A 54,202-nucleotide genomic window follows, 5' to 3' on the forward strand; every position below is an offset into this window, starting at 1 on the left:
TGATCAGGCTAACCCGCAGCGGGGGGGCGGTGATCGCGGTGTCCTCGATATTGCGGATCATGCCCGACACCGAGAGCGCGGCGTGGCCGTCCTGCAGGGAGGGTTCGGCCTTCACGCCTTCGATCACCAGGCCCAGGCTGTTGACCGGCAGGCCGACGCCGGCATAGGCGCCCGCCGACTGCGGCCAGATCTTCACGACATTGACCCGGAACACGACGGCCAGCGCGATGACGATGGCCAGGACGGCGGTCATGCCGGCCCAGACCACGCCATTGGCCGCGGCCTCGCGCAGCTTGCGCTCGTCGGCCGCCTTGGCGCGGAAGACCTTGGGCAGCTCCTCGCCCGGCAGATCGCTGACCAGGGGTTCGGGCTCGACCTCGGGTTCCGGCTCGTGGGCGAGCGCGCCCTCGTCCTCGGAGACGTCAAGCTCCAGGGCGGCCGCGGACTCCGCATGCCAGCGGTGCCCGCAGGACACGCATTTCACCGTCCGGCCTTCCGCGGGGATCTTGGAATCATCCACGTAGTAGCTGGTCGCGCACTCTGGACAGGTCAGTATCATGACGGCCGAATCAGACGCTTTCGCCAAGGACTTGAATTCAGAGCACTAATCCCGCGCTTGGTCGGCATTGTAGGCGGTAACGGCAGCGGTTCCACAATTCCTTGCCGCCTTGCCCACAGCTCCCATCGCACGAGTCGTCAGGCTAGCACGATAGCGGCCGAGGCGACGCCCCTGCGCCCAATCGCCCACCCCGGCGGGCCGGCGATTCGGGGAGCGATCGGTCTGGACCAGGAAATCGGGGACGGATTAGCTTAAGGCTGGAAGACGCAAGTCCGCGGCGGCTATCATCGGCGCAGAATCGGACATGCAAACCCCTCCTCCGAGGTCTCCGATTCCGGGTCCCATGTCCAGAAACCCGCACGCCGCAGAGGCCGAAGTCGAGGCCGATCATGTCCTGCGCTTCGAAGATGTCTCGATGCGCTACGGCCGGGGCCCGGAGACCCTGCGCGATCTGAATTTCGAGCTGGAGCCGGGCTCCTTCCACTTCCTCACCGGGGCCTCGGGCGCGGGCAAGAGCTCGCTGCTGAAGCTGATCTATCTGGCGGCCAAGCCGTCCAAGGGCCTGATCCATATGTTCGGCGAGGACCTGTCGGTGATTCCGCCGGCCGAGAAGCCGCTGATCCGGCGGCGCATCGGGGTGGTGTTCCAGGAGTTCCGCCTGCTCGAGCACATGACCGCCTTCGACAATGTCGCCCTGCCGCTGCGCATCGCCGGCCGCAAGCCCGACAGCTATCGCCAAGACGTGGCCGAGCTGCTGGCCTGGGTCGGGCTGAAGCACCGGATGCACGCCATGCCGGCGACGCTGGCCGGGGGCGAGAAGCAGCGCCTGGCCATCGCCCGCGCGGTGGTGAACCGCCCCGATATCCTGCTGGCCGATGAGCCGACCGGCAATGTCGACCACGACATGAGCCTGCGGATTCTGCGCCTGTTCGTGGAGCTGAACCGGCTGGGCACCACCGTGCTGATCGCCACCCACGACCAGGACCTCGTCGCCCGCTCGGGCCGCGACGTCCTGCACCTCGAGGACGGCCGCCTCGCCCGCCTGGACGCGCCGGGGCCCCGGCCATGAGCGAGACCGACGCCTTCGTCGCCCGCTGGCGACCCTCGTCCTTCCTGCCCGCCGCCGACAGCCGGGACGGGGCGCTGACCTTCGTGATCGCGGTGCTGTGCTTCCTGGCCTGCCTGACGGCGCTGGGGGTCATCGCCTCGGACCGTGCAGCCAGGGGCTGGAGCGACCAGCTGACCCGCCAGGCGACCATCATCGTGCGGCCCAAGGCCAATGAGACGCCGGATTCCGCCGCCGCCCGCGCCGCCGAGACCCTGGCCGGGGTCAAGGGCGTGTCCGAGGCCCGGGCCCTGGAGAAGGAAAAGGTCGAGGCCATGGTCGCCCCCTGGCTAGGCGACATCAGCGATCTCGACGACCTGCCGGTGCCGCGCCTGGTCGCCGTCGACCTGGATCCCAACGGACCCGCCACCGCCGCCGACATGGACGCCGCGCTGAAGGCGCAAGGGGTGGACGGCATTGTCGACGACCATTCGATCTGGACCGCCGATATCGCCCGCGCTGCGGGCATGGTGCGCTGGTTCGGGGCGGCGGTGTTCGGCCTGATCGCGGCGGCCGCCGGCGCCGTCGTGGCCTTCGCCACCAAGGCCGGCCTGCAGGCCCGCCGCGACGTGGTCGAGGTGCTGCATCTGTCCGGCGCGGACGATCACTTCATCGCCCGGCTGTTCCAGCTGCGCTTCGCCCGCATGGCCGCGGTGGCGGGCTTGTTCGGCGCGGCGGGCGCGGCGATCATAGGGGCTGGCCTGCGCTTGGCGGGCGGCGAGGGAGGCCTGACGCCGGTGCTGCCGATCACCTGGACCGATCTCCTGGCGGTGGCGCCCTGCCCCGTGCTGGCCGCCCTGGTCGCGGCGATCGCCGCGCGGCTGACCGCCGAGGGTCTGATCCGGGACATGGCCTGATGAACAGCGCGCTGAAGGGCCTTACGGCGATCTTCCTGGTCGGGCTGATCTGGGCCTCGGGCCTGATCGCCTTCGCCGACCGGGTGGACCGCTCGACGCCTGCGCCGGAGCCGGAGCGGGCCGATGGCGTGGTGACCCTGACCGGGGCCGGGTCCAATGAGCGGATCATCGCCGGAGTCGAACTGCTGGAGGCCGGCAAGGCCAAGCGGATGCTGGTCTCCGGCGTCAACCGCGAGGCCAGCCGCGAGGACATCCGCACCGTCTCCAAGGCGGTGCGCAAGATCTATGACTGCTGCGTGGACCTGGGCTTCACCGCCGCCGACACGGTGGGCAATGCGCGGGAGACCGCCGAATGGGCCGACTCCATGAGGTACTCCAGCCTGATCGTGGTGACGGCCGACTATCACATGCCGCGCGCCATGCTGGAGCTGCGCTCGACCCTGCCGCACGCGCGGCTGCAGGCCTATCCGGTGTCGACCTCGGTCATCAACGCCCACTACTGGTGGCGCACCGGACGCGGCGCCCGGTTGATGATCACCGAGTATTCGAAGTATCTGGCGATCCTCGGCCGCGAGATCGTGCGCGGCATGGGCCCCAAGGACGCCGCGGCGTCCCCGCCTGCGACCGTTCCATCCCCGAAAGGCTGACCTTGCTCGCCCTGCGCTCCATCCTCTTCGTGGTCCTGTTCTACATCTGGTCGGTGTTCTTCGCCCTGATCATGATCCCGTTCCTGATCCTGCCGGCGTCCTGGATGAGCCGGGCCCTCTTTGTCTGGAGCGCGGGGATCAATCTGCTGCTGCTCGTAGTGTGCGGCATCAAGGTCGAGGTGCGCGGCAAGCAGTTCATCCCCAAGGGCGACGCCCTCGTCGCGCCCAAGCATCTGTGCATGCTCGACGTCTTCGCCCAGTTCGGCGTGCTCTCCAGCCCGTTCTTCGTGATGAAGAAGGAGCTGATCTATGTGCCGCTGTTCGGGCTGTACGGGGTCAAGATGGGCGCCCTGATGGTCGACCGCGCCGGACACGCCAACGCCCTGAAGAAGATGGTCCGCGGCGCCCAGGTGCAGTTCAAGAAAGGGAACCGGCAGCTGCTGATCTTCCCCGAAGGCACCCGCGGCGAGCCCGGCAAGGCCGGCGACTACAAGCCCGGCATCGCGGCCCTCTATCGCGACCTGAACCTGCCGGTGCACCCGGTGGCCACCAATTCCGGCGTCCACTGGCCGGCCCACGGCTTCCTGCGCAAGCCCGGCACGATCGTCTTCGAATATCTCGAACCCATTCCGCCCGGCCTGAAGCGCGGCGAGTTCATGCGCACCCTGGAAGAGCGCATCGAGACCGCCTCCAACCAGCTCCTACCCCTCTAGGACATCGCCATGCGCCAGCCCCTGCCCGAGACCGGAACCGACTGGGACACTCTGAAGGGGCGGATGGCGGACTACGCCGCGGGCGACGTCCGGTGGCGCGACGGCAAGACCGGCGTCTATGTGTTCAACGCAGGTCCCGAGGTCGAGCGGGTGCAGAAGGAGGCCTACGCCCTCTTCATGTCCGAGAACGGCCTGGGCCCGGCCGCCTTCCCCAGCCTCAAGCGCATGGAGGCCGAGGTGGTGGGCTTTGGCTTGTCCCTGCTGCACGGGCCTGAGGACGCCACGGGCTCCATTACCTCGGGCGGGACCGATTCCATCACCATGGCGGTCAAGACCGCACGGGACTACGCCCGCAAGGTGAAGGGCCTGACCGGCCAGCTCAACATCGTCCTGCCGCGCACCGCCCACCCGGCCTTCGACAAGGCCTGCGCGGTGATGGAGATCGAGGTCCGCCGCACGCCGGTGAAGGACTTCCTGGCCGACCCGACGGCGATCGGCGCGGCGGCGGACGACAAGACCATCATGATCGTGGGCTCGGCCCCCTGCTTCCCCTATGGACTGATGGATCCGATTGCGGCCCTGTCGGAGCTGGCCGTGGCGCGGGACCTGTGGCTGCACGTCGACGCCTGCGTGGGCGGCTATATCGCGCCCTTCGTGCGGATGAACGGGTCCGACATCGCCCCCTTCGACTTCGAGCTGCCGGGCGTGAAGTCCATGTCCGCCGACCTGCACAAGTACGGCTACTGCGCCAAGGGCGCGTCCACGGTGTTCTTCCGTTCGGCGGAGCTCGCCAGGTTCATGACCTTTGACTTCGACGTCTGGCCGGCGGGGCGGATGACCACGCCGACCCTGTCGGGCACCCGTCCCGGCGGCGCGACCTCGGCGGCCTGGGCGGTGATGAATTTCCTCGGCGTCGCCGGCTATCGCGACAAGCAGGGCCAGGTCGTCGCCGCGCGCGAAAAGATGCAGGCCGGGGCCGAGGCGCTCGGTTTCGTCACCCTGGGGCGGCCGCAACTGGGCATCCTCAGCTTCACCCATCCGGACGTCGATTGCCTGGCGGTCTGGGTGAAGATGCGCGAGCGCGGCTGGTTCTCCAGCATGGGGACTGAGCCCCGGGCCCTGCACATGATGATCTCGCCCTTCCACCTGCAGGTCGCCGACGCCTATCTGGCGGATCTCGCCTGGGCGCTCGGCGAGGTGAAGGGATCGGCCAAGCCGGTGGCCGCCGAAGCGCGCTATTCCGGCTAGCTAGGCCGAGATCGCCTCGACCCGCGCCAGCAGCGCCTCCATCCCGGCGTCGCGAATGCCCTCGGCCTCCAGATGCGCGACAAGGTCGCGCAGGTAATCGATGTTCGGCCCCGACAGGCCGGTGGCCCCGGAGATCAGCTCGGCCTGGCGCTCCAGGCTGAGCGCGCCCGCCCATTGCGGATGGGCCGTGTCGGACAGGAAGACCAGGGTCTCCACCTCGGCGCCGCCGTCCAGGCGGATGCGGCGCGTGGCCTCCACATAGGTCTCGGTCGGCTGCTCGCGTTCGCGCAGGTAGGCGTAGACCTCTGGCCAGGCCTGCTCATCCACGCGATAGGCCGCGCCGCGGGTCGACCGCCGGGCGCCAGGCCCAGGACCAGGCCCGGACGCTCATAGGTGCCGCGATGATGGACCGAATAGATGCAGAAGGCGCGGCGGCGACCATGTAGGGTGGCGGGTCTGCGCTCGACGAACGCGAAGCCGGGCCGCCACATCAGCGACCCATAACCAAACACCCAACGCTCAACCGACATGGCCCGCCGCTCAACCCCGTCCGACCCCACACCTGTGCCCGATCCGGCGCCCGACCGCAAACCCGGTCGGCTGGGACTCTATGTTCCCTTCGCGATCGCCGCGATAATCGCCATCGCCTGGACCGGCGTGTGGATCGGCATCCGCGGCCAGGCGCAGCGGACGATCGACGCCGACGCCGCCATCCTGCGCAAGGCCGGCTATGAGGTCGCCTGGCAGGACCGCAAGATCAGCGGCTGGCCGTTCCGCATGGACATCGCCTTCACCGGGCTGCGCCTGCGCGAGCCCTCGGGCTGGGGCTTCGCGGCGCCGAAGCTGGAGGCGGAGGCCTTCGCCTATGCGCTGGGCCACTGGATGGTTGCGGCCGAGGACGGCTTCACCTTCACCCGGCCGCATGGCGGGCCGGTCGAGGTCAAGGGCCGGGTGATCCGCGCCAGCCTCACCGACGTGACCCAGCGCCCGCCGGCCCTGTCGATCGAGGGCCAGGACCTGACCTTCGCCCCGGGCCCCGGCGCCCAGCCCTTTTCGCTGGCCTCGGCCAGGCGAGTTGAGCTGCACCTGCGCCCCGGCCCCGACGACCAGGGGGCGATCCTGTTCAAGGTGGAGGACGGCCGCACCGCGCCGGCCGGAACGCTCGCGGCCTTCGGGGCGGGCAAGCCGGTGGCGATGGTCTGGGATTCGATCTTCTCCAAGGTCAGCGGCTTCAAGGGCGCCGATCTGGCCGAACGCAGCCAGGCCTGGTCCCTCGCCGGCGGCCAGCTGCAGGTGCGCCAGGCCGGGATCACCGCGGGCGACGCCTCGCTGGGGGCCCAGGCCGGCAAGCTCACCCTCGACGGCGACGGCTACCTCACCGGCGATCTCGACGTGACGGTGCGCAACGGACCCCAGGCCATGGCCGCCCTGGCCGGCGCCGGCCTGGTCCCGCCGGAATCGGCTCTGGCCGCCGCCGCGGTCATGGCCGCCCGTCCCGACGGCCGCCTGCCGCTGACCTTCCAGGCCGGCCAGACGACGCTGGGCCCGGTCGCCCTGGCGCCGGCGCCCAAGCTCTGGTGACGGCCCCTCGCCCTCACCCGAACGGCTTGTCGAGGCTCGGCGGCGGGACCGAAAACCACTTCGGGCCGGCCTCGGTCATGTGGAAGCAGTCCTCCAGCCGGACGCCGAACGATCCGGGAATGTAGATCCCCGGCTCGTTGGAGAAGCACATGCCGGGCGCGAGCGGCGTGGTCTCGCCATGGACCAGATTGACCGGCTCGTGGCCGTCCAGGCCGATGCCGTGGCCGGTGCGGTGCGACAGGCCGGGCAGCCTGTAGCGGGGTCCGTAGCCCAGGCTCTCGTAATAGGCGCGGACGGCGTCATCGACCGAACCGGCCGGCGCCCCCACCCTGGCGGCGGCGAAGGCGATCTCCTGGCCGCGGTGGACCTCGTTCCAGACCTTGCGCTGGGCGGCGGTGGGCTCGCCGAACACGAAAGTCCGCGAGATGTCGGACTGATAGCCCTCGACCGTGCAGCCGCAGTCCATCAGCACCACCTCGCCCTCGCGGACGATCTGCGGCTTGCCCGAGCCGTGCGGATAGGCCGCCGCCTCGCCCAGCAGGATCAGGTTGAACTCCACTTCGCCGCCGAGCGCGCGGGTGGCGCCGACCATGATGGCGTCGATGTCGCCGCGGGTCATGCCGGCCCGGATCCGCGGGTAGGTGTAGCGATAGGCGGCGATGGTGATGTCGCTGGCCAGCTGCATCAGGGCCAGTTCGTGCTCGGTCTTGATCATCCGTACGCCGCGGGTCACGGCCGCCCCGTTGCGCACGCTGGCGCCCGGCAGGGCCTTCTGCAGGGCGTCGACGATGAAGAAGCGCACCGTCTCCTCCACCCCGATGACGCCGCCCGCCAGCTTCTTCTCGGTCAGCCAGCCGGCCACCACCGCCAGCGGGTTCTCGTCCTCCTGCCACACCCGCACCTCGCCGGGGACCGCCAGGCTCTCGCGCACCGACGGCTCCTCGAAGTGCGGGGTGACGATCAGGACGTCGCCCTCAACGGGGATGACGCAGGCGGTCATCCGCTCGCTGCGGCTCCAGCGGACCCCGGTGAAATAGATGAGCGACGAGCCCGGCTCCATCAGCAGGGCCGAGATCCCCTTGGCCCGCATCAGGGCCTGGGCCCGCGCGATCCGCGCCTGGCGCTCGGCCGGGCTGATCGGGACGACGCCTGCGGTCATCGGCTTCAGGTCCGGCGCCGGCTGCGCCTGGGCCGCCCCGGCCGCCAGGGCGAGGCCCGCCCCGGACGCCCATCCCAGAAATCTGCGTCGATCCGTCTGAATCATGACCTGCCCTCCGTCCGCCCGGGAGGCTAGGCCGGATCGGCGGCGATGTCGTCGATCTCGGCGGCGCAATTTGCGGGTCATATTCCCGACCCAGGCCCGCGGCAGTTTGCCGGACGCCGCCGCCGGAAAGCCCGTCCCCATGTCCAAGCTTCGCCACGCCCTTTTCGCCCTGGCCTTGACCGCCATCCCCGCCGTGGCCGACAGCGCCCCGGCTGCGCCCGCCGGCGCGCCGCAGCTGTCTCTGCCCATCGCCTGCAAGCCCGGCCAGACCTGCGAGGTGCAGAACTATGTCGACCGCGACCCGGGGCCGGGCGCGAAGGACTGGCGCTGCGGCGAGCGGACCTATCAGGACCACACGGGGGTCGACATCCGCGTGCCGAGCCTGGCCGTGCAGCGGGCCGGGGTGGATGTCCTGGCCGCCGCGCCGGGGGTGGTCTCCCGCCTGCGGGACGGGGTGGCGGACGTCTCGGTCAAGGTCGCCGGCGCCGCCGCGATCTCCGGCCAGGAATGCGGCAACGGGGTGGTCATCAGCCATGGCGGCGGCTGGGAGACTCAGTACTGCCACCTCGCCAAGGGCAGCATCCGGGTCAAGGCCGGCGACCGGGTCGCCGCGGGCCAGCCGATCGCGCGGGTCGGGCTATCGGGCAATACGGAATATCCGCACCTGCACCTCAGCGTCCGGCATGACGGCCAGCTGGTCGACCCCTTCGCGCCCGCCAACGCGACCAGCTGCGATCCTCGCGCGCCCACGGCCGGCCTGTGGTCCGCGGCCACGGCGGCCCAGCTGCCCTATCAGTCGGGCGCCGTGCTGAACGCCGGCTTCGCGGACCGGGCGCTCAGCAACGACGATGTCGAGGCCGGCGGTCTGGCCGCGCCGCAGCCGACCTCGCCCGCCCTGGTCGCCTATGTGCGCGCCATCGGTCTGAAGGCCGGCGACCAGCCGCGGCTGACCCTTTTCGGCCCCGACGGCGGCCAGATGGCCGAAAGCGTCAGCCCGCCCCTGGACCACGACAAGGCCCAGTGGCTGCTCTATGTCGGCAAGAAGCGCCCGGCGGCGGGCTGGCCGCGCGGCGTTTATCGGGCCCGCTACGAAGTCATTCGGTCAGGCGGCGTCACCATCGTCCGCGACGTCCGTTTCACCCTGTAAGCCGCCCGTCCAAATCGCCTATGATCCGAGGCGCCGCGCGCCGCGCCTGACCGAGGACCTCATGGATGAGCCCCTGCAAGTTATGCGGATCGGCTTGGGGGATATCTCCGTCGAGATGGCCTACAGGCCCGGCACGAAGGATCGCTTCACCCTTGAGGAGAACTGGCGCAAGCATCCGTACCGGCTCAGCCGCCACGGCGAGGTCGCCCGCCGCGACTTCATCGACGCCGAGTACCAGCGCCTGGTGGCGGCCGGACAGACGCCGCTGATCCTGGACGCCGGCGCGAACATCGGCGCCAGCGTGCTGTTCTTCGCCTGGCGCTATCCCGCCGCGCGGATCATCGCCATCGAGCCGGAAGCGAGCAATTTCGAGCTGCTGGTCCGCAACTGCGCGGGACGCGATCAGATCACCTGCCTCCAGGCGGCGCTGGCCTCGTCCGACGGGGAATTGCAGCTCTTCGACCCCGGCCGATCGACAGATGCCTTTCGGACGCTGGGCGAGGACGAACCTGGCGAGCATGGCCGGTCGCTGGGCGCCATTCCGGCCTATGGCGTCGAAACCCTGATGGCGCGGTTCGCCGCCGGGGCCGCCCCGCTGCTCGCCAAGATCGATATCGAGGGCGCCGAACGCGACGTGTTTTCCGCGCACACCGCGTGGGTCGAGGCCTTTCCGGCCATCGCCATCGAGCTGCATGATTGGATGCTGCCCGGCAAGGCGAGTTCGGCGCCCTTCCTGGCCTGCGTCGGCGCCCTGGGCCGCGACTTCATCAATCCGGTCGAGAGCGACATCGTCTTCTCGCTGCGCAACGGCTAAGTCAGGCGCGATGACCGCGAGTCCCGAGACCAGCAACCAGAAGACCCTGCTCGCCGGCGCCGTCCTGGCGGGTGCGAGCTATCTCCTCTCCGGCCACCTGCCGATCCCAGTGGAGGTCGGCGTCTTGTGGAAGGGATCGGGCGTCACCCTGCTGGCGGTCTATGCCGCGCTTCGCGCCCGCAATCTCGACGGCTGGCTGATCTGCGCGGTCATGGCCTTCGGCGCGCTGGGCGACATGTTGCTGGAGGTGGCGGGCCTGACCACCGGCGCCGTCGCCTTCCTGATCGGCCACCTGATCGCCATCGTCCTGTACGGACGCTGGCGCCGGCCCAAGCCCAGCCTCAGCCAGGTGCTGCTGGCCGCGGTCCTGGTCCCGGCGGTGACGATCACCGCCTACCTGCTGCCCGCCGATCGCGGCGGCGCGCGGGGCGTGGCCTTCTACGCCCTGTTCCTGTCGCTGATGGCTGCCTCGGCCTGGCTCAGTCGGTTTCCGCGCCGCCTGGTGGGGGCCGGCGCCCTGGCCTTTGCGGTCTCCGACCTGCTGATCTTCGCCCGCACCGGACCGCTGTCGGGCCAGCCCTGGGTCAGCCCCGCCGTCTGGGTGCTCTATTTCGGCGGCCAGGCCCTGATCTGCGTCGGAGTGACGCAGCGCCTGAGCCGCGGCGAAAGCCCTCGTTAACCATAAATCCACGCCGCGCTCGCCACCCTCTCGCCATCGCCCGAAGCATCCGGGGGCGGCGGGCCCAGCGCGCGTCGCACCCTGGCGTTTCGCAACACAACCGCCGCAATGGCGCCTCTATTCGCCCAAAGCCTCGCTTGGCTCAGGCGAGGCCGGGGCGCTGATTCGAACCGTCAGTCCTCCCAGGTGCGCATGACCCTTCCCGCCTTGATCGCCGACGCCCAGATCCCTCAGGTCCTCGGCCTGTCCCACCTGGCGCAGCAGGTGTTCGACGAGGTCGACCTGTCGCCGGTGTTCAACACCATGACCGCGCGGGTGAACGCCGATCCCTCCGATGCGGCGGCCTGGTACGACATCGCCCTGATGCTGACCCTGACCGGCCAGATCGACCGCGGCCTGGAGATCCAGGCGCTCGCCATGCAGGCCTCGCGCCTCTACCGCCGGGTCCATGGCGACGGTTCGGCCCTGCGGGTGCTGGCCTTCGTCACCCCCGGCGACCTGATGGCCAATACGCCGCTGGATTTCCTGCTGGAGGGGTCGAACATCCGCCTGGACCTCCTCTATGTGGAGCCGGGCGTGGCCCTGCCCGCCGAGGTCCCGGACCATGACGTCGCCTTCCTGGCGATCGGGGAATCCAAGACCAACGCCGTGGTGCTCGCCGCCCTTGAGCCGGTCATCGCCGCCTGGCCGCGGCCGGTGGTCAATGGCCATCCCGCCGCCATCGCCGGCCTGACCCGCGATGGGGTCGCCGCCCGGTTCGCCGGCAGCGCGCGCATCATGGCCCCGATCACCCGCCGCATTCCCCGCCACGACCTGATGGCCCTGTCGGCCGGGGACGTGACGCTCGACGACCTCTTGCCGACCGCCAGCTTCCCCATCCTGGTGCGGCCGATCGATTCCCACGCCGGACAGGCCCTGGAGAAGTGCGACGACGCCGCCGGCCTGTTCGCCTATCTGGCGCACCATCCGGGCCCGGAATTCTTCGTCACCGACTATGTCGATTACGCCAGCCCCGACGGAAAATTCCGCAAGGAGCGGGTGGCCATCATCGGCGGCGTCCCCTTCATCAGCCACCTGGCCGTCTCCGACCACTGGATGGTGCACTATCTGAGCGCCGGCATGGCCGAGAAGGCCGAGCGCCGCGCCGAGGAGGCCCGGTTCATGGACGCCTTCGACGCCGACTTCGCCGCCCGCCACGCCGAGGCCTTCGCCGAGATGACGGAGGCCTTCGGCCTCGACTATTACGCGATGGACGTGGGCGAGACCGCCGACGGCAAGCTGCTGCTGTTCGAGGCCGACGTGGCGATGATCGTCCACGCCATGGATAGCGAGACCCTGTTTCCCTACAAGAAGCCGGCGATGAAGAAGCTGTTCGCCGCCTTCCAGGCCATGCTGCACGCCGTCGCCGACCACCAGGCCCAGGGCGTCCGGGCTGCTTAACATCTAGACGCCCCTTCTCCCACAAGGGGAGAAGGAGCAGGCGTGCCTTTACCCCCGCGCCGCCAGATAGCGCCGATAGCGCTTGATCTGGCCGCCGCGGCGCATCTGGCCGGCGATCATGGCCAGGAGCGGCGAGCTGTTCACCGCCGGCTCCTTGCCGGTCGCCATCCGACGCAGCTGGGCGCCGACAAAGGCCATGCTGGCCATGGCGACCAGGGTCTTGTTCTTGGATTTCAGCTTCGGCGCCACGGGCGCGGCCGTCGCGGCCTTGCGCCAGTGATGGGCGAGGTCGGGATCGAGCGCGATGGCCGTGGCGATGCCGACCACCGCCACGCCCTCCGACAGGGCCTGCTCGGCCACCTCGCGCCGGCGGATGCCGCCGGTGACCATCAGCGGCATCTTGGCCAGGCCCTTCAGGTCGACGGCGAACTCCAGGAAATAGGCCTCCCGCGCCAGGGTGCGGCCGTCGGCGGCCTCGCCCTGCATGGCCGGGCTCTCATAGCTGCCGCCCGACAGCTCCACGAGATCGACGCCGAGCTCGTTCAGCATGCCGATCACGGCGCGCGCGTCGGCCTGGTCGAAACCGCCGCGCTGGAAGTCGGCGGAATTCAGCTTCACCGCCACGGCGAAGTCCGGGCGCACCTTGGCCCGCACGGCCTTGACGATCTCGACCAGCAGCCGGGCGCGGTTCTCGATCGATCCGCCCCAGCTGTCGGTGCGGTGGTTGGCGAGGGGGGAGAGGAATTGCGAGACCAGATAGCCATGGGCGGCGTGGATCTGCACCCCGTCGAAGCCGGCCAGATCCGCCTGGCGGGCGGTGGCGGCGAAGCGGGCGATGGTCTCGGCGATCTCGGCCTCGTTCATCGCCTTGGGCTTCACGAACAGCTTGGAGTGCGGGCCCAGATCCAGCTGCACGTCCGAGGCCGACCAGCCATTGCCGCCCTGGTCGACCTGCACCTGGCGGCCGGGATGGTTGATCTGCATCCAGACCTTGGCGCCGCCGGACTGGGCCGCCTTGGCCCAGTCGCGGAAGGGGGCCAGATCGGTGGTCTCCTCGAGCACGACCCCGCCGGGGCCGGTGAGCGCCCGGCCATCGACCATGACATTGCCGGTGATCAGCAGGCCCGTCCCGCCCTTGGACCAGCGGCGATAGAGCGAGATCAGCCGCGCGTCCGGAAGCTGGCCGGGGCCGGCCAGGTTCTCCTCCATGGCCGCCTTGGCGATGCGGTTGGGCAGGGTCGCGCCGCTGGCGAGGGTGAGCGGGGCGAAGAGGTCGGCGGAGGCCATGGGAGATCCTGCAGGGGGTCGCGAATGTTTACGATGCAAACATGGCGATAATGTCTACAATGTCAACATGGACCTTTCGGCCCGCCTGTGGGACTTAAGGCCATTGACGATGCGACAGGGAACCGACCGCGCGGTGAGCGAGCTCGAAAAGCCGGCCTATCATCATGGCGATCTGCGTGCGGCCCTGCTGGACGCCGCGCTCGCCCTGCTGGCCGAGGGTCAGGAGCCGTCCCTGCGCGCCGTGGCCCGCCGCGCGGGCGTCTCGCCCATGGCCCCCTATCGCCATTACGCCGACCGCGAGGCCCTGCTGGCCGCCGTGGCCCTGCGCGGCATCGAGGGGCTCAAGGTCGCGCTGGAAGCCGCCGACGCCGCCGCGGCGCCGGGCGAGGCGGTGATCGCCCAGGCCGTGGCCTATGTCCGCTACGCCTGCGACCATCCGGTGCTGTTCCGGCTGATGTTCGGCCCGGCCCGGCCCACTGTGGAGCACGGGATCTGCGCCGCCGCCCAGGACGTGAAGGACGTACTGCTGACCCGCCTGGCCCGCGAGGCGCCCGACCGCTTCACCCCCGATTTCGCGCTCGGCTGCTGGTCGACGATCCACGGCCTGGCCCAGCTGGTCATCGAAGGCCTGCTGGCTGAGACCGACCCCGATCCGCTGGGCTCCGGGATGGTGGAGCGGGCGGTGCGGGCGATGCTGGGGTGTCCGGAATCCCGAGTCTGACACGTCAAAGCCCTCGCCCCGCTTGCGGGGAGAGGGTTGGGTGAGGGGTCCTTGCTGAGACGCAACATCACGGCCCTCGCCCGAAAGACGCCCCGCTTCGCGGCGCGCCCCTCACCCTGCCCTCTCCCCGCAAGCGGGGAGAGGGTTCAAGGACACAAAGCCAATCGCGCGGTCCGCTAAGCCTGCAGATCGGCCGCACCGCCGAGCGCCTGGGCGCGCCTCTGGGCGAGCTTCTCGCCGTCCTTCAATTCGGCGGCCTTGCCGTCCAGGATCACCGCGGGCCCATGCCGGCGCTCCGGGGGCGCGTCGACCCCGAAGGGGCCGTCCTTCGGGTGGGCCGGGTCGATGTGCTTCTTGGCCTCGTCCACCTCGGTGCAGTTGTGACAGGCAAAGCCGTTCACCGTCACCGGGCTGGGATAGTCGCCGCCGATCGCCATGTCGCAGTCCCCTGAAGCTGACCTTCAGGGGCTTAAGTTCGCGCGAACCGGGCCTGAGGTTACAGGCGGTCGAAAATATTCAGGCCGGGGCCGCCGGCGGGAAGCGGCCCGCATAGCTGAAGCTCTCGATCGGGTGGCGGCCGCTGGGGGTCTCGCGCGCCTGCAGGGCCTCGGGCAGGGCGGCCGGGTCGCCGGGCCAGCCGATGGCGATGGCGGCCTCCAGGCGGCAGGTCTCGGGCACGCCCAGCAGGGCGGCGGCGCGGTCGCGGTCGAAGCCCGCCATGGCGTGGGTCTGCAGGCCCATCTCCATCGCCTGCAGGGCCAGCTGCATCCAGGCCGCGCCGGCGTCGAAGCTGTGCGAGGGCGAGGGCATGCCGCTGGTCGCGCCCGGCGGGCCGATCAGGGTCTGGGAGCAGACGAAGACCAGGGCCGAGGCGTCCTTCACCCAGATCTGGTTGGTCGGCGACAGCACGTCGAGGAAGCCCGCCCAGTCGGCGCCGCCCTTCAGGGCGTAGACGAACCGCCAGGGCTGGCTGTTCATGCAGGACGGCGCCCAGCGGGCGGCCTCGAACAGGGGCGACAGGGTCTCGGCGCTCATGGCCCGGCCGTCGAAGGCGCGCGGCGACCAGCGGGCGGGAAAGCGCGGATCGATGGGATGGTCGGCGACGCGGTCGGTCTTGGGCAGGGCGCTCATCGGATGTCCTGGGCTGGCGAGTGGACGCCCCTTCTACAGCGCAGCTCCGAGTCGGAATATGACTATTTGGTCAGTCGCCAGTCACCGCGGCCCGCAGGTCGGCGAGCACCTTCGGCGCCAGGCCCGTCCCGCGGGCCAGCACCCGGGTCGCCGCGGCCCACAGGCCTGCGATGTGCATGGCCTGCATGGTGAGCTCCCCGCGCGCCAGCCGGCGCATCACCTGCGGCCAGTCCTCCAGCACGACCTCGATCTCTTCGCCCAAGTCGGGGGAGAGCCCTCCCACCTCGCGGACGCCGAGCGCCAGGAAGGTCGTCGCCCGGTTCGACTGATTGGCGGGATTGGGCCATGCGCCCAGAACCCGCTCGAAAGCCACGCCGCCATAGCCCGTCTCCTCGGCGAGCTCCCGCTCCGCCGCGGCCCGCGCAGCCTCTGCGGGGTCGGCCCCGTCCTTGGCGTCGATCGCCCCGCTCGGCAGGCCCAGCACCACCTCCCCCGCGCCGTGCCGATATTCCAGCGCCAGCACCAACTTCCCGTCCGGGCGCACCGCCACGACGTTCACCCAGTTCGGATAGCCGATCACATGATAGGGCCCGATCCTGGCGCCGCCGGGGGTCAGGCACTGGTCCGAGCGTACGGTGAGCCAGCGGTCCTGAAAGGTGATTTCACTGGAGAGGGTGCGCCAAGCGAGGGGGTGGGGTGGCATTTCAATTCCCGTGAGACACGAGCCCTCACAAGACCTGTCCCTCCCCAACTTGTCATCCCGGTTTCCCCGCAGGGGAAGACCAGGACCTATAGGCACCGATCCATCCTGAAAGCCCTGCGCGGATGGGTCCCGGATAAGCGCTGCGCGCTTTCCGGGATGACAGCCCTTTGGCAGGTTCGTTTCTCCCGCAACTTTCTTGCGCCCTCCCGGCCTATTGCGCCCGCGCGCGCAATGACCTAAGCGCCAACCCTTCGTTTTCGGGGGACAAAATGGCCGAGGCCGATCCCAAAGCCGCGCCGAACCCGCTGGACGCCGTGCGGGCGCGCATCGACGCCATCGACGCCGATCTCCTGAAGCTGGTCGAGGAGCGCGCCGGCCTGGCGCGCGAGGTCGCCGCCGCCAAGGCCGCGGCCGGCGACGCCGACAAGTTCGCCCTGCGCCCGGGGCGCGAAGCCGCCCTGCTGCGCAAGCTGCTGGCCAATCCCTTGAAGAACGCCCGCCCCTCGCTGGTGGTGCGCATCTGGCGCGAGCTGATCGGCGACAGCCTGTCCCGCCAGGGTCCGTTCCATGCCGCGGTGTTCGGCGGCAAGGATCCCGCTCGCGCCGTCGAACTCGCCCGCAACCGCCTGGGCGCCGCACCCTCGCTGCGCGTGGTCGCCAAGCCGGAAGACGCCCTGGCCGCCGCCCGCACGCCCGGCGGGGTCGCTGTGCTGGCGCTGGAGGGCGGCTGGTGGGGCCGTCTGCTGGCCGAGCCGTCGCTGAAGGTGTTCGCCGCCCTGCCCTGCCTGGCCGCCTGGGGCCCGCTCAATGCGCTCTGCGTCGCCGCGGTCGATGTCGAGCCCACCGGCCACGACATCACCTACTGGGTCACCGACGAGCCGGGGTCGGCCGCCGCCATCGAGGCGGCTCTGGGCCGCGACGGTGTGGCCGGCGAGCTGATCGCCGAAAGCGGCGGGCTGAAGCTGTTTTCCCTGATGGGCTATTACATGGCCCATGACGAGCGGCTGGCCCGGGCGCCGGGCCGACTTTCCGGGGTGATCGGGGCTGCGCCGGCGCCGCTCGACGTGTAAGAGGCGGGCTCCTCGTTCCGCTTCAGGTCCAAGACCGCTCCATGACCGACGCCGCCCCCGTCCTCGACCGCGCCACGGCCGCGCGCCCCACGCCCAAGCCCGGCATCCTGGCCATCGCGCCTTACGTGCCCGGCAAGGCGACCGCCGAGGGCGTCGAGCATCCGCTGAAGCTGTCGGCCAACGAGAACATCCTGGGCTCCAGCCCCAAGGCGCGCGAGGCCTTCGCCGGCGCCATCGACCAGCTGCACATGTACCCGGAGGGCCGCTCGAACCTCCTGCGCGCCGCGATCGGCGAGACCTACGGCCTGGAGCCGGAGCGCCTGCTGTTCGGCTGCGGCTCGGACGAGATCTTCCAGCTCCTGAACCAGACCTTCCTCGAGCCCGGCGACAATATCGTCCAGGGCCAGTACGGCTTCGGCGCCTATGCGATCGGGGCCCGCGCCTGCCAGGCCGAGGTCCGCTTCGCGCCGGAGCGCGACTACCGCATCGATGTCGACGAGATGCTGAAGCTGGTGGACGAGCGCACCCGCCTGGTGTTCGTCGCCAATCCGGCCAACCCGACCGGCACCTGGATCACCGGCTCGGAGATCCGCCGCCTGCACGCCGGCCTCGCCCCCTCGGTGGTGCTGGTGCTGGACGGCGCCTATGCCGAGTTCCTGTCCGACCCCGAGTTCGAGGACGGCGCGTCCATGGTGCGCGAGTTCGAGAACGTGGTCATGACCCGCACCTTCTCCAAGCTGCACGGCCTGGCGGGCCTGCGGGTCGGCTGGGCCTATATGCCGGCCGAGATGGCGGCCGCGGTCGACCGCATCCGCCTGCCCTTCAACGTCAATATCCCGGCCCAGCTGGCGGCCGTCGCCGCGCTTGGCGACACCGCGTTCCAGACCCGGTCCCTGGCCCTGGTCGAACAGTGGCGGGCCTGGCTGACCCAGCAGATCGGCGGGCTCGGCCTCGATGTCGTGCCGTCGGCCGCCAATTTCGTTCTGGTCGGCTTTCCCAAGACCCCGGGCAAGACCGCCAAGGAGGCCGAGGCCTATCTGGCCCGGCGCGGCCTGATCGTGCGCGGCGTCGGCGGCTATGGCCTGCCCGACCACCTGCGGATCACCATCGGCCTGGAAGAGCACAACCGCGCCGTGGTCGACGCCCTGTCCGACTTCCTGAAGGGCTGAGCCGTGGCCGAGGTGATCTATCCCCGCATGGCGGTGATCGGCTGCGGCCTGATCGGCTCGTCGGTGATCCGCGCGGCCCGCGCGTCGGGGACGGTGGGCGAGGTCGCCGTGGCCGACGCCAATCCCGAACATCGGACCCAGATCGCCGAGCTCGGCTATGCGGACCTGATCACCGGCCACATCGGAGAGGCCGTCGAGGGCGCCGATCTCGTGGTCCTGGCCGTGCCGGTGCTGGCCATGGGTCCCGCCGCCGAGGCCGCCGCCGCGAGGCTCAAGCCCGGCGCGACCGTCACCGACGTGGGCTCGGTCAAGGGCTCGGTCGCCGAGGCCCTGGCCAAGGCCCTGCCGGACAGCGCCTTCGTGGTGCCGGGCCACCCGATCGCCGGCACCGAGCAGTCGGGCCCGGCCGCCGGCTTCGCCGAGCTGTTCGAGAAGCGCTGGGTGATCCTGACGCCCCAGGCCCGGACCGATGATCCCTATCTGGAGGCCGTCCAGCGGCTGGCCGACTTCTGGAGCCGCGCCGGCGCCAATGTCGATCGCATGGACGCCGCCCACCACGACTTGGTCCTGGCCGTGACCAGCCACCTGCCCCACCTGATCGCCTACAACATCGTCGGCACCGCCGCCGACATGGAGGAGGTGACCCAGGCGGAGGTGATGAAATATTCCGCCGGCGGCTTCCGCGACTTCACCCGCATCGCGGCGTCGGACCCGACCATGTGGCGCGACATCTTCCTGGCCAACAAGGACGCGGTGCTGGAGATCCTGGGCCGATTCACCGAGGACCTGCAGGCGCTCAGCCGCGCCATCCGCTGGGGCGAGGGCGACAAGCTGTTCGAGCTTTTCAGCCGCACCCGCGACATCCGCCGCGGCATCGTCGCCGCCGGCCAGGAAAGCGCCGAGCCCAACTTCGGCCGCGACCGGGGCAAGTCCTCTTGAACGGCTATGTGTGGCTGGGCGGCGCGATCCTCGCCGAGGTGATCGCCACCACCATGCTGAAGGCCTCGGACGGCTTCACCAAGCTGACGCCCTCCCTGATCACGGTCGCCGGCTACGCCTTCGCTTTCTGGTGCCTGTCGCACTCGATGAAGACCGTGCCGGTGGGTGTCGGCTACGCCATCTGGTCGGGGGTGGGCATTGTGCTGATCACCGGCATCGCCTGGATCTGGTTCAAGCAGACCCTGGATCTGCCGGCCATGCTGGGCATGGGGTTGATCCTGGCCGGGGTGCTGGTCATCAACCTGTTTTCCAAGGCCTCCGGCTGAGCGCCGGATATTGGCGTTCTTTGTGCAATAATAGCGCAACATCCAGGCGTTTGGGTCGCCGGATAAAGAACCAGGAGACGCCCATGCGCACCTTCATCCTCGCCGCCGCCACCGCCGCGGCCCTCGCCCTCGCCGGCGCCGCCCAGGCCCAGATGGGCCCGCCCGACCCGGCCGCCGCCTTCAAGCATTTCGACGCCAATAATGACGGCGTCATCACCAAGGACGAATGGGTCGCCGCCGGCCGCCCGGCCGAACGTTTCGACCTGGTCGACGCCGATCACGACGGCAAGGTGACCCAGGCCGAGCTGACCTCCGCCATCCAGAAGATGATGCAGGCCCGCGGCCAGTAGGCCGTTCCCACGCCCGGGAGAGCCGCTAAGGTGCGCCCCTCAGTCAGGGAGGCGCGCGTGATCGGATTTCCTCAGGCCACCATGGCGCGGTCGCCCTGGCCGCGCCGCCGGGTCGGCCCCGTCTTCGGGCGGGGCGGCATGGTCGCCGCCGCCCATCCGCTCGTCACCGAGACTGGGTTGGAGGTGCTGCGCCGGGGCGGCAACGCCGTCGACGCCGCGGTGGCCGCGGGCCTGACCGCCGCCGTGGTCATGCCGGAGATGTGCGGCCTGGGCGGCGACCTGTTCGCCCTGGTCCATGCGCCGGCCGGGCGCCTCTGGCCTTCATGGGCAGCGGCGTCGCCCCGCGCAGCGCCACCCTGGAGCAGATGCGCGCCGCCGGAACCGACGGGCGGATGCCCTATCGTGGCCCGCTCGCGGTCAGCGTCCCCGGCATGGTGGACGCCTATGACGCCCTGCTCGCCCGGTTGGGATCGCGGAGCTTCGCCGACCTCGCCCAACCCGCCATATCCCAGGCCGAGGATGGCTACGCCCTCAGCGTGATCGGCGCCTGGTCGATCGCCAGTGCGCGCGAGCTGATCGCCCAGTTCCCGGCCACCGCCGCGGTCTTCCTGCCGGGCGGCGAGGCCCCGGCCCCCGGATCGATCCTGAAGCAGCCGGGGCTCGCCCGCACCCTGAGGACCCTGGCCGCCGAAGGGCCGCAGGCCTTCTATCGCGGGGGGATCGCCCGCGAGATCGGCGCCTTCATGGTCGCGAACGGCGGGGCGCTGTCGGCCGAGGACCTTGCGGGCCACGCGACCGAGGTCACCGCGCCGCTGCAGACCCGCTATCGCGGCCACACGGTGTTCCAGACCTGCCTGCCCTCCCAAGGGCTGATCCTGCTGGAAGCCCTGAACATCATCGAGCAGGCCGATCCCGCGCTGCTGGCCCGCGGCGACGCCGCCGCGATCCACCTGATGGCGGAGGCGATCAAGCTCGCCTATGCCGACCGCATCGCCTACGCCCGCGATCCGGCCTTCGGCGAGACGCCGCTCGACCAGCTCCTGTCCAAGTCCTGGGCGCAACAGCGCTTCGCACAGATCGATCCGGATCATGCCTCCGAGGAGACCCCGCCCGGGCCGATGAGCGACGGCGACACCACCTATCTCTGCGTGGCGGACGGCTCCGGCATGATGGTCTCGCTGATCCAGTCGGTGTCGTCGAATTTCGGCTCCGGCATGGTGGCGGGCGACACGGGCGTGCTGCTCAACAACCGGGCCGGCCGCGGCTTCACCCTGGAGGACGGCCACCCCAACATCTTCGCGCCGGGCAAGAAGACCCTGCACACCCTGAACTGCTGGATGCTGGCCGATCCGCAGGGCCGCATGACCCTGGTCGGCGGCACCCCGGGCGGCGACGGCCAGCCGCAGTGGAACCTGCAGATGCTGGTCAATCTGATCGATGCTAGCCTGGACGTGCAGGCCGTGGCCGACGCGCCGCGCTGGACGGTCTGGCCCGGCACCGATCCGCTCGACCGGCCCAATCCCTATGAGTTGCGGCTTGAGACCCGGTTCGGGGATCCGACCCTGGAGGGACTGGAGGCGCTCGGCCACCGGCTGGTGCGTCAGGGCGGCTGGGGCACGGCCTGCGCGGCCCAGCTGATCGCCCGCGATCCGGACACCGGTGTCCTGGTCGGCGGATCGGACCCGCGGGCCGAGGGCCTGGCGCTCGGATACTGAACCAACTGGTTGACTGTTTGGCGGGGACTGCATATTGATCAACCAAGAGGTTGATCAATGACGCCCGACGCCCATCTGGACCGAACCCTCACCGCCCTGGCCGACCCCACCCGTCGCGCCATCCTCCAGCGTCTGTCCCTGGGGGAGACCCGGGTGACCGAACTGGCCCGGCCCTTCGACATGTCGCTGAACGCGGTGTCCAAGCACATCCGGGTGCTGGAGACCGCGCGTCTGGTCCGCCGTCGCAAGGCCGGGCGCGAGCACCTGCTCACCCTCACCCCCCAACCCATGACCGAGGCCCTGGCCTGGATGGACGCCCAGCGCGCCCTGTGGACCAGCCGCCTCGACGTCCTCGACGGCCTGCTCAGGGCCCAGGACGACGCCGCCGAAGGAGACGCCCCATGACCGCCCAGACCGTCACCGTCCAGGTCCGCCGCCACTATGCGTTTCCGGCCGAGCGCGTGTTCGACGCCTGGCTGGATCCGGCGCTGGCCGGCCGCTTCCTGTTCGCCACCCCCACCGGGGTCATGGTCAAGGTGGAAATCGACGCCAAGGTGGGCGGCCGCTTCGAGATCGTCGAGCGGCGGGGCGACAGGGACGAGCCCCATGTCGGCGAATATCTGGAGATCGACCGGCCCCGCCGGCTGGTCTTCACCTTCGGCGACAATATCGCCTTCGACGCCACCACGGTGACGGTCGAGATCGCGCCGGCCGATGGCGGCTGCGACCTGGTCCTGACCCATACGGGCGTCGGGCCGCAATGGAAGGCCCAGACCACCGAGGGCTGGACGGGCATACTGGAAAGCCTGGCGCGGGCCCTAGTCTGACGCCGGGCCCAGGAACGCCGCCGTGGCCTCGATAGCCTCGACCAGGCCGACGCGCTGGATCTCGACGCCCGGCGGCAGGCCGGAGAACAGGCGGGTGGGGGCGGCGGCGTCGAGCATGACGAACACCCCCTTGTCGTCGGCGCGGCGGATCAGGCGACCGAAGGCCTGGCTGATGCGGTTGCGGGCGACGCTGTCGTCATAGCCCTTGCCGCCGAACCGCAGGCGCCGCGCCTTATGCAGGATGTCCGGCCGGGGCCAGGGCACGCGGTCGAACACCAGGAGGCGCAGGGAGCGGCCGGGCACGTCCACCCCGTCGCGGACCGCGTCCGTGCCCAGCAGACAGGCGTCCTGCTCGGCGCGGAAGATGTCGACCAGGGCGCCGACCTCCAGCGGATCCACATGCTGGGCGTAGAGGGCGAGCCCCTTGTCCGACAGGGGCGCGGCGATCCGTTCATGCACGGCGCGCAGGCGTCGGATCGCGGTGAACAGGCCGACCCCGCCGCCGCCCGCCGCCAGGAACAGTTCACGCATGGCCGCCGCCACCTGGCGGGCGTCGTCCTTGCTGACATCGGTGACCACGAAGGCTCGTGCGTTGGACGCATAGTCGAAGGGCGAGGCGAGCCTGAGCGTCTTGGGCCGGTCGGGCAGGCGCGCGGCGCCGGTGCGCATCTCGGCCAACGCAAAGGGATCGTCCAGGGTGGAGTCGGCCAGGGTCGCGCTGGTGACCAGAACCCCGTGGGCCGGGGCGATGACGGCGTTGGTCAGGGGCTCGGTCGGATCGACCCAGTGGCGGCGGCATGCGGCGTCGACCACGCGGCCATAGAGGAAGGTGGCGTCGAACCAGTCGACGAAGTCCGGATCGTCCTCGGAATCCTCGTCGATCGCCCGCAGCATGGAGCGCCAGGCCGGCAGGGTCATGCGGGCGCGGCGGTCGAGCCCGCGCAAGGCGCCTTCGATCCGGGCCCGGTCGCCGGTGGCCAGGTCCGCCGCCTCGTCGTCGAGGATGTCTTCCAGGTGCCGGGCCAGGGCCAGCAGGGGGGCCTCGACCTTGGCCAGGCCGGCGGCGGCGGTGCGGGCGGTGTCGCGCACCAGGTCGAGCGCCGGGCGGGCGGCGCATTCCATGCCGACCTCGGATGGCGCCGCCCGGGCCCGCAGCTGTTCGATCACCGCGACCAGGAACCCCTCGATCGGGCCGATGGGGTTCACCTCGCCATTGGGCGGAGCGATGCGTCCGGACCAGCCTTCGCCCGGCAGGGCGGCGGCGGCCTGGGTGGCGTCCTGCAGGGCGCGCCGGGCGTCCTCGCGGTCGCCGATCACGTCGGAGAGTCGGGCCTCCAGCCCGCGGCCGCGCCGGCCGCGCCCCTCGGGCCCGCGGATCCAGCGGCGCAGCTCGGCGGCCTCGGCGCCCGACAGGGCTGCGGCGAAGGCGTTGTCGGCGGCGTCGAACAGGTGGTGGCCTTCGTCGAAGACGATGCGCTTGAGCTGGGTGGTCTCGCCATCGGCCTTGGAGCCCCGCGCGGCGCGGGCGCCGTCAAAGGCCGCCTGGGTCAGGACGAGCGCGTGGTTGGCGATGACGATATCGGCGCGCCGCGAACCGCGGATCGCCTTTTCGACAAAGCAGGTCCGGTAGTGGACACAGCCGGCGTGGATGCACTCGCCGCGGCGATCGACCAGATTGGCCGGGCTGGCCTGGGCCGCCGGGGCGATCCCGAACAGGGTGGGCAGCCAGGCGGGGAAGTCGCCGCCGGTCATGTCGCCGTCCCGCGTCGCCCGGGCCCAGCGGGCGGTCAGCCCCATGCCGATCAGGTCGGCCCCGCCGAGCTGGGCGGTGTTGGCCTGGTCCTGGAAGTTCAGCAGGCAGAGGTAATTCTCGCGCCCCTTGCGGACCACGGCCTTCTTCGCCCGGATCTTGGGGTCGGGATAGATCGACTGGCTCTCGCGCTCGATCTGCCTTTGCAGGGCGCGGGTGTAGGTCGAAACCCAGACGGAGGGCCCATTGGCCTCGGCCCAGAGCGAGGCCGGCGCCAGATAGCCCAGGGTCTTACCGACGCCGGTGCCGGCCTCGGCCAGCATCATGCGCGGCTCGCCCTCCCGCTCGCGGGGCTGGAAGGCGAAGGCGGCCTCGGCGGCGAACTCGACCTGGGCCGGGCGGGCCTCATCCAGGCCGGCGCGCTGCAGCAGCTCGGCCAGGCGCTTGGTCGCGTCCGCGGGCAGGATCGGCTTGGAGCCGGCCTCGCCGGGCGGGGCCTGGTCCTCCCACTCGGTGACGCGCGCCCAGACATCGAGCCCCGAGGACCTGAACTGATTGCCGACCGGGGCCGAACGCAGGGCCCCGACCACCGCCGCGCCCCAGGCCCATCCCGCCCGGGCCAGGGTTTCGGCGATGGCCAGCGCTTCTTCGCGGCTGGGCTCGGGCGTATCGGCCAGTTCGCGCAGCAGGTGGAGGGCGGAGGCCCGCAGGCTGGAGGCTTGTTCCGCCGCCCCCTTGGGTTCCGGCAGGCCGAGCGCCAGGGCCAGGCCCACTGCGGACGGGGCGCAGAACCGCGCGGGGCGGACGAAGGCGTAGAGCTCCAGCGCGTCGAACAGGCCGGGGCCGCGCGGCGGCATGTTGAGCCCCAGCCGCTTGGCGGTCATGGCCGCGTGGGCGACCAGGACGGGCCCATGCTCGAACAGATCACGGGCGTCGGGCGCGCGGATCGCGGCGGCCTTGACGGCATCCGCCGCCGCGGCGCGCGGGCCCGGCAGGACCACCAGGGCCGGGGCGAGGTCGAGACTCGGAGCAAGCGCGTTCACCTGATCCGACTAGCCGGTTTCGGCGTGAAACGGAACGGGAACATGCTATAGGCGGAGCGATGGCCGAAGACGCGGGGCCCGGCCCCCATCTCCTTCCCGATCGCTTCGCCGCCTGGTTCGCCGGCCGGGGCTGGAGCGCGCGCGCGCATCAGTTGGAGATGGTGGCCAAGGCCCGGGCCGGGCGCGACGCCCTGCTGATCGCCCCCACCGGCGGCGGCAAGACCCTGGCCGGCTTCCTGCCCAGCCTGATCGAGCTCGCCGAACGCCCGCCGGCCAATACGCCCCGAGGCATCCACACCCTCTACATCTCGCCGCTCAAGGCGCTGGCGGTGGATGTCGAGCGCAACCTGATGGCCCCAATCCTCCAGATGGGCCTGCCCATCGTCGCCGAGAGCCGCACCGGCGATACGGGCATGTCCCGCAAGCAGCGCCAGAGGGTGAAGCCGCCGGACATCCTCCTGACCACGCCCGAGCAGCTTGCCCTGTTCTGCGCCTGGGAGGGGGCGAGGCTCTATTTCGAGAACCTGGCCTGCGTGATCGTCGACGAGATCCATGCGATCCACGCCTCCAAGCGCGGCGACCTGCTGGCCCTCGCGCTCGCGCGGCTGCAGACCTTCGCGCCGAACATGCGCCGGGTCGGGCTGTCGGCGACGGTGGATGACCCGGCCGTGATCCAGAGGTGGCTGGGATTTTGTCCTCCCCCGTTCGCGGGGGAGGGGGACCGCGCCGCAGGCGTGGTGGAGGGGGCGGCCTCAGGCGCCGCGCCCAGTCCCGCCCCCTCCACCGCTTCGCGGTCCCCCTCCCCCGCAAGCGAGGGAGGAATCAGGACTGTGGACCTGGTGCGCGGGCCGGGCGGGGCCCAGCCGATCGTCGACATGCTCCTGTCGGAAGGTCGCGTCCCCTGGGCCGGCCACACCGCCCAGCACGCCATGGCCGAGGTCTATGATGTCATCCGCAAGGCCCGCACGGCGCTGGTCTTCGTCAACACCCGCTTCCAGGCCGAGTTCGCGTTCCAGGAGCTGTGGCGGCTGAACGACGACAACCTGCCCATCGCCCTGCATCACGGCTCGCTCGCCGCAGAGCAGCGGCGCAAGGTCGAGGCGGCCATGGCGCGGGGGGAATTGCGGGCTGTGGTCTGCACCTCGACCCTCGATCTCGGCATTGACTGGGGCGATGTGGACCTGGTCATCCAGCTCGCCTCGCCCAAGGGGGCGAGCCGCATGGTCCAGCGGATCGGCCGGGCCAATCACCGGCTGGACGAGCCCAGCCGCGCCCTGTTCGTGCCCGCCAACCGCTTCGAGATGCTGGAATGCCAGGCCGCCCGCGAGGCCATCGCCGAGAACCGATTTGACGGCGACGCGGCCCGCGACGGCGCGCTCGACGTCCTGGCCCAGCACATCATGGGCCTGGCCTGCTCCGAGCCCTTCGACATGCTGCGGCTCTATGACGAGGTCACGGCCAGCGGTCCCTATCGGGACCTGGCCTATGAGGACTTCGAGCAGGTCGTCGATTTCGTCTCCACCGGCGGCTACGCCCTGCGGACCTATGACAAGTTCCGCCGCATCGTGAAGGGCCAGGACGGGCTGTGGCGGGTGCGCGACGCCGCCACCGCCCAGCGCCACCGGCTGAATGTGGGCGCCATCCTCTCGCCCGCCGTGCTGTCGGTGCGCATCGCCATGGGCAAGTCCCTGCGCGGCGGTCGCAAGATCGGCGAGGTCGAGGAGGGCTATCTGGAGATGCTCGACCCCGGCGACACCTTCGTCTTCGCTGGCCAAGTCTGGAAACTGATGGCCGTGACCGGTCTCGACGTGCTGGTCAGCCCGGCCGCCGACAAGGACCCCAAGATGCCCTCCTGGGGCGGGTCGAAGTTCGCGCTGTCGACCTTCCTGGCCAAGCGGGTCCGCGAGCTGATGTTCGACGAGGCGCACTGGAAGGTGCTGCCGGCCGATGTCCGCGAATGGCTGGAGATCCAGAAGGACCGCTCGCTGATCGTCGGCGAGGACGAGCTCCTGCTGGAGACCTTTCCGCGCGGCAAGCGCCACTTCCTGGTCTGCTATCCCTTCGAGGGCCGGCTGGCGCACACCACGCTCGCCATGCTGCTGACGCGGCGACTGGAGCGGATGGGCGCCGCGCCGCTGGGCTTTGTCTGCAACGACTACGCCGTGGCGGTCTGGGCCCTGAAGCCGCTGGACGGGATCGATTTCGACGAGCTGTTCGACCAGGACATGCTGGGCGACGACCTGGAGGCCTGGCTGGCCGAAAGCTTCATGATGAAGCGGGCCTTCAAGGGGTGCGCCATTATCGCCGGCTTGATCGAGCGCCGATTCCCCGGCGAACATCAGAAGTCCGGTCGCCAGGTGACCTTCTCCACGGATCTGATCTACGACGTGCTCCGCCGCCATCAGCCCGACCATCTGCTGCTGCGCTGCGCGCGGGAAGACGCCGCCACGGGCCTGATCGACGTGGCGCGGCTGGGCCAGCTGCTGGCGCGGATCAAGGGCCGAATCCGCCATGCGGCCCTCGACCACCTGTCCCCCTTCTCGGTGCCGATCCTGCTGGAGATCGGCAAGGAGCGCTCGCCCGGCCAGGCGGGCGAGATGATCCTGGCCGAGGCCGAGGACGACCTGATCGCCGAGGCCACCCGATGAGCGCCCTGCCCCGTCCCGCCTATGAGTTCGCCCCCAGCGCCTGCGGCGGCCTGCGCACCAGCGTGGCCGGGGTGGAGGTGCTGATGCGCGCGTCCGGCGCCCTGTGGGCCCCGGGCTCCCGCGTCCTGATCGTCGCCGACCTGCACCTGGAGAAGGGCAGCGCCTACGCCGCGCGCGGTCAGATGCTGCCGCCCTACGACACCCGCGAGACCCTGGGCCGGCTGGCGGCCGAGGTCGCGGCCCTGTCGCCCGACGCCGTGGTGCTGCTGGGTGACACCTTCCATGACGGCCGGTCGGAGGACCGCCTCGCCGCCGACGACGCCGAGCGCCTGAGGGCCCTGGCCCAGGGGCGGACCCTGATCTGGGTGGTGGGCAATCACGACGCCGACGGCCCGCGCGCCCTGCCCGGCGAGGCCGTCGACGAGATGGTCCTGGCCGGCCTCATCCTGCGGCACGAGCCCCAGGCGGGACCGCAATATGGCGAGGTCGCGGGGCATCTGCATCCTGCCGCACGGGTCACCTCGACCCGCGGCACGGTGCGGCGGCGGTGCTTCATCAGCGACGGGGAGCGGGTGATCCTGCCGGCCTTCGGCGCCTATGCGGGCGGCCTGAACGTCCGCGACGCGGCCTTTGGGGGGATGTTCGTGCGCCCGCCGCTCGCCGGCGCGCTCGGCGCCCATCGCATCCATGCGGTGGGCTGGCGGTCGCTGACCGGCGACTGATCCCTACATCCGCAGGGCTTTTTCCAGGGCCAGCGCCAGCGAGACGCAGGCCCCCAGGGTCAGCACCGTCATCAGCCGGGGAAAGCGCGAGGGGGTGTCCGGCGCCTGCTGGTCGAACAGCCACTGCAGGATGAAGGCTGCGATGAAGCCGGTCAGGATCCAGGCGTCATCGATATCGCCGCGCAGGGCCACCAGACCCCAGGCCGCGATGGGCGACAGGGTCGAGATGGCCAGGCGCGTCCAGCGGGGATCGGTCCGGCCGCTCTCCAGCCCCCAGCGGATCCCGCCCAGGAAGCCCAGCATCACGCCTGACCAGGTGATCAGCACATTGAGGCCATGGCCGGCGAGCGGGTCCGACCCATAGGCGTAAACCCCGGCCGAGATCGGAAAGCCGCTCAGCCCCAGGAGGGCGATGACCCAGATGGCGCGGGGCGCGTCGGACTCTTGGTCCACATGGGTCTCCGAAGAACAGCGGTCGGCTTAACCATGGCCTGACCGAGCCGCCCAGGTAAAGCCCCGCGCGCGGCCGGATCAGCGGGTGAAGACCGCCAGGCGGGACACCGTGCCCTGATCAAGCACCCCGGTGGCGGCCACGCCCTGATCGCGCTGATAGGCGGCGACGGCCAGCTTGAGGGCCGGCGAGGGCGAGCCGTCGGTGGGGCCCTGGTAGTAGCCGAGACGGGACAGGGCCTTCTGGGCCGTGGCCACCACCGGCGCGGGCGCGCCGACGCTGGCCGTGGCGGTCGGCGTCACGGACGGGTTCTGCTGGGCCGGACGGAAGGCCGCGGCCGCGCGCTCGGCGACCGTGCGGGCGTCGGGCGACAGGGCGGCCTTCAGCTGGTCGGCGCGCTTGCGGGCGTCGCCGTCGCCCGTGCGGGCGGCGATCAGGTACCACTTGTAGGCCTCGGCCGAATTCTGGCTGACGCCCAGACCCTGCTCATAGAGCGCCGCCAGATTGTACTGGCTGTCGACCAGGCCCAGGTCCGCGGCGCGGCGGAACCACTGGGCGGCGGTGGTGGAGTTCTTGGCCCCGCCCGCGCCGGAGAAATAGGCGATGCCGAGGTTGTGCATGGCCTTGCGGTCGCCGCCCTCGGCGGCCCGCTCGGTCCAGCGCCGGGCCTCGACCAGATCCTTCTTCACCCCGCCCTCGCCGTTCTCATAGAGCTTGGCGAGATAGAACTGGGCCGGCGCGTAGCCGGCGGCGGCCACCTTCTTGAGATCCTCGACGCCGCCCGGCTTGGCCTGCTCGACCGCCGCCGTGGCGGCCTCGAAGCGGCCGGTCAGGTCGGGCGTGTCGGCCGAGACCGGGGCGACCGGCGTGATCGCCTGGGGCGCCAGGGCCACCGACATGCGGGGGTTGGCGCCGAAGGGCGTGGTGTCGGCTTCCGTGCCCGCGATCTCCTGGCCCTTGCCGCCGGACAGGGCGTTGATGGCGTCGGCGACTCGCTGCGGCGGCGCGCCGCTGGGCTTGCCCTCCATCAGCACGAAGCCGGCCGCGCCGACGCTGAGCGCCGCGGCCCCGCCGACCACCAGCAGGGCGGTCTGCAGCGAGGAGCCGGCCGCGCGCTTCGGGCGCTGGGCGCCGAAGCTCGAGAACAGCGAGGCGCCGGAGGGCTTGGGCGCCTTCTCAGCCTTGACCGGCTTGTCCTTGGCCTTGCGGGCCTTGGCGTCCGACTGGCTGGCGGCGCGGGCGGCGGCGCGGGCCTGCTCGATCACTTCGCGGGTGGTCAGGGGCCGGGACGGCTCGCGCGCCTGGGGCGGATCGCCGACCGCCATGAAATCGCCGAGCGCCTCTTCGGCGGCGGTCTCCTGACCGAAGTCGTCGTCGCCGAAATCGTCGGAGGCGTTGGGCGACAGGTCGGCGAAGCCGTCGGCGGCCTCGAAGTCCTGGGCGTCGAAGGCCGGGCGCTGGGGCTCGTTCGGGAACGGCGCGGCGTAGGCCTGGCCGGTTTCCGGCGGGGTGATCGGCGGGGCGAAGGCCTGGCGGGCCAGGGCGTCGCCCTGGGGCTCGCCGGCGATGAAGCTGGGGAACGGATCCTCGCCGAAGGGCGACAGCGGAGCCTCGCGCTTCGGCGGCGCCGCCACGGCCGCGGCCACCGGGCCGGCGGCGATCGATTCCTGCATCCGCCGGCCGGTCTCCGCCAGTCGGGCGTCGATCTTCTCGCGGGCTTCCTCCAGCAGGCGGGCCGTGCGCTCCTCGCTCTGGCGGATGCGCTCCACCAGATCGTCGGAAGCGCGCTCGCTGCGCTGGTTCATCTTCTCGGTGACGCGGGCGACCTGTTCGCCGACATCGTCGATGGCCTGGGCCGAGCGCCGCTCGGAGCTGGCGATCCGTTCCGTCAGGCGGTCGGTGATGCGGCCGATCTCGGCGCCCAGCTTCTCAAGCGCCTCGGCGTGCACGTTCTCGGTCTTGCCGAGGCGCGATTCCATGGCCTGGGCGATGCGGGCGACCTCGCCGCCGACCTGTTCGATGGCGTCGGCGCTGCGGTTCTCGGTGGTCTGGACCCGGCGATTGAGGGTGTCGGCCATGGTCAGGACCTCCCGGCCCATCCGCTCGATCGCCTGGGCCGAGCGCTGTTCCGCGCGGCGCACGTGCTCGGCCATTTCGGAGAGCTTGCGCTCCATCCGGTCAAAGCGTCCATCGGCCGCGACCTGCAGCTTCTGGGCGACCTCGGTGCGGGTGGCCTCGACCCGGTTGGTCAGGTTGATCGCCAGCTGTTCGAGCCGGGTGTCGATGGCCGGCGAGCTTCCGCCCTCCACGGCCTTCATCCGCGTGTCGAGGCCGGAGAAGGCCGCTCTCAGGCCTTCCATAGCCTCGGTGGTGCGGGCCTCGACCTCGTCCAGGCGGGCGCCGACGCGATTGACCACCTGCTCGATGACGTCCACGGGCGCGCCGCCGACGCCGGACTCGGCGCGGTCCACCCGCTCGCGTAGGGCGGCCAGGGTCTCGCGGGTGCGGGTCTCGCCTTCGTAGAGATGGTTGGCGACCTTGCCGAGCGCCTGTTCCAGCGCCCGCAGGGCCTCGGCCGAGCGCGGGCCCTGGGCCTCCTGCTCGACGCGTCGGAGCCGCTCGGCGGTCCGCGCCTGCTCGGTGCGGGCCTCCTCGACCGCGCCCTCAAAGCGGGCGGCGACGGCGATGCTCTCGCGCTCCGCGGCCTCGATGCGGGCCACGGCTTCGCGCACGGAATGCTCGACGCCGGTGATGGCCAGGCCGGTGCGGCCTTCCGAGGTCTCGATCCGCTCGGTCAGCCGATCCAGCGCCAGGGCGACGCGGCCCAGCTCGTCGGCCGGATGCTCCGGCGCCTCATAGCGGGGCGGGACGGGGCGTTGGGCGACGGCCTCGGGTTCGGGCCGACGGGGGGTCTCATAATAGGTGCGGACGGGGCGCTCGGCCTGGACGGGCGGGGCCGGCGGCGGCGCCTCGATCTCGGGCTCTTCGATGAAACGGGTGTCGTCTTCGAACTTGGACTGGGTGAAGTAGCTCTCCGAGGCGATGTCCTCGGGGCCCTCTTCCTCCAGGATCATCCGGTTGAGCCACTCGCCAAGAGTCAGTCCCTCGCGACGGGCAAGGTCCTTTGCGACCTCCCGAGCCTTAGGGTCTATCCCCTTGACGCTCCATGGCGCCCCAGACGTCATACCGAATCGTTCTCCCAGCACCAGTTTTTGACGCTAGCCACCGATCCCTAGGGTGTAAACGCGACGTTAACGCTAGATATAGCGTCTCACGCGATTGCCTGTGGATGACGGGGCTTCTGCAGGGAACCCAAGCCCGATCATGGTTAACGAGCTGTGAAGGGTTAACGCGGGGTTCACCTTTGCCGCGGGCGAGCGCCTGCGGTAGGGCGTCGCACATGAGCCTTCCCACCACTCTTGCGGTCCTCAGCGTGCTTCTGGCGATCGCCCTGTTCAGCGGCTGGCGCGGCGCGCGGCCCTGGGATCCGCGCCGCGGTCCCCGGCTCATGCCGTGGCGGCCGATCATGGTCGCGGCGGCGACCGGCGCCCTGATCTTCGCCGCTCACCTGGTCAATCTGCTCGGCGTCACGACCGGCCGCTAGCCGCCAGATGGGCCGGCAGGGTGCGTGATCGCGCGAGCGCCTCGAGCGCCGCGGGGTCCCTGACCGCCAGGGCCCGATAGCCCAGAGCCACAACGCCGTCCGCCTCCAGGGCCTTGAGCAACCGGTTCAGGGTCTGGCGCGATACGCCCGCCATCTCGGCCAGGCTCTCCTGGGACAGCTTCAGGTCGATGACGATCCCGCCCGCGCCGGGGCGACCATGGGTGCGGACCAGTTCGGCCAGGCGCTGGGCCAGGCGGACGCGCGCGGAGAGCCCCGCCGTCTCGACGATATAGTCCATGGCCCGCCGATACTGGTCGCAGACCAGGCTGGCGAAGGCGGCCATGTTCGGCCCGCTGTGCGCCGTCAGCTGCTGAAAGGCGGACGGGGTCACCTGCAGCAGGGTCGCTGCCCCCACCGCGGCCGCCTCCGAGGTGCGCGGCTTGCCGTCGATCATCGCCGCCTCGCCGAACCAGACGCCGGGGCTGGCGATCATCAGCAGGGCCGCGCGACCGCTGGCGGTGGTCTGGGCGATCCGCACCTCGCCCGAGATCAGGGCGAACAGGCCGTTGGGCGGGTCCCCGGCCGCATAGACCGTCTCGTCCGTCCAGCGGCGCACCTGCGCGAGGCGCAGCAGGCCCTCGGCCAGGTCCGGCGGCAGACCCCGGAACCAGGGCGTCCGGGACAGGACTTCCTGAAGCGCGTCCGGCGTCATCATGCCGGAACAGAAGGATTTTCGCCTCAGACTGTCAACTAGGCGACAGTTCTAGCGCGCACGGCGTGCGAGGCCGGGGGCTCAGCCCCGGAGACTCGCATGGCCAGTTCCCAGACTCCCCGTTCCGCGCCGCCCGCCCGCCGATCGCCGCGCATCCTGATCAGCGAGGGCTCCAGCCTCTCGGCCCGCGAGACGGTCACCGCCCTGGGCCTGGCCGGCCATCGGGTCGAGATCCTGTCCAGCGACCCTTTGTGCCTGGCGCGGTTCTCGCGCTTCACCGATCAGGTCCATCCCGCCCCGGCCGCGGGCCATGACCCGGAGGGCTACCTCACCGCCGTGCTGGAGGTGGTGGCGCGCCGCCGGATCGAGGTGCTGCTGCCCACCCACGAACAGGCCTATCTGCTGGCCGCCGCCCGCCCCCGTCTGCCGGCCGGCCTGGGGATCGCCCTGGCCGACGTCGCCGCCTTCGAGCAGGTCCAGGGCAAGGTGGCCCTGGCCGGGCTGCTGAGCCGGCTCGCGGTTCCCCATCCGGACACCGAGGTCCTCCGCAGCGCCGAGGCGTTCGCGGCGCCCCGCCCCCTGCCCTTCTTCGCCAAGACCGATTGCGGCACCGCCAGCACCGCGGTGTGGCGGGTGGCGGACGCTGCGGCCCAGGCGCGCCTGGCCGGCGAATTGGAGGCTGCGGGCGCCTTCGACCAGGGCGTGGTCGCCCAGGGCTGCGTGAGCGGACCGCTGGAACGGCTGCAGGCGGTCTTCGACCGGGGTCGGCTGGTCGCGCACCACGCCTATCGCCAGTTGGCGGAAGGCCCCGGCGGCGGGGATGTCCTGAAGATCAGCGTGAGGCGGCCGGCGGCCCGCGACCACGTGGCCCGGATCGGCGCGGCGCTCGCCTGGCATGGGGCGCTGTCGTTCGACTATGTGCTCGACGCCGTCTCCGGCGAGCCCAGGTTCATCGACGCCAATCCACGCCTGGTCGAACCGATGAACGCCTGGCTGAGCGGCGTCGACCTGGCGGGCGCCCTGCTCGATGTCTCCCTGGGCCTTGCGGCGCCGGCCCAGGCCGAGGGGCGCGAGGGCGTGGTCACCCGCCTGGGCCTGATGGCCCTGATGCAGGCGGCCCGGCGCGGCGGACGCGCCGAGGTGTTCGCCACCCTGATCGCCATGACGGCGGGCGTCGGGCGCTTCCGGGGCTCGGTCGAAGAGCTGGTTCCCCTGACCCGGGACCCGGGCTGCGCCCTGCCCCTGGCCCGGGTGCTGGCCGAGCTCCTGGCCTCCCCCGCCAAGGCGGAGACCCTGCCCGCCCGGACCATCGACGCCTACAGCCTGACGCCGGCGGCGATCGCCATGATCCGCGGCTGGACCCGGACCGACGGCTAGGCGGCCTGTTGCAGTGCGGGAGCGTCCTCGGTCTTCTTGGGGCGCTTGGCCAGGCCGGCCACTCCGCCGGAGGACAAGAGCCCGACATCGGCGAGCAGGAACGGGATCGTCCACTTGCGCGGGGCGGCGATGTAGCGCGGCTGCCAGAGCGGGTCGTACTTGTCCTTGTACCGCCGCACGCCCTGGAAATTGTAGAGGTCCTCGCCGCGCTCGAAGAACATGTGGCCGACCCGCGAGAGGATCGGCGCCAGGGGGCGGTCCTCCAGGCCGGCGAGCGGGGCCATGCCGAACTCGAAGGCCTGATAGCCCTGTGTCCGGCCCCAGGCGATCAGCTCGACGAACAGATAGTCCATGATGTTCTTGGGCGCGTCGTCGGCGTAGCGCATCAGGTCCATGGAGAAGGAGGTCCTGGCCGCCGTGGTCCACAGGGTGGCGAAGGCGACGATCCGGCCCTCGAACCGCACCACCGCCACCGGGAACTCGACCACATAGCCGGGGTGGAACCCGCCCATGGAGAAGCCCTTTTCGCCGCCGGCGTGGTTGGCCAGCCAGGCCTCGGAGATCGCCGCCAGCTCCGACAGGATCTCGCCGACCCGGGGGGGATGCACGATCTCGAAAGTGGCCCCCTCCTCGCCGGCCTTGCGCCAGGCGCGGCGCAGATTGCCGCGCTTGCGGCCCTCGATCTGGAAACTGTCCAGCGGCACCGCCGCCGATTCGCCGACCTTCTGGATGGAGAAACCCAGCTCGACCACGTCGGGCAGGTCATCGGCGCCGATGCCATAGATGCCGCAGCGCGCAGCGTGGGAATCGGCCAGTTCGCGGAACCGCCACAGCAGCTCCAGCCGTTCGCTCCGCTTGCCGACCGGGGCGCCGAGGGCGATCCAGGAGCGTCCGCGCACGCCAAACATCAGGAAGCTGTCGCCCGTGGCCGAGAACAGGAAGCGCTTGTCGCCCAGCAGGGCCAGGTTGGAGCCGGGCTCGGCCGCCTCGGCGCTGGCCAGGATGGCGCGGACCTTGTGGAAATCCGGGTCCGCCTCGCCGGTGATCTTCGGCGTCGCCGCCGTGGCCAACAGCCGCCAGATGCCGAAGGCGAACAGCGCGATGGCCGAGCCGCCCCAGGCGCGCATGGAGCGGGCGGCGTCGGCGTCGACCATGGTCTTCCAGAACGGCTGGTCGCCATAGTCGGCGTGCTGGAACGACCAGACCCCGACCAGGCCCGCGCCCAGCAGGACGGCGAAGGCCGAGAACAGCCAGCCGGGCGTGATCTCCATCCGCGTCAGTTGCGATTCCCGCGGGAAGGCGGCGCGGAACGGCGAGAGCAGCAGGGCCAGGACCAGGAGGGCGGTCGATTCCTCCCAGACGAAGCCTTTCAGCAGGGCGAGCGGCGCGGCCACCAGCAGGGCGGCCATGGTCGCGACCCAGGCGCCGCCCAGGCGGGCCCGCAGGCCGAAAGCCAGCATCACCAGCGCCAGGCCCATGACGCTCGACAGGAAGTGGCTGGTCTCGATCAGGAAGGCCGGGGTGTGGTCCCAGACGACCATGAAATGGTCGGGCACCGAGGGCGTGGCGCCGGAAATCAGCAGCATGACGCCCGCCGCCAGGGTCAGGGCCGCTCCCACGAAGGGGGCCGCCGCGAACAGGGCGGGCTTCAGTTCCGACCAGAGTCTCATCTACCGTCCGTGCGCCGTGAAGGATGTCTTCTCTTACAGGCGGATCGCATCCGCGACCACCGCCTGCGCGTAGGTCAAACAAGCGTTCGTTTTCCTTGCTCTTGGGGCGCCCGACGCTAATGTGGCGCCCGAAAAGCCTATTCCAGACGGGAGAATTCCATGGCCGACTTCGGCGGCGGCGACCTCGACGCATTCCGGGGCGAAGTGCGCGGCTGGCTTGAAGCCAATTATCCCGCGGAGCTGCGCGATCCCAAGGCCAAGACCGACCCGGAAGCCATCTGGGGCGGCCGCGCCTTCGCCGGCTCCAACGACCCCCAGACGGTCTGGATGCGCGCCGCGGCGGCCAAGGGCTACACCGCCCCCACCTGGCCGACCGAATATGGCGGCGCGGGCCTCACCCCGGCCCAGGCCCGCGTGCTGGATCAGGAGCTCGCCGCCGGCAAGTACCGCCAGCCGCTCGCCTCCTTCGGCATCTGGATGCTGGGCCCCGTCCTGCTGGAATACGGCAACGAGGCCCAGAAGAAGGAGCATCTGCCCAAGATCATCAACGGCGATTTCCGCTGGTGCCAGGGCTATTCGGAACCGGGCGCGGGGTCCGACCTCGCGAGCCTGCAGACCAAGTGCGAGGACAAGGGCGACCACTGGCTCATAAACGGCCAAAAAATCTGGACGTCCTACGCCAACAAGGCCGACTGGTGCTTCTGCCTGGTCCGCACCGACACCTCGAAGAAGCACGAGGGCATTTCCTTCGTGCTGATCGACATGACCACGCCCGGCGTCGAGACCCGCCCGATCCAGCTGATCTCCGGCGAGAGCCCCTTCTGCGAGACCTTCTTCACCGACGTGAAGGTGCCGAAGGGCAATCTGATCGGCAAGATCAACGGCGGTTGGGAGATCGCCAAGCGGCTGCTGCAGTATGAGCGCCAGAACATCTCCGGCGGCTTCGGCGGCGGCGGCGGGGCCGGCGGCGCGGCGGGCGACCTCGGCTCGATCGCCAAGGACTATCTGGGAACCGACGAGACCGGCGCCCTGGCCGACGCCGACCTGCGCACCCGGATCACCAAGAACAACATGGACTTCCGCACCCTGTTCATGACGATCCAGCGGACGGCCGCCGAGGCCAAGGCCTCCAACGGCCCGAGCGCGGCGACCTCGATCATCAAGTATGCGGCCGCCTCTTTCGCCCAGGAACGCTCGGAGCTCATGGTCGAGTCCATGGGGTCCCAAGGGCTCGGCTGGGAAGGCTCCAACTACACCGGCCTGGAGACCACCGCCGTCCGCGGCTGGCTGCGGTCCAAGGGCAATTCCATCGAGGGCGGCACGTCCGAGGTGAACATCAATGTGGTGGCCAAGCGCGTGCTGGGCCTGCCCGATCCGAAATAGACTGCGATCCGGCGCCGCCCGAAATTTTGGCGGGCGGCGTCCACAGACCCTAGTGTTCGTTCGACCCATTTCTGACTGAAGGCGAATTTCCATGGCTGATTTCGGCGGCGCCGACACCGAGGCCTTCCGCGAGGAGGCCCGCACCTGGCTTGAGGCCAACTTCCCCGAGGAACTGGCCAATGATCCCGCCGCCCAGCTGGCGGCCATGGGCGGCGGCAAGGAAAGCCCCCACGCCAAGCAGTGGCGCGAGGCCATGGGCGCCAAGGGCTGGGGCGTGCCCACCTGGCCGGCGGAATATGGCGGCGGCGGCCTGTCGCGGCAGAACGCCCGGGTCCTGGCCGAGGAAATGGCCAAGATCGGCGCCCGCAACCCGATCGGCGGCATGGGCGTGATGATGTTCGGCCCGACGCTCATCGAGTACGGGACCGAGGCGCTGAAGCGCCAGCACCTGCCCGGCATCATCAACGGCACGGTCCGCTGGTGCCAGGGCTATTCCGAGCCGGGCTCGGGCTCCGACCTGGCGTCCCTGCAGACCAAGTGCGAGGACAAGGGCGACCACTGGCTCGTAAACGGCTCGAAAATTTGGACCAGCGGCGCCAATCTCGCCGACTGGTGCTTCTGCCTGGTCCGCACGGACTCCTCGAAGAAGCACGAGGGCATTTCCTTCGTGCTGATCGACATGACCACGCCGGGCGTCGAGGTCCGGCCTATCCTGCTGATCAACGGCACCTCGCCCTTCTGCGAAACCTTCTTCACCGACGTGAAGGTGCCGAAGGACCAGCTGTTCGGTCCGCTGAACGGCGGCTGGACCGTGGCCAAGCGGCTGCTGCAGTTCGAGCGCGACAACATTTCGGCCGGCCTGGGCGGCGGCTCGATCGGGGCGCCGGTCTTCGCGCTGACCGTCGAGCAGGCGGCCAAGGACTATGTGGGCCTGGACGAGCACGGCCGGCTGGCCGACGCCGACCTGCGCCGCCGGGTCATCGAGCACCAGATGGAGGCCCGCGCCTTCCAGCTGACCGTGCGCCGCGCCGCCGACGAGGCCAAGGCCGGCAACGGCCCCTCGGCCGCCACCTCGATCATGAAATACGCCGGGGCCAAGATCGCCCAGGACCGCAACGAACTGATCGTCGAAGCCCTGGGTACGGCCGGCACGGGCTGGACCGGCGAGGGCTATTCCCCGGCCGAGCTGGCCGCCGTCCGCACCTGGCTGCGCTCCAAGGGCAACTCCATCGAGGGCGGCACCTCGGAGATCAATCTGAACGTGGTCTCCAAGCGGGTCCTCGGCCTCCCGGATCCGAAATAGCGGGGACTCCTACCGGGCGGAATTCGTGTTATAATGCCTCATAACATAATGAATTTTAGGGAGAATTTTTATGGCTGATTTCGGAGGCGTCGATACCGACGCGTTTCGCGCCGAGGCGCGCGAGTGGCTCGCCGCCAATTTCCCCAAGTCGCTCGGCGCCGACAAGGCCGCCCTGGAAGCCCTGGTGATGAGCCCGGCCAAGCCGGAGGGCGACCACGCCGTCTGGAAAGAGCGCATGGGCGCCAAGGGCTGGGGCGTTCCCACCTGGCCGAAGTCGCTGGGCGGCGGCGGGCTGTCGCCGGCCGAGGCCCGCGTCCTGGCCCAGGAGATGGCCGCCATCGGCGCCGTCAATCCGATCGTCGGCATGGGCGTCAACATGTTCGGCCCGACCCTGCTGGAATACGGCACGGAAGAGCAGAAGCAGAAATACATCCCCGACATCGCCACCGGTAAGGTGCGCTGGTGCCAGGGCTTCTCCGAACCGGGCGCCGGCTCCGACCTCGCCTCGCTGCAGACCAAGGCTGAGGACAAGGGCGACCACTTCCTCGTAAACGGCTCGAAAATTTGGACGAGCGGCGGCCAGTACGCCGACATGATCTTCTGCCTGGTCCGCACCGACACCACCAAGAAGCACGAGGGCATCTCCTTCGTGGTGTTCTCGATGCATCAGCCGGGGGTCGAGGTTCGCCCCATCCGCCTGATCGCCGGCAATTCGCCCTTCTGCGAGACCTTCTTCACCGACGTGAAGGTGCCGAAGGAGAACCTGATCGGCCCGCTGAACGGCGGCTGGAGCGTGGCCAAGCGCCTGCTGCAGCACGAGCGCTCGGGCATGGGCGGCCGCATGGGCTCGTCCAAGACCAAGGAGCCGGCGCTGGGCGTCGTGGCCAAGAAGTATGTGGGCGAGGACGCCGCCGGCCGGCTGGCCGACTCGGACCTGCGCACCCGCATCATCCTGAACGAGATCGACCAGCGCGCCCTGCAGCAGACCGTGGCGCGCGCGGCCCTGGAGGCCAAGGGCAATTCCGGCCCGTCCGCCGCCACCTCGATCATGAAGAACGCCAATATGAAGGTCGCCCAGGACCGGGCCGAGCTGACGCTGGAGTTCATGGGCGCCCAGGGCCTGGGCTGGGAGGGCGGCGATTTCACGGCCGAGGAGTTGGCCGCGGTGCGCGCCTGGCTTTCCGGCAAGGCGGGTTCGATCTATGGGGGGTCCAACGAGGTGCAGAACAACATCATCTCGAAGCGCATCCTGGGTCTGCCCGATCTGACCCAGAGCCATTAGGAGAGGTACGACGCGGCTAAGGTTTCCCTTCTCCCCTTGCGGGAGAAGGTGGCCCCCGAAGGGGGTCGGATGAGGGGTTTCGCAAGCCCCTCCGACGGACCGACCAGAAGCGCGGATGACGGAGCAAGACCCCTCATCCGTCGGCTTCGCCGACACCTTCTCCCTCAAGGGGAGAAGGGGACGAGTTTTTGAACCGACGATTTTTCAATGGAGACTTTTCATGGCTGACTTTGGAGGCACGGACCTCGAGGCCTTCCGCGGCGAAGTGCGCGGATGGGTCGAGGCCAACTTCCCGGCCGCGCTCAAGGGCCGTCCGAACCCGATGATGCGCGAGGAGCGCGCGACCCCCAGCGCCGACCAGGAAGCCTGGCGCAAGGCGGTGGGCGCCAAGGGTTGGGGCACCCCCACCTGGCCGGCGCCTATGGCGGCGGCGGCCTGTCCTCGGCGGAAGCCCGGGTGATCCAGCAGGAATTCGCCCGCGCCGGGGCCTATAACCCCATCGGCGGCATGGGCGTCATGATGTTCGGCCCGACTCTTCTGGAGTACGGCACCGAAGATCAGAAGATGGAGCACATCCCGCCGATCTGCCGCGGTGATCTGCAATGGTGCCAAGGGTTCTCGGAACCGGGCGCCGGTTCTGACCTGGCCTCCCTTCAGACGCGGGCCGAGGACAAGGGCGATCATTACCTGATCAACGGCCAGAAAATCTGGACGTCGGGCGCCCAATACGCCGACTGGTGCTTCTGCCTCGTGCGGACCGACACCTCGAAGAAGCATGAAGGCATTTCCTTCGTCCTCTTCACCATGCGCCAGCCGGGTGTCGAAGTGCGGCCGATCAAGCTGATCGCCGGCAACTCGCCCTTCTGCGAAACCTTCCTGACCGACGCCAAGGCGCTGAAGAAGGATCTGGTTGGCCCGTTGAACGGCGGCTGGACCATCGCCAAGCGCCTGCTGCAGCACGAGCGTTCTGGCCTGTCCGGCGCGGGCGGCGGCGGCGGGTTCGGGGCGGCCAAGCCGCTGCCGAAGCTGGCCAAGGACTATGTGGGCGAGGACGCCGACGGCCGTCTGTCGGATTCGGACCTGCGCACCCGCATCATCATGAACGAGATCGACGGTCGCGCCTTCCAGCAGACCGCCGTGCGCGCCATGCAGGAGGCCAAGGGCAATTCCGGCCCGTCCGCCGCCACCTCGATCATGAAGAACGCCGGCACCCGCTGGATGCAGGACAAGGCCGAGCTGACGCTCGAGATCATGGGTCACCAGGGCCTGGGCTGGGAAGGCGACACCTTCACCGCCGAGGAACTGGGCGCCGTTCGCGGCTGGCTGGGCGGCAAGGCCACCACGATCTATGGCGGCAGCCAGGAGGTGCAGAACAACATCATCTCCAAGCGGATCCTGGGCCTGCCGGACCTCACTCAGAACAACTAGGGCCTTGGGCGCCCCTAGGGTCAGCCGATTAAGGTCGGCGACCACAGGGGCGAACGGCCTTCGCGTAACAAACACTTCGAGAATTCATAGGGACTAGAGACAAATGGCTGTTCTGAACGAAGAACAAAGCATGCTCCGCGACGCCGCGAAGAGCTGGGTGCAGGAAAAGAGCCCGGTGACCGCGTTCCGCAAGATGCGCGATAGCGGCACGCCGCTGGGCTACGACGCCGACGCCTGGAACGAGCAGGCGGAAATGGGCTGGGCCGGGGTCATCATCCCGGAAGACTTCGGCGGCTCGAACTTCGGCTACCTGTCGCTGGGCCTGATCCTGGAAGAAATGGGCCGCACGCTCACCGCCTCCCCGCTGCTGGCCTCCGGCCTGGCCGCGGCCTCGGCCCTGATCCTGGGCGGCAACGACGCCCAGAAGGGCGAATGGCTGCCCAAGATCGCCGACGGCTCGCTGGTCGCCACGCTCGCCGTGGACGAAGGCGCGCACCACGCCCCTGAAAAGGTCGCGACCAAGGCCGAAAAGGCCGGCGCGGGCTATAAGATCACCGGCAAGAAGACCTTCGTGCTCGAAGGCCCGGCCGCCGGCCTGTTCATCGTCTCGGCCCGCACCTCGGGCGGCGCGGGCGACAAGGACGGCATCAGCCTGTTCCTGGTGAAGGCCGACGACGCCGGCGTCACCAAGCAGAACCTGAAGCTGGCCGACAGCCGCGGCGCCTCGAACGTCGAGTTCAACGGCGCGGCCGGCGAACTGCTCGGCGAAGAAGGCAAGGGCTATCCGGTCCTGGAAAAGACCCTGGATCGCGCCCGCGCCGGCGTCTGCGCCGAAATGCTCGGCGCCGCCGTCCAGGCCTTCGAAACCACGCTCGACTACCTCAAGGTCCGCGTGCAGTTCGGCCAGGTGATCGGCTCCTTCCAGGCCCTGCAGCACCGCGCGGCCAAGATGTTCACCGACCTCGAACTGGCCCGCTCGGCCGTCGAAGCCGCCCTGCAGGCGATCGACGCCGACAGCCCGGACGTGCCGGAACTGGTCAGCCTGGCCAAGGCCAAGATGGGCGACACCTTCCACCTGGTGTCGAACGAAATGGTCCAGATGCACGGCGGCATCGGCATGACCGACGCCCACGACGCGGGCTTCTATCTGAAGCGCGCCCGCGCCGCCGAGGCCACCTTCGGCAGCCAGTCCTACCACCGCGACCGCTACGCGCGGATCCAGGGCTACTGAGACCGCTGATCCGTCGTCCCGGGTGATCCTGGGGGCGAAGGGTTGGATTGAGAGCTAGGACAACCCCTTCGGCGGCGACGTCGGAGGGGTTTTTCTTTGGAGACTAGCGGCGCTTCCAATCCGATGCCCTTGGATACGGATCGGCACGAAAGCAGCGAGGACTGAGATGGGGTCCCCGGCGCGCCTTAGCCCAGCCCCGCGATCAGCTTCGCCAAATCCTGGCGGCTGGCCGCGACCTGAACCGCGGAGCGGGTGACCTGGGCGAGGAAGGCCGCACGGCCGGCGGTCGTCATCGTGCAATATGATCCCACATTGAACACCCATACGGGCTTGCCCGCCGTGACGCCCGACAGGCTGTCCGCCAAGGCGCTGGCCTGGGCCTTGAGGGCGGGCGGGGTGATGGCGGTGGCGAGGTCCTTGGTCCGGGTCCGTAGCGGCGCCATCAGTTCTTGGATGTGCTGCGCCGCCTTGAGTGAGATCCGCAAGTCGACCAGCCCCGAGCAGGTCTGGGCGCCCAGGTCGGCGGCGACGGTCCGCTTGTCGGTCAGGAGGTCTATCAGGGTGTCGTCGAGGTCGGCGAGAGCGCGCCTCAGCCGCGCCCTGTCGATCGGCGCGGCGATCTGTTCGACCGAGCCCAAGAGGTCGGCGAACAGCTTGGCCAGGCCGGTATAGACCTTGCCATCACCGAGGTCGTCGTCGCCCGGAGCAGCCTGGGCCGAGCCCACCAAGCCGGTCAGGGCCAGGAGGGCAGTCCCGACGCCCGCGATCAATGCGCGCCTATTCATTGGGATCCCCCTTCGACGGCGAGAGTGGCCTGCGCGACGCCAAGACCGCGCTTACGCCCAGATAAGCCATGAAGAGCACCACCGCTGCGAGGAGCGCCACGCCGACGCTGTAGCGAAGCGGCAGGAACGCCCAGCCCAGTCCGCCGCCCAGGGCCAGGAGCAGGCAGAAAACGCCTACGTGGCGCATGACTTGTCGCGTCACGGAATTTCCCCCTACTTCCCGATCCAGGTCCCGCCGAACTTCACCGTCACCCGCACGCGCTCCAGGGCCAAGGGCTGGCCGTCGACGAGACGGGGGACGGCGGTCATCCATTTGGCGCCGGCCATGCGCAGGGCTGCGGCGTCGAAGTCGTAGCCTTCCGGGGTCTCGGAGCGGACGACGCAGGCGCTGAGCGCGCCATCGGCGGCGAGGTCGCAATCCATCACCACCAAGCCCGTGAGGTGGCGGCGGGCGGCGTCGTCCGGATAATAGGGACCCGCGTCGCCCAGGCCGCCATAGCTGGCCCTGCGCTGGAACTTCAGTTCCGGCGCGCGCAGCTCGGGCGGCTCGAAGCGGAACGGCAGGGTCAGGGCCGCCCCCACCGCCGAGCGGCCGTCGGCCCAGTGGGGCTCCAGGCTGAACTTGCCGGCCAGGGCGAGCGCCGCGGCCCCGAACCCGGCGCCGGCCGGCTCCTCCGAGACCACGCCGCAGCCATCCAGCCGCCCGGCCGCGGTGACCGTGCAGGTGATCTTGGCGCGGCCGCTGAGATCATTGGCCTTGGCGGCGGCCGGATAGACCGCCAGCACGTCCTCATTGCTGGGCAGGGCGTCCCAGACCGGCTTGTTCACCGGCGCTGCGCCAGCGGCGCCGGCGGCCGAGACGAGGATGCTCAGGAGGGCGAGCCTCGGCAGATGTCTGGTCATGGCGCGTCCCCTTCGTAATGGAAGGGTGATGCTCGGCGAGGTTGCTGTCAAACCGGCTGGACGACGGCGCTCAGGTCGCCTGAGACAATGCCGCAAGTTCCGTTTTTGTTCTCACCCATCTCATGATCTAATCGCCCCCGCACCACACCCCGCGTGGCGCGCCGCACGGGCCCCGCCATGATCCCTGCCGACTACGATCCCATGGCCGAGATGCCGCAGTGGGCGCGGTCGGTTCCGGGGATGGATCACACGGGCGGATGGAAGCCGAGCCAGTATCAGCCGCGGATCGGCCAAATCATCTGTCAGCGGGTGGCGGCGGGCATGACCATGCGCCAGATCGCGGCGGATCCGGACATGCCGTCCTACGCCACCATCTATCACTGGCTGAAGCTGCACGCCGACTTCGCCAACCTCTATGTCCGGGTGCGCCAGAAGGTGGCCGCGGCGCGGCTGGAGGAGCGGGACGAGGCCGATGCGCGGGCGGCCGACCAGGCGTGGGAGGATCGGGTGTCGCGCATCTGGGAGGACCGGCGGGTCCCGCGCGACTGGGGGGCGGGCCGGCGCAGCGGCTACAGCCCCGCCCTGGCCCAGCGGTTCTGTCGCGCCATCATCGCGGGCGGGTCGCTCAAGACCATCACCGCACGTCCGGGCATGCCGTCGGTCAAGCAGGTCTATACCTGGCTGCGCCAGCACGCGGCGTTTCGCGAGGCCTATCTCCAGGCCCGGGCCGAACAGCGGATCGGCCTGGCCCTGCGCGCCGACGCCGTGGCCGTGACGGCCACCCCCGACACAGCGTCGATCGCTGAGGCCCGGATCGCCCAGATCGAAGGGCGGATCGGGCGGCTGACGCCGAAGGTCTATCGGACGGGGTGGTGAGCGGTGGGACCTGCCGCCCCGCAAGCGCCTCCCCCGCGGGGAGCGCCGAACCGCCCTCACCCCCAGCGGTGGTCCGGCACGATGGCGACGGGCACGCCCATCAGGCGGCGGGGGGCGAGATAGCGGTTGTCGTCCTGGCTGAGGAAGCTGGGGTCCTCCAGCAGGTGGCGCCATTCGGCCGGGGTGAAGTGGAGGGCGACCGCGCCATCCGGGCGGCGGTCGGGTTCGAAGGTCTCGCTCAAATTCGCCATGTCGGTACTCCCGTCTCGGCCCCACACACAGGCTGAGGGCCCAAGGGGGCGGCAATAGGGCGCGGGCGGGCCCGGATGTGGCCGGCGGTGTCGGCGGCGCAACAGCCGGGGCGGCGGCGGGGCTGCGACATTCTGTCCACACCACCGTCCCTTAACGCCTCGCCACCCAGGATGGCGGCGCGTTCCATGGACCCAGGCGTAATGAGCGATCAGCGTAAGACCCCCTGCCCCGGATGCCGCGACGGCGCGGCCTTCGACCTAGAGGTGTCCATGGCCTTCCAGCCGATCATGGACGTCGAGACCGGCCAGCCCTTCGCCTTCGAGGCCCTGGTGCGCGGCGCCCAAGGCCAGGGGGCCGGCTGGGTGCTGGACCAGGTGACCGAGGCCAATCGCTACGCCTTCGACCAGCAGTGCCGGGTGAAGGCGATCCAGACCGCGGCCCGCGCCGGCCTGCTGGACACGCCCGGCCGGCTGTCGATCAACTTCCTGCCCAATGCGGTCTATTCGCCCAAGGCCTGCATCCAGCTGACCCTGGCGACGGCGGCGGCCTGCGCCTTTCCCACCGACCGGCTGATCTTCGAGTTCACCGAGAACGAGCAGATGGTCGACCCGACCCACGTGGCCAATATCGTCGCCAGCTATCACGAGATGGGCTTCGGCACGGCGCTGGACGATTTCGGCGCCGGTCATGCGGGGCTGAACCTGCTGGCCCGGTTCCAGCCGGACATCATCAAGCTGGACATGGAGCTGATCCGCGACCTGGATTCCAGCCTGGCGCGGCGGGTGATCGTGGCCGGGGTCGTGCGCATGTGCGTCGAGCTGGGGATCACGGTGATCGCCGAGGGGATCGAGACGCAGGGCGAGCTCGCCGCCCTGCGGGAGATCGGGGTGCGCTACATCCAGGGCTATCTGTTCGCCAAGCCGGCCTTCGAGGCCCTGCCGGTGGTGCGCCTGGACGCCGCGCCCATGCGCCGCCAGGCTTGAGCCGCCAAGCTTGAGCCGCCAGGCCTGAGCCGCCTTCCCATCCGCCGATCCCCCGACTAGGGAAGGCGGGTAACCGGAAAGGCCAGGATCAGATGAGCGACGACCGCATCGGCGACAACGCCCAGGAACTGCACAACACCCTGGGTCAGGTGCGGATCGTCGAGATGGGCGGCGGCCGCGCGGTGATCGAATATCTGGCGGGCCCGCACATGTGCCACTCGGGCGGGGTGGTCCAGGGCGGCTTCGTCTGCGGCTGGATCGACGCGGCCATGGCGCACGCGGTGATGGGCGAGGCCGGCGCCGAGGTGACGCCCATGTCCCTGGAGCTTAAGGTCAGCTTCTTCGCCCCCGCCGGACCGGGCCCGGTGTTCGCCGAGGGTTGGATCGAGCGGCGGGGCAAGTCGACGGCCTTTGTCGAGGGCCAGCTGAAAAACGCCGCCGGCCAGGTGCTGGCCAAGGGCTCCTCCACCATCCGCCTGATGCCCCGCGCCCAGGTCGAGGCGCGGGCCAGGGCGTCCGCGGAATAGGGTTCAATCCCGCCGCAGGGCCTCGGTCATGCGGCCGAAGACCTGATTGATCTCGCCAGCGAGGCCGGGGTCGACGCCGGTGTCGGCGAAGGCGCGGGCCATGGCGTCGCGCCACTGGCGGGCGGTGTCGGCGGTGACCACCACGCCATTGTGCGCCTTCATCATGCAGACGCCGGGGCGAGCCTCGAACCAGTCGCGCGGACCACCCAGCCAGCCCATCAGGAAGTCGGTCAGGGACAGGCGCATGGGCCCGAGGTCGGGGGCGTGCAGGTCGCGCAGGGCCTGATAGGCCGGATCGCTGTCCATGAGGTCGTAGAAGCGGTTGACCACCCGGCGGATGGCCGCCCGTCCGCCGATGCGATCAAAGGGCAGGGCTTCAGTGGTCTCGACGCTCATGAGGATCTCCGCTGTGGCCGGGCAGGCTGGCGGACGCCGGGCGGGGCGGCCTTGATCCAGCGCAAGGCGGCTTGACTTCCCCCAGGGCGCGGGCGCGCGATGGCGGCCTGCAATTCCTCGGGAGGGATCCATGACACTGACGGGCGGATGCTATTGCGGCGCGGTGCGCTATGAGGCGCAGGGGCCGGCCATGATGCGCGGCCAGTGCCTCTGCCGCGAGTGCCAGTACATCTCCGGCGGCGGGCCGAACCTGTTCATGGTGCTGGGCGCCGACGGGTTCAAATATGTGAAGGGCGAGCCGGCCCGGTTCACCCGCACGGACCTGGACCAGCCGGTGACCCGCGAGTTCTGCGGGACCTGCGGGACGCCGATCACCAGCCGCGTGCCGCAGAACCCGGCCATGGTGATCCTGAAGATCGGAACCCTGGACGACCAGAGCCAGTTCGAGGGCCCGCAGATGGCCATCTGGATGAAGGACGCCCGGCCCTATCACCTGGTGGCCGAGGGCGTGCCGCAGATCCCCGCGCGCCGGGCTGATCTAGACCGCCGCGGCGACCACCCGGGCGACATCGGCGAGGATGGCGTTGCGCGCGTCGTTGGACGCCGGCCCGCCGGTCAGGAAGGCCGCGACCAGCAGGGGCCGTCGCCCCGGCGGGGTGATCACCGCGACATCGTTGGTCGTGGCGCGGTCGCCCGATCCGGTCTTGTCCCCGACCTGCCAGCCCGCGGGCAGGCCGGCGCGCAGCCGCGCATCGCCCGTGGTGTTGGCCGTCAGCCAGGCGTTCAGCCGGGTGCGGGACGCCGGCGACAGGGCCTGGCCCTGGGTCAGGCGGTTGAGCAGATAGACCATGGCGTCGGGGCTGGTGGTGTCGCGGGCGTCGCCGGGAATCGCCGAGTTCAGCGCGGTCTCCCAGCGGTCCAGGCGGGTGACCTTGTCGCCCTGGCCCCGCAGCCAGGCGGTCAGGCCCGCGGGGCCGCCCACGGTCTTGAGCAGCAGATTGGCGGCGGCGTTGTCGCTGAGGGTAATGGCCGCCTCGCACAGGGCGGCGATGGTCAGGCCCGGCAGGCCGACATGGCCCTCGGTTCCCGGCGAATGGGGCTGCAGGTCGGTGCGCTCGAAGACGATCCGTCGCCCTAGATCCTCTTGGCCTTTGTCGACGCGGGCCAGGACGCAGGCCGCCAGGGTCCACTTGAAGACGCTGCACATGGGGAAGCGCTCGTCGCCGCGAAAGCTGTAGCGGCGCCCCGTTTCCAGATCCAGCACGGCCACGCCCAGGCGGCCGGTCGAGCGGGACTCGAGCTGGGCCAACAGGCGGGTCGGATCCGTTAAGGTTTTTGGGGTCGCCGACTGGGCGCGGGCCAGCCACTCCAGCCCCTGGCGACCGCCGCCGGCCGCCAGACCGACCCCGGTCAGGGCCAAGCCCATCATCAGATTGCGCCGCCCGACCATGACATTCTCCGCTCCAGACGCCGGCGATCCTGGCCGGGGCGCCGCCTGCGCGCAAACGATGATAGATCAGGCGAGTCCCTAGGAAAATTTGGGTCTGAAGCCATGTCCCGCGTCCACCTGCCGCTCAATGCCCTGCGCGCCTTCGAGGCCTCGGCCCGGCATCTGAGCTTCACCCGCGCCGGGCTGGAGCTGTCGGTCACCCAGGCGGCGGTGAGCCACCAGGTGAAGGGGCTGGAGCAGAGGCTGGGGGCGACCCTGTTCCGCCGGCTGCCCGGGGCCTGGCCCTGACCGACGAGGGCCAGGCCCTGCTGCCCAGCCTGCGCGAGGCGTTCGGACGGCTGGAACAGGCGATCGAGCGGTTCGAGGGCGGCCAGGTGCGCGAGGTCTTGTCCGTGGGGGCGCTGGGCACCTTCGCGGTGGGCTGGCTCTTGCCGCGGCTGGAGCGGTTCCGGGCCGACAGCCCCTTTGTCGACCTGCGGCTGTCGACCCACAACAATCGCGTCGACCTGGCCGGCGAGGGGCTGGACTGCGCCATCCGCTTCGGCGACGGGGCCTGGCACGGGACCGAGGCGGCCCGGCTGTTCGACGCGCCCCTGGGGGTCCTGTGCGCCCCGGCCATGGCCGAGCGCCTGGCCCGGCCGACGGACCTGGGCCGCGAGACCCTGCTCAGATCCTATCGCGCCGACGACTGGCCCAACTGGTTCGCCGCCGCCGGCGAGGCCTGCCCGACCCTCAAGGGTCCGGTGTTCGATTCCTCCTGGCTGATGGCCGAGGCCGCGGAACAGGGCGTGGGCGCGGCCCTGGTTCCCGTCGCCATGTTCCAGCGGGCGCTGGCCGGCGGGCGGCTGGTCCAGCCGTTCGCCACCGAGGTCGCCACGGGCGCCTATTGGCTGACCTGGCTGAAATCGCGGGCGCCCAGCCCCGGCCTGACCGCCTTCCTGGCTTGGCTGCAGGCGCAGGCCCGCCCGCAGGAATAGGCGCGCCGGGGCTCGGCAAGCCGCCCGCCCCGCCCTATGTCTTAGGCGACGGCCAGTCCGGCCGCCTACGGAGCAGTCCCTTGAGCGTCGCCTTCACCAAGGAAGAGGACAGCGAGGCCCAGGCCGCGAACCTGCCCGACCGGCCGATCTCCGCGCATCCCAACCTGGTCACGGCCAAGGGTCTGGCCGAGCTGGACGCCGCGCTCGCCGAGGCGCGGGCGGCCTATGCCGCGGCCCAGGCCGAGGGCGGGATCAGCGCCGACCGCACCGCCATGGCCCGCGCCACCCGCGACCTGCGCTACTATTCCGCCCGCCGCGCCAGCGCCCAGCTGATGGAAACCTCGGCCGCCCCGGACAAGGTGGTGTTCGGCGGGACCGTCACCTTTGAGCGCGAGGACGGGCGGGTCTCGACCTATCGCATCGTCGGCGAGGACGAGGCCGATCCGGCCAAGGGGGCGGTCTCCTATGTCTCCCCGCTCGCCCGCGCCCTGCTGGGCAAGAGCGTCGGCGACACCGCGACCCTGGCCGGCCAGGAGGTCGAGGTCACCGCCCTGGCGTGATCCGACCTGCGGTCAAGGCTGGAACGGCTGGCGGGGCTCGCCGGTTAGGGGTGGCAGTCCAGTCACCGCAGGAGCCTCCCCATGAGCACCGACACCCGAGATCTCGCCGCCGTCGAACGCCGGCTCTGGTCCGAACTTGAGGACCACCAGACCGGGATGCTGGGGATCGACGGCAGCCCCCGCCAGACCCAGCCCATGACCGCGTTCCTGGAACGCGACGTCAATCAGATCTGGTTCTTCACCCGGTCCGACACCGAACTGTCGAAGATGATCGGCGAGGGCCGCCGCGCCAATTTCATCGTCCAGACCAAGGCGCTGCAGGCGGTGATCACCGGCGACCTGACCCTGCAATTCGATCCGGACCGGATCGACCGCTATTGGAACGCCGTGGTCGCCGCCTGGTATCCGCAAGGCCGGCAGGATCCGAGCCTGACCATGCTGTGCCTGAGCTGCGACGAGGCGCAGGTCTGGCTGTCCGAGGCCGGCCCCGTGCGGTTCGTCTGGGAGATCGCCAAGGCCAACGCCACCCACCAGCCGCCGGAGCTCGGCGGCCGGGCGAGCCTCAACTTCCACTAGTTCGGCAGGCCGGCGAAGGTCAGCCGGGCGGTCACGCCCCCCTGGGTGGCGAGATCGAACTCGCCACGAACCTGGGTCGCCAGGCTGCGGACGATCCACAGGCCGAAGCGATCGGCGTTGGCCGGCGCGGCGGGGTCGAACCCGACCCCGTCGTCGGCCACCACCAGTTCGGTGCGGCCGTCGGGGCGCGGGCCCAAGCCAACCTCGATCCGGCCGGGACCGCCGTTGGGATAGCCGTGGGCGAGCGCATTGCCGATCAGCTCCTGGGCGATCAGGGCCAGGGTCGAGGCCATGGAGTCCGGGACGATCACCTGGCCGGCCAGCACCTCGATCTGGGCCGCGTGTGCGCCATGACGCCGACGCCAGACCGGGGTCATCTCGTTGAGATAGCCGCCCAGATCGACGCCGCCGCCGGTGCGATGCCGCTCCAGCGCGCCGAGCGAGCCGATCGCGTCGGCGACCCACAGCAGCTGGCGGGCGGCCTCAGGATTGCCGGCCCTCTGGCTGCGCATCCGCGCCAGGGCGCCGAGCAACTGGAAGATGTTGGCGGTGCGATGGCGCAGCTCCGAGGTCGGATCACCCCCTCTGCCGCCCCGGTCGTCGCTCATCGCCATAACCCCCTCGGTTCCGACCTGGCCGCGGCCTCGCCGCCTGCGCAAATCGGGAACGTGGTTATCGTCCCCATCCCCTATCCGCAACAACCAAGCCCCTGGTTGATCCAAGTCAACGGCGCCACCTGAGCTGGGGCGGCGCCGCCTAGAGCGGCAAGGCTGTGGTGAACTTGATCTGCTCCATGGCGAAGGAGGAGGAGACGTCGCCCAGGGGGGCCGTGGCGATCAGGCGCTTGTAGAAGCGGTCATAGGCGGCGATGTCGCGGACGATGACCTTGAGCAGATAGTCGGTCTCGCCACTCATCCGGTAGAACTCCACCACCTCCGGCAGGCTGGCGGCGCCGCGGGCGAAGGCGTTCAGCCACTCCTCATCATGCCGCGCCGCCCGGACGGCGACGAACACCACCAGGCCGAGGTCGAGCTTGTCGCGGTCCAGGAGGGCGACCCGGCGCTCGATCACCCCCTCGTCGGTCAGGCGCTTGACCCGCTTCCAGCAGGGTGTCTGGGACAGGCCGACCCGCTCGGCCAAGTCGGCGATGGAGATCGTAGCGTCGGCCTGCAGCTCGCGCAGGATGCGGCGATCGATGGGATCGAGACTATCGTTCATGCGAACCGGCCATATGAGAGAATAATCTTCTCTATTAAAGCGATCTGACGACAAAATCGATAATGTCGTTCTCGCGATCCCGCCGCATCATCAGGTCCTCAGTCGCAGGGGACCGCCATGATCGACGCCTTCACCCGTCATCCGCACGCCGTCGGCGAGACCTATGGCGAGCATCTGAGCGCCGCCTCCAGCTACGCCTGGCCGATGATCGCCGCCGGCTTCGCCTGCCTGATCCACGCCATCTTCCCCTTCGCCTTCGAGCGGACGGCGAGCGACTGCGTCCAGCGCCTCTATGGCCGCATGGCCGCTCGGGGCCGCGTGCCGGCCCATGGCCCGGCGCGGGACGCCGTGAACGCCTGATCGTGAAACGCCGCCGGCCTTGACCAACGTCAAGGCGGCGAAGCCGTGATAGGGTGACACGTCATCGACCGCCGAGGAGGCCGGGCGCGTGAACCCTACCGACCCATCCGCCAAGACCGGCCCCTTGAGGGGCCTGGGCGAGCTTGCCGCCCTGATGGGCGCCGGGCTCAAGGCCCTGACCCGTTTCTGGCCACGCCGCCGTGCCCGCGACGACATCCATGCGCCCGCCGCGTCGGTCGAGGTCCCCGGCGATCCCGGCCCCGTGCTGGAGACGCTGGAGAAGCTCGGCGAGAAGACCGCCCCCATCTCGCCCTATCCCGTCAACGACTGAGCCCAGCCGTCACGATCCTGCGTATCAGAGGGCGTAGTCCTTCCCCATGACCACCCGTAATCTCGACGCCCTGTTCGAACCGCGCGCCATCGCCCTGATCGGGGCGAGCAACCGGCCAGGCTCGGTGGGCTCGGTGCTGGCCCGCAACCTGCTGGAAAGCGGGTTCGCGGGGCCGGTCCTGCCGGTCAATCCGCACGAGGGCGCGATCCGCTCGGCCATGGCCTATGCCAGCGTCGCCGACCTGCCCGTCGCCCCGGACCTGGCGGTGATCGCCACGCCCGCGCCGACCATTCCCGGCCTGATCGCCGAGCTGGGCCAGCGCGGCTGCCGGGCCGCGGTGGTGATCTCCACCGGCTTCGGCGCCGACGCGGGCGAGGACGGGCCGCGGCTGAAGACCGAGATGCTGCAGGCGGCACGACCGCACCTGTTGCGGATCATCGGCCCCAACTGCCTGGGCTTCATCTCGCCGGCCCACGGGATCAACGCCAGCTTCGCCCACCTGACCCCGGCCGCGGGCCGGATCGCCCTGGTCGCCCAGTCGGGCGCTGTGGCCGCCGCGGCCATCGACTGGGCCCACGCCCAGGGGATCGGCTTCTCGCACATCGTCACGATCGGCGACGCCGCCGATGTCGATTTCGGGGACCTGCTGGACTATCTGGCGCTCGACGCCGCCACCCAGGCGATCCTGCTCTATGTCGAGAGCATCCGCGACGCGCGGAAATTCATGACCGCCGCCCGGATCGCCTCGCGAAACAAGCCCGTGGTGGTCGTCAAGACGGGGCGCAGCGCGGCCGGCGCCAAGGCGGCCTTCTCACATACCGGGGCGCTCGCCGGATCGGACGCGGTCTATGACGCCGCCTTCCGCCGGGCGGGCCTGCTGCGGGTCGGCGAGCTGCGCGAACTGTTCGAGGCGGTCCAGACCCTGGGCGCCGGCCTGACCGCCCGCGGCGACCGGCTGGCCATACTGACCAATGGCGGCGGCGCCGGGGTGATGGCGACCGACGCCCTGGAGGCCCGGGGCGGACGGCTGGCCCAGCTGTCGCCGGGAACGGTCGCGGCCCTGAACGCCGTGGCGCCGGCCAATTGGAGCCACGGGAACCCCGCCGACATCC

At 70.4% G+C, this 54,202-nt stretch carries 58 protein-coding genes and 3 pseudogenes (2 of these 61 running past the window's edge); 41 read left to right on the top strand and 20 right to left on the bottom strand.

Annotated elements, in window-relative coordinates; all coding sequences use genetic code 11:
• Positions 1-559: the 5' portion of a DUF3426 domain-containing protein gene (locus MQH10_RS08645; protein WP_242563662.1), read on the bottom strand. It extends 332 nt beyond the left edge of the window; the window shows 559 of its 891 coding nt (coding positions 1-559); its start codon is at positions 557-559; its stop codon lies off the left edge, out of view.
• A 343-nt stretch (positions 560-902) separates the two neighbouring features.
• Here MQH10_RS08645 and ftsE point away from each other — a divergent pair, with 343 nt between their 5' ends.
• The 5 genes from ftsE to MQH10_RS08670 are packed head-to-tail and all read left to right on the top strand — an operon-like array spanning position 903 to position 5,129.
• Positions 903-1,628: a cell division ATP-binding protein FtsE gene (ftsE, locus tag MQH10_RS08650; protein WP_242563663.1), complete on the top strand. Its 726-nt coding sequence runs from the start codon at positions 903-905 to the stop codon at positions 1,626-1,628.
• The gene (locus MQH10_RS08655) at positions 1,625-2,521 is read left to right on the top strand and encodes a cell division protein FtsX (protein WP_242563664.1); all 897 of its coding nucleotides are present in this window, start codon (positions 1,625-1,627) and stop codon (positions 2,519-2,521) included. The genes ftsE and MQH10_RS08655 overlap by 4 nt, the downstream gene beginning before the upstream one ends.
• 11 nt (positions 2,522-2,532) lie before the next feature.
• Positions 2,533-3,168 carry a YdcF family protein gene (locus MQH10_RS08660; protein WP_242563746.1) on the top strand — a complete coding sequence of 212 codons (636 nt, stop codon included), beginning with the start codon at positions 2,533-2,535 and terminating at the stop codon, positions 3,166-3,168.
• A gap of 2 nt (positions 3,169-3,170) precedes the next feature.
• A complete protein-coding gene (locus tag MQH10_RS08665) occupies positions 3,171-3,881 on the top strand; it encodes a lysophospholipid acyltransferase family protein (RefSeq protein ID WP_242563665.1) in 711 nt (236 codons plus the stop codon).
• 9 nt (positions 3,882-3,890) lie between these two features.
• Positions 3,891-5,129, top strand: a complete 1,239-nt coding sequence (locus tag MQH10_RS08670) for a pyridoxal-dependent decarboxylase (RefSeq protein ID WP_242563666.1) — start codon at positions 3,891-3,893, stop codon at positions 5,127-5,129.
• On the opposite strand, the pseudogene MQH10_RS08675 reads toward MQH10_RS08670, so the two are convergent.
• Positions 5,130-5,659 (bottom strand): annotated as a pseudogene (locus MQH10_RS08675) (gamma-glutamylcyclotransferase). It lies immediately after the preceding gene.
• Here MQH10_RS08675 and MQH10_RS08680 point away from each other — a divergent pair.
• The gene (locus MQH10_RS08680; RefSeq protein WP_242563667.1) at positions 5,658-6,710 is read left to right on the top strand and encodes a DUF2125 domain-containing protein; all 1,053 of its coding nucleotides are present in this window, start codon (positions 5,658-5,660) and stop codon (positions 6,708-6,710) included. The pseudogene MQH10_RS08675 and the gene MQH10_RS08680 sit on opposite strands and share 2 nt — an antisense overlap.
• A gap of 13 nt (positions 6,711-6,723) precedes the next feature.
• On the opposite strand, the gene MQH10_RS08685 is transcribed toward MQH10_RS08680, so the two are convergent.
• Complete coding sequence (locus MQH10_RS08685) at positions 6,724-7,974, bottom strand: M24 family metallopeptidase (protein ID WP_242563668.1); 1,251 nt, start codon at positions 7,972-7,974, stop codon at positions 6,724-6,726.
• A 139-nt stretch (positions 7,975-8,113) separates the two neighbouring features.
• Between MQH10_RS08685 and MQH10_RS26350 the strand changes: the two genes are divergently transcribed.
• The 4 genes from MQH10_RS26350 to MQH10_RS08705 all read left to right on the top strand — a co-directional run bounded on the left by MQH10_RS26350 (position 8,114) and on the right by MQH10_RS08705 (position 12,054).
• Entirely contained in the window at positions 8,114-9,121 is a 1,008-nt protein-coding gene (locus tag MQH10_RS26350; protein ID WP_272886812.1) for a M23 family metallopeptidase, read from the top strand.
• 61 nt (positions 9,122-9,182) lie between these two features.
• Complete coding sequence (locus tag MQH10_RS08695) at positions 9,183-9,935, top strand: FkbM family methyltransferase (protein WP_242563669.1); 753 nt, start codon at positions 9,183-9,185, stop codon at positions 9,933-9,935.
• A 10-nt stretch (positions 9,936-9,945) separates the two neighbouring features.
• Positions 9,946-10,614 (top strand): lysoplasmalogenase, encoded by a 669-nt coding sequence (locus tag MQH10_RS08700; protein ID WP_242563670.1) that lies wholly within the window; start codon positions 9,946-9,948, stop codon positions 10,612-10,614.
• A 192-nt stretch (positions 10,615-10,806) separates the two neighbouring features.
• Positions 10,807-12,054, top strand: a complete 1,248-nt coding sequence (locus MQH10_RS08705; RefSeq protein WP_242563671.1) for an ATP-grasp domain-containing protein — start codon at positions 10,807-10,809, stop codon at positions 12,052-12,054.
• Between the two features lie 48 nt (positions 12,055-12,102).
• On the opposite strand, the gene MQH10_RS08710 is transcribed toward MQH10_RS08705, so the two are convergent.
• Entirely contained in the window at positions 12,103-13,341 is a 1,239-nt protein-coding gene (locus tag MQH10_RS08710; RefSeq protein ID WP_242563672.1) for an NADH:flavin oxidoreductase/NADH oxidase family protein, read from the bottom strand.
• 109 nt (positions 13,342-13,450) lie between these two features.
• Between MQH10_RS08710 and MQH10_RS08715 the strand changes: the two genes are divergently transcribed.
• On the top strand, positions 13,451-14,062 hold the full coding sequence (locus MQH10_RS08715) for a TetR/AcrR family transcriptional regulator (RefSeq protein ID WP_242563673.1): 612 nt from the start codon (positions 13,451-13,453) through the stop codon (positions 14,060-14,062).
• 176 nt (positions 14,063-14,238) lie between these two features.
• Here the strand turns inward: MQH10_RS08715 and MQH10_RS08720 are convergent, their stop codons facing one another.
• From MQH10_RS08720 to MQH10_RS08730, 3 genes are all read right to left on the bottom strand, one after another.
• Positions 14,239-14,499, bottom strand: coding sequence for a hypothetical protein (locus MQH10_RS08720; RefSeq protein ID WP_242563674.1), 261 nt, complete (start codon positions 14,497-14,499; stop codon positions 14,239-14,241).
• Between the two features lie 79 nt (positions 14,500-14,578).
• Positions 14,579-15,193 (bottom strand): nitroreductase family protein, encoded by a 615-nt coding sequence (locus MQH10_RS08725; RefSeq protein WP_242563675.1) that lies wholly within the window; start codon positions 15,191-15,193, stop codon positions 14,579-14,581.
• Positions 15,194-15,263: 70 nt separating this feature from the next.
• Positions 15,264-15,896 carry an NUDIX hydrolase gene (locus MQH10_RS08730; RefSeq protein ID WP_242563676.1) on the bottom strand — a complete coding sequence of 211 codons (633 nt, stop codon included), beginning with the start codon at positions 15,894-15,896 and terminating at the stop codon, positions 15,264-15,266.
• 269 nt (positions 15,897-16,165) lie between these two features.
• Between MQH10_RS08730 and MQH10_RS08735 the strand changes: the two genes are divergently transcribed.
• The 9 genes and pseudogenes from MQH10_RS08735 (at position 16,166) to MQH10_RS08770 (ending at position 22,292) form a co-directional block, all read left to right on the top strand.
• Positions 16,166-16,966 carry a chorismate mutase gene (locus tag MQH10_RS08735; protein ID WP_242563677.1) on the top strand — a complete coding sequence of 267 codons (801 nt, stop codon included), beginning with the start codon at positions 16,166-16,168 and terminating at the stop codon, positions 16,964-16,966.
• Positions 16,967-17,007: 41 nt separating this feature from the next.
• A complete protein-coding gene (hisC, locus tag MQH10_RS08740) occupies positions 17,008-18,135 on the top strand; it encodes a histidinol-phosphate transaminase (RefSeq protein ID WP_242563678.1) in 1,128 nt (375 codons plus the stop codon).
• 3 nt (positions 18,136-18,138) lie between these two features.
• The gene (locus MQH10_RS08745) at positions 18,139-19,074 is read left to right on the top strand and encodes a prephenate/arogenate dehydrogenase family protein (protein WP_336605063.1); all 936 of its coding nucleotides are present in this window, start codon (positions 18,139-18,141) and stop codon (positions 19,072-19,074) included.
• On the top strand, positions 19,071-19,400 hold the full coding sequence (locus MQH10_RS08750) for an SMR family transporter (RefSeq protein WP_242563679.1): 330 nt from the start codon (positions 19,071-19,073) through the stop codon (positions 19,398-19,400). The genes MQH10_RS08745 and MQH10_RS08750 overlap by 4 nt, the downstream gene beginning before the upstream one ends.
• An 83-nt stretch (positions 19,401-19,483) precedes the next feature.
• Positions 19,484-19,750 (top strand): EF-hand domain-containing protein, encoded by a 267-nt coding sequence (locus tag MQH10_RS08755; protein WP_242563680.1) that lies wholly within the window; start codon positions 19,484-19,486, stop codon positions 19,748-19,750.
• 138 nt (positions 19,751-19,888) lie between these two features.
• Positions 19,889-20,044: pseudogene (locus MQH10_RS27040) on the top strand (gamma-glutamyltransferase); the annotation flags it as partial.
• Positions 20,045-20,073: 29 nt separating this feature from the next.
• Positions 20,074-21,465 (top strand): gamma-glutamyltransferase family protein, encoded by a 1,392-nt coding sequence (locus MQH10_RS08760; RefSeq protein WP_272886813.1) that lies wholly within the window; start codon positions 20,074-20,076, stop codon positions 21,463-21,465.
• A gap of 57 nt (positions 21,466-21,522) precedes the next feature.
• Entirely contained in the window at positions 21,523-21,870 is a 348-nt protein-coding gene (locus tag MQH10_RS08765) for an ArsR/SmtB family transcription factor (protein WP_242563681.1), read from the top strand.
• Positions 21,867-22,292 (top strand): SRPBCC family protein, encoded by a 426-nt coding sequence (locus MQH10_RS08770; protein WP_242563682.1) that lies wholly within the window; start codon positions 21,867-21,869, stop codon positions 22,290-22,292. The genes MQH10_RS08765 and MQH10_RS08770 overlap by 4 nt, the downstream gene beginning before the upstream one ends.
• Here the strand turns inward: MQH10_RS08770 and MQH10_RS08775 are convergent.
• Entirely contained in the window at positions 22,284-25,085 is a 2,802-nt protein-coding gene (locus MQH10_RS08775; protein ID WP_242563683.1) for an ATP-dependent DNA helicase, read from the bottom strand. The genes MQH10_RS08770 and MQH10_RS08775 overlap by 9 nt on opposite strands.
• Before the next feature lie 59 nt (positions 25,086-25,144).
• On the opposite strand from MQH10_RS08775, the gene MQH10_RS08780 reads away from it, so the two are divergent.
• Both MQH10_RS08780 and pdeM read left to right on the top strand, forming a co-directional pair.
• Positions 25,145-27,733: a ligase-associated DNA damage response DEXH box helicase gene (locus MQH10_RS08780; RefSeq protein WP_242563684.1), complete on the top strand. Its 2,589-nt coding sequence runs from the start codon at positions 25,145-25,147 to the stop codon at positions 27,731-27,733.
• Positions 27,730-28,455 (top strand): ligase-associated DNA damage response endonuclease PdeM, encoded by a 726-nt coding sequence (gene pdeM / locus MQH10_RS08785; RefSeq protein WP_242563685.1) that lies wholly within the window; start codon positions 27,730-27,732, stop codon positions 28,453-28,455. Before MQH10_RS08780 ends, pdeM begins: the two co-directional genes overlap by 4 nt.
• A 3-nt stretch (positions 28,456-28,458) precedes the next feature.
• Here pdeM and MQH10_RS08790 read toward each other — a convergent pair whose 3' ends face one another.
• On the bottom strand, positions 28,459-28,908 hold the full coding sequence (locus tag MQH10_RS08790; protein WP_242563686.1) for a DUF3429 domain-containing protein: 450 nt from the start codon (positions 28,906-28,908) through the stop codon (positions 28,459-28,461).
• Between the two features lie 78 nt (positions 28,909-28,986).
• A complete protein-coding gene (locus MQH10_RS08795) occupies positions 28,987-32,091 on the bottom strand; it encodes a peptidoglycan-binding protein (RefSeq protein ID WP_419720758.1) in 3,105 nt (1,034 codons plus the stop codon).
• Positions 32,092-32,306: 215 nt separating this feature from the next.
• Here MQH10_RS08795 and MQH10_RS08800 point away from each other — a divergent pair, with 215 nt between their 5' ends.
• Positions 32,307-32,510, top strand: a complete 204-nt coding sequence (locus MQH10_RS08800) for a hypothetical protein (RefSeq protein ID WP_242563688.1) — start codon at positions 32,307-32,309, stop codon at positions 32,508-32,510.
• On the opposite strand, the gene MQH10_RS08805 is transcribed toward MQH10_RS08800, so the two are convergent.
• A complete protein-coding gene (locus tag MQH10_RS08805) occupies positions 32,494-33,225 on the bottom strand; it encodes a Crp/Fnr family transcriptional regulator (RefSeq protein ID WP_242563689.1) in 732 nt (243 codons plus the stop codon). The two genes, MQH10_RS08800 and MQH10_RS08805, sit on opposite strands and share 17 nt — an antisense overlap.
• A 96-nt stretch (positions 33,226-33,321) precedes the next feature.
• Between MQH10_RS08805 and MQH10_RS08810 the strand changes: the two genes are divergently transcribed.
• Positions 33,322-34,599, top strand: a complete 1,278-nt coding sequence (locus MQH10_RS08810) for an ATP-grasp domain-containing protein (protein WP_242563690.1) — start codon at positions 33,322-33,324, stop codon at positions 34,597-34,599.
• Here the strand turns inward: MQH10_RS08810 and MQH10_RS08815 are convergent.
• The gene (locus tag MQH10_RS08815) at positions 34,596-36,269 is read right to left on the bottom strand and encodes a phosphatidylglycerol lysyltransferase domain-containing protein (RefSeq protein ID WP_242563691.1); all 1,674 of its coding nucleotides are present in this window, start codon (positions 36,267-36,269) and stop codon (positions 34,596-34,598) included. The genes MQH10_RS08810 and MQH10_RS08815 overlap by 4 nt on opposite strands.
• A gap of 159 nt (positions 36,270-36,428) precedes the next feature.
• Between MQH10_RS08815 and MQH10_RS08820 the strand changes: the two genes are divergently transcribed.
• From MQH10_RS08820 to MQH10_RS08845, 6 genes are all read left to right on the top strand, one after another.
• Positions 36,429-37,652 (top strand): acyl-CoA dehydrogenase family protein, encoded by a 1,224-nt coding sequence (locus MQH10_RS08820; RefSeq protein ID WP_242563692.1) that lies wholly within the window; start codon positions 36,429-36,431, stop codon positions 37,650-37,652.
• Between the two features lie 91 nt (positions 37,653-37,743).
• Positions 37,744-38,955, top strand: a complete 1,212-nt coding sequence (locus MQH10_RS08825; RefSeq protein WP_242563693.1) for an acyl-CoA dehydrogenase family protein — start codon at positions 37,744-37,746, stop codon at positions 38,953-38,955.
• A 70-nt stretch (positions 38,956-39,025) separates the two neighbouring features.
• Positions 39,026-40,237, top strand: coding sequence for an acyl-CoA dehydrogenase family protein (locus MQH10_RS08830; protein ID WP_242563694.1), 1,212 nt, complete (start codon positions 39,026-39,028; stop codon positions 40,235-40,237).
• Positions 40,238-40,457: 220 nt separating this feature from the next.
• Entirely contained in the window at positions 40,458-40,697 is a 240-nt protein-coding gene (locus tag MQH10_RS08835) for a hypothetical protein (protein ID WP_242563695.1), read from the top strand.
• Entirely contained in the window at positions 40,631-41,665 is a 1,035-nt protein-coding gene (locus MQH10_RS08840; protein ID WP_242563696.1) for an acyl-CoA dehydrogenase family protein, read from the top strand. Before MQH10_RS08835 ends, MQH10_RS08840 begins: the two co-directional genes overlap by 67 nt.
• 103 nt (positions 41,666-41,768) lie before the next feature.
• Positions 41,769-42,896: an acyl-CoA dehydrogenase family protein gene (locus MQH10_RS08845; RefSeq protein WP_272886814.1), complete on the top strand. Its 1,128-nt coding sequence runs from the start codon at positions 41,769-41,771 to the stop codon at positions 42,894-42,896.
• Between the two features lie 185 nt (positions 42,897-43,081).
• Here the strand turns inward: MQH10_RS08845 and MQH10_RS08850 are convergent, their stop codons facing one another.
• The 3 genes from MQH10_RS08850 to MQH10_RS08860 are packed head-to-tail and all read right to left on the bottom strand — an operon-like array spanning position 43,082 to position 44,584.
• Positions 43,082-43,681 (bottom strand): hypothetical protein, encoded by a 600-nt coding sequence (locus MQH10_RS08850; protein WP_242563698.1) that lies wholly within the window; start codon positions 43,679-43,681, stop codon positions 43,082-43,084.
• Positions 43,674-43,883, bottom strand: a complete 210-nt coding sequence (locus MQH10_RS08855; protein ID WP_242563699.1) for a hypothetical protein — start codon at positions 43,881-43,883, stop codon at positions 43,674-43,676. Before MQH10_RS08855 ends, MQH10_RS08850 begins: the two co-directional genes overlap by 8 nt.
• 11 nt (positions 43,884-43,894) lie before the next feature.
• The gene (locus tag MQH10_RS08860) at positions 43,895-44,584 is read right to left on the bottom strand and encodes a TonB family protein (RefSeq protein WP_242563700.1); all 690 of its coding nucleotides are present in this window, start codon (positions 44,582-44,584) and stop codon (positions 43,895-43,897) included.
• A 177-nt stretch (positions 44,585-44,761) separates the two neighbouring features.
• On the opposite strand from MQH10_RS08860, the gene MQH10_RS08865 reads away from it, so the two are divergent.
• The gene (locus MQH10_RS08865; RefSeq protein WP_242563701.1) at positions 44,762-45,460 is read left to right on the top strand and encodes a terminase small subunit-like protein; all 699 of its coding nucleotides are present in this window, start codon (positions 44,762-44,764) and stop codon (positions 45,458-45,460) included.
• Between the two features lie 56 nt (positions 45,461-45,516).
• On the opposite strand, the gene MQH10_RS08870 is transcribed toward MQH10_RS08865, so the two are convergent.
• Positions 45,517-45,711, bottom strand: a complete 195-nt coding sequence (locus tag MQH10_RS08870) for a hypothetical protein (RefSeq protein ID WP_242563702.1) — start codon at positions 45,709-45,711, stop codon at positions 45,517-45,519.
• A 201-nt stretch (positions 45,712-45,912) separates the two neighbouring features.
• On the opposite strand from MQH10_RS08870, the gene MQH10_RS08875 reads away from it, so the two are divergent.
• Positions 45,913-46,695, top strand: a complete 783-nt coding sequence (locus tag MQH10_RS08875; RefSeq protein ID WP_242563703.1) for an EAL domain-containing protein — start codon at positions 45,913-45,915, stop codon at positions 46,693-46,695.
• A 92-nt stretch (positions 46,696-46,787) separates the two neighbouring features.
• On the top strand, positions 46,788-47,222 hold the full coding sequence (locus MQH10_RS08880; protein ID WP_242563704.1) for a PaaI family thioesterase: 435 nt from the start codon (positions 46,788-46,790) through the stop codon (positions 47,220-47,222).
• A 3-nt stretch (positions 47,223-47,225) separates the two neighbouring features.
• On the opposite strand, the gene MQH10_RS08885 is transcribed toward MQH10_RS08880, so the two are convergent.
• Positions 47,226-47,618, bottom strand: coding sequence for a group II truncated hemoglobin (locus tag MQH10_RS08885; protein WP_242563705.1), 393 nt, complete (start codon positions 47,616-47,618; stop codon positions 47,226-47,228).
• A gap of 193 nt (positions 47,619-47,811) precedes the next feature.
• Between MQH10_RS08885 and MQH10_RS27045 the strand changes: the two are divergent.
• Positions 47,812-48,036: pseudogene (locus tag MQH10_RS27045) on the top strand (GFA family protein); the annotation flags it as partial.
• 120 nt (positions 48,037-48,156) lie between these two features.
• On the opposite strand, the gene bla reads toward MQH10_RS27045, so the two are convergent.
• The gene (gene bla / locus MQH10_RS08895) at positions 48,157-49,068 is read right to left on the bottom strand and encodes a class A beta-lactamase (protein ID WP_242563707.1); all 912 of its coding nucleotides are present in this window, start codon (positions 49,066-49,068) and stop codon (positions 48,157-48,159) included.
• A 102-nt stretch (positions 49,069-49,170) separates the two neighbouring features.
• Between bla and MQH10_RS26775 the strand changes: the two genes are divergently transcribed.
• The 4 genes from MQH10_RS26775 to MQH10_RS08910 all read left to right on the top strand — a co-directional run bounded on the left by MQH10_RS26775 (position 49,171) and on the right by MQH10_RS08910 (position 51,181).
• On the top strand, positions 49,171-49,356 hold the full coding sequence (locus MQH10_RS26775; RefSeq protein ID WP_336605064.1) for a LysR family transcriptional regulator: 186 nt from the start codon (positions 49,171-49,173) through the stop codon (positions 49,354-49,356).
• A gap of 86 nt (positions 49,357-49,442) precedes the next feature.
• Positions 49,443-50,045: a LysR substrate-binding domain-containing protein gene (locus tag MQH10_RS08900; RefSeq protein ID WP_336605065.1), complete on the top strand. Its 603-nt coding sequence runs from the start codon at positions 49,443-49,445 to the stop codon at positions 50,043-50,045.
• 80 nt (positions 50,046-50,125) lie between these two features.
• On the top strand, positions 50,126-50,605 hold the full coding sequence (greA, locus tag MQH10_RS08905) for a transcription elongation factor GreA (protein ID WP_242563708.1): 480 nt from the start codon (positions 50,126-50,128) through the stop codon (positions 50,603-50,605).
• 81 nt (positions 50,606-50,686) lie between these two features.
• Positions 50,687-51,181 carry a pyridoxamine 5'-phosphate oxidase family protein gene (locus MQH10_RS08910; protein ID WP_242563709.1) on the top strand — a complete coding sequence of 165 codons (495 nt, stop codon included), beginning with the start codon at positions 50,687-50,689 and terminating at the stop codon, positions 51,179-51,181.
• Here the strand turns inward: MQH10_RS08910 and MQH10_RS08915 are convergent.
• Positions 51,178-51,789, bottom strand: a complete 612-nt coding sequence (locus MQH10_RS08915; protein WP_242563710.1) for a sensor histidine kinase — start codon at positions 51,787-51,789, stop codon at positions 51,178-51,180. The genes MQH10_RS08910 and MQH10_RS08915 overlap by 4 nt on opposite strands.
• 148 nt (positions 51,790-51,937) lie before the next feature.
• Positions 51,938-52,399, bottom strand: coding sequence for an Lrp/AsnC family transcriptional regulator (locus MQH10_RS08920; protein ID WP_242563711.1), 462 nt, complete (start codon positions 52,397-52,399; stop codon positions 51,938-51,940).
• A gap of 117 nt (positions 52,400-52,516) precedes the next feature.
• Between MQH10_RS08920 and MQH10_RS08925 the strand changes: the two genes are divergently transcribed.
• The 3 genes from MQH10_RS08925 to MQH10_RS08935 all read left to right on the top strand — a co-directional run.
• Entirely contained in the window at positions 52,517-52,759 is a 243-nt protein-coding gene (locus tag MQH10_RS08925; protein WP_242563712.1) for a DUF6356 family protein, read from the top strand.
• An 88-nt stretch (positions 52,760-52,847) separates the two neighbouring features.
• A complete protein-coding gene (locus MQH10_RS08930; protein ID WP_242563713.1) occupies positions 52,848-53,090 on the top strand; it encodes a hypothetical protein in 243 nt (80 codons plus the stop codon).
• 46 nt (positions 53,091-53,136) lie between these two features.
• On the top strand, positions 53,137-54,202 hold the 5' end (the start) of the coding sequence (locus tag MQH10_RS08935; RefSeq protein ID WP_242563714.1) for a bifunctional acetate--CoA ligase family protein/GNAT family N-acetyltransferase. It continues 1,595 nt past the right edge of the window; the window shows 1,066 of its 2,661 coding nt (coding positions 1-1,066); it begins with the start codon at positions 53,137-53,139; the stop codon falls past the right edge of the window.

The sequence above is a fragment of the Phenylobacterium aquaticum genome (genome assembly GCF_022695515.1).
GTDB classification, from domain to species: domain Bacteria; phylum Pseudomonadota; class Alphaproteobacteria; order Caulobacterales; family Caulobacteraceae; genus Phenylobacterium; species Phenylobacterium aquaticum.

Excerpts from the sequence above, each read along its gene's own strand:
- ftsE (WP_242563663.1), top strand. The coding sequence starts at position 903 with ATGTCCAGAAACCCGCACGCCGCAGAGGCCGAAGTCGAGGCCGATCAT.
- MQH10_RS08655 (WP_242563664.1), top strand. The coding sequence starts at position 1,625 with ATGAGCGAGACCGACGCCTTCGTCGCCCGCTGGCGACCCTCGTCCTTC.
- MQH10_RS08670 (WP_242563666.1), top strand. The coding sequence starts at position 3,891 with ATGCGCCAGCCCCTGCCCGAGACCGGAACCGACTGGGACACTCTGAAG.
- MQH10_RS08680 (WP_242563667.1), top strand. The coding sequence starts at position 5,658 with ATGGCCCGCCGCTCAACCCCGTCCGACCCCACACCTGTGCCCGATCCG.
- MQH10_RS08685 (WP_242563668.1), bottom strand. The coding sequence starts at position 7,974 with ATGATTCAGACGGATCGACGCAGATTTCTGGGATGGGCGTCCGGGGCG.
- MQH10_RS26350 (WP_272886812.1), top strand. The coding sequence starts at position 8,114 with ATGTCCAAGCTTCGCCACGCCCTTTTCGCCCTGGCCTTGACCGCCATC.
- MQH10_RS08695 (WP_242563669.1), top strand. The coding sequence starts at position 9,183 with ATGGATGAGCCCCTGCAAGTTATGCGGATCGGCTTGGGGGATATCTCC.
- MQH10_RS08700 (WP_242563670.1), top strand. The coding sequence starts at position 9,946 with ATGACCGCGAGTCCCGAGACCAGCAACCAGAAGACCCTGCTCGCCGGC.
- MQH10_RS08705 (WP_242563671.1), top strand. The coding sequence starts at position 10,807 with ATGACCCTTCCCGCCTTGATCGCCGACGCCCAGATCCCTCAGGTCCTC.
- MQH10_RS08710 (WP_242563672.1), bottom strand. The coding sequence starts at position 13,341 with ATGGCCTCCGCCGACCTCTTCGCCCCGCTCACCCTCGCCAGCGGCGCG.
- MQH10_RS08715 (WP_242563673.1), top strand. The coding sequence starts at position 13,451 with ATGCGACAGGGAACCGACCGCGCGGTGAGCGAGCTCGAAAAGCCGGCC.
- MQH10_RS08720 (WP_242563674.1), bottom strand. The coding sequence starts at position 14,499 with ATGGCGATCGGCGGCGACTATCCCAGCCCGGTGACGGTGAACGGCTTT.
- MQH10_RS08725 (WP_242563675.1), bottom strand. The coding sequence starts at position 15,193 with ATGAGCGCCCTGCCCAAGACCGACCGCGTCGCCGACCATCCCATCGAT.
- MQH10_RS08730 (WP_242563676.1), bottom strand. The coding sequence starts at position 15,896 with ATGCCACCCCACCCCCTCGCTTGGCGCACCCTCTCCAGTGAAATCACC.
- MQH10_RS08735 (WP_242563677.1), top strand. The coding sequence starts at position 16,166 with ATGGCCGAGGCCGATCCCAAAGCCGCGCCGAACCCGCTGGACGCCGTG.
- hisC (WP_242563678.1), top strand. The coding sequence starts at position 17,008 with ATGACCGACGCCGCCCCCGTCCTCGACCGCGCCACGGCCGCGCGCCCC.
- MQH10_RS08755 (WP_242563680.1), top strand. The coding sequence starts at position 19,484 with ATGCGCACCTTCATCCTCGCCGCCGCCACCGCCGCGGCCCTCGCCCTC.
- MQH10_RS08760 (WP_272886813.1), top strand. The coding sequence starts at position 20,074 with ATGGGCAGCGGCGTCGCCCCGCGCAGCGCCACCCTGGAGCAGATGCGC.
- MQH10_RS08765 (WP_242563681.1), top strand. The coding sequence starts at position 21,523 with ATGACGCCCGACGCCCATCTGGACCGAACCCTCACCGCCCTGGCCGAC.
- MQH10_RS08770 (WP_242563682.1), top strand. The coding sequence starts at position 21,867 with ATGACCGCCCAGACCGTCACCGTCCAGGTCCGCCGCCACTATGCGTTT.
- MQH10_RS08780 (WP_242563684.1), top strand. The coding sequence starts at position 25,145 with ATGGCCGAAGACGCGGGGCCCGGCCCCCATCTCCTTCCCGATCGCTTC.
- pdeM (WP_242563685.1), top strand. The coding sequence starts at position 27,730 with ATGAGCGCCCTGCCCCGTCCCGCCTATGAGTTCGCCCCCAGCGCCTGC.
- MQH10_RS08795 (WP_419720758.1), bottom strand. The coding sequence starts at position 32,091 with ATGACGTCTGGGGCGCCATGGAGCGTCAAGGGGATAGACCCTAAGGCT.
- MQH10_RS08800 (WP_242563688.1), top strand. The coding sequence starts at position 32,307 with ATGAGCCTTCCCACCACTCTTGCGGTCCTCAGCGTGCTTCTGGCGATC.
- MQH10_RS08805 (WP_242563689.1), bottom strand. The coding sequence starts at position 33,225 with ATGATGACGCCGGACGCGCTTCAGGAAGTCCTGTCCCGGACGCCCTGG.
- MQH10_RS08810 (WP_242563690.1), top strand. The coding sequence starts at position 33,322 with ATGGCCAGTTCCCAGACTCCCCGTTCCGCGCCGCCCGCCCGCCGATCG.
- MQH10_RS08815 (WP_242563691.1), bottom strand. The coding sequence starts at position 36,269 with ATGAGACTCTGGTCGGAACTGAAGCCCGCCCTGTTCGCGGCGGCCCCC.
- MQH10_RS08820 (WP_242563692.1), top strand. The coding sequence starts at position 36,429 with ATGGCCGACTTCGGCGGCGGCGACCTCGACGCATTCCGGGGCGAAGTG.
- MQH10_RS08825 (WP_242563693.1), top strand. The coding sequence starts at position 37,744 with ATGGCTGATTTCGGCGGCGCCGACACCGAGGCCTTCCGCGAGGAGGCC.
- MQH10_RS08830 (WP_242563694.1), top strand. The coding sequence starts at position 39,026 with ATGGCTGATTTCGGAGGCGTCGATACCGACGCGTTTCGCGCCGAGGCG.
- MQH10_RS08835 (WP_242563695.1), top strand. The coding sequence starts at position 40,458 with ATGGCTGACTTTGGAGGCACGGACCTCGAGGCCTTCCGCGGCGAAGTG.
- MQH10_RS08845 (WP_272886814.1), top strand. The coding sequence starts at position 41,769 with ATGGCTGTTCTGAACGAAGAACAAAGCATGCTCCGCGACGCCGCGAAG.
- MQH10_RS08850 (WP_242563698.1), bottom strand. The coding sequence starts at position 43,681 with ATGAATAGGCGCGCATTGATCGCGGGCGTCGGGACTGCCCTCCTGGCC.
- MQH10_RS08860 (WP_242563700.1), bottom strand. The coding sequence starts at position 44,584 with ATGACCAGACATCTGCCGAGGCTCGCCCTCCTGAGCATCCTCGTCTCG.
- MQH10_RS08865 (WP_242563701.1), top strand. The coding sequence starts at position 44,762 with ATGATCCCTGCCGACTACGATCCCATGGCCGAGATGCCGCAGTGGGCG.
- MQH10_RS08870 (WP_242563702.1), bottom strand. The coding sequence starts at position 45,711 with ATGGCGAATTTGAGCGAGACCTTCGAACCCGACCGCCGCCCGGATGGC.
- MQH10_RS08875 (WP_242563703.1), top strand. The coding sequence starts at position 45,913 with ATGAGCGATCAGCGTAAGACCCCCTGCCCCGGATGCCGCGACGGCGCG.
- MQH10_RS08880 (WP_242563704.1), top strand. The coding sequence starts at position 46,788 with ATGAGCGACGACCGCATCGGCGACAACGCCCAGGAACTGCACAACACC.
- MQH10_RS08885 (WP_242563705.1), bottom strand. The coding sequence starts at position 47,618 with ATGAGCGTCGAGACCACTGAAGCCCTGCCCTTTGATCGCATCGGCGGA.
- bla (WP_242563707.1), bottom strand. The coding sequence starts at position 49,068 with ATGGTCGGGCGGCGCAATCTGATGATGGGCTTGGCCCTGACCGGGGTC.
- MQH10_RS26775 (WP_336605064.1), top strand. The coding sequence starts at position 49,171 with ATGTCCCGCGTCCACCTGCCGCTCAATGCCCTGCGCGCCTTCGAGGCC.
- MQH10_RS08910 (WP_242563709.1), top strand. The coding sequence starts at position 50,687 with ATGAGCACCGACACCCGAGATCTCGCCGCCGTCGAACGCCGGCTCTGG.
- MQH10_RS08915 (WP_242563710.1), bottom strand. The coding sequence starts at position 51,789 with ATGAGCGACGACCGGGGCGGCAGAGGGGGTGATCCGACCTCGGAGCTG.
- MQH10_RS08920 (WP_242563711.1), bottom strand. The coding sequence starts at position 52,399 with ATGAACGATAGTCTCGATCCCATCGATCGCCGCATCCTGCGCGAGCTG.
- MQH10_RS08925 (WP_242563712.1), top strand. The coding sequence starts at position 52,517 with ATGATCGACGCCTTCACCCGTCATCCGCACGCCGTCGGCGAGACCTAT.